General features: G+C 53.4%; 52 protein-coding genes (2 of these 52 running past the window's edge). 13 read left to right on the forward strand and 39 right to left on the reverse strand.

Going from position 1 to position 57,671, the window contains the following annotated elements; translation table 11 throughout:
- Together L1I42_RS08300 and L1I42_RS08305 are read left to right on the forward strand one after the other, a co-directional pair.
- On the forward strand, window positions 1-622 hold the 3' end of the coding sequence (locus L1I42_RS08300; RefSeq protein ID WP_236114005.1) for a sugar ABC transporter permease. 641 nt of this gene lie to the left of the window's left edge; only the last 622 of its 1,263 coding nucleotides appear in the window; its start codon lies beyond the left edge, outside the window; the stop codon is at window positions 620-622.
- Window positions 623-633: 11 nt separating this feature from the next.
- A complete protein-coding gene (locus L1I42_RS08305; RefSeq protein WP_236114006.1) occupies window positions 634-1,395 on the forward strand; it encodes an ATP-binding cassette domain-containing protein in 762 nt (253 codons plus the stop codon).
- A gap of 136 nt (window positions 1,396-1,531) precedes the next feature.
- On the opposite strand, the gene L1I42_RS08310 is transcribed toward L1I42_RS08305, so the two are convergent.
- The 4 genes from L1I42_RS08310 to L1I42_RS08325 all read right to left on the reverse strand — a co-directional run bounded on the left by L1I42_RS08310 (window position 1,532) and on the right by L1I42_RS08325 (window position 5,080).
- A complete protein-coding gene (locus L1I42_RS08310) occupies window positions 1,532-2,866 on the reverse strand; it encodes a TRAP transporter large permease (protein WP_236114007.1) in 1,335 nt (444 codons plus the stop codon).
- Between the two features lies 1 nt (window position 2,867).
- A complete protein-coding gene (locus L1I42_RS08315) occupies window positions 2,868-3,419 on the reverse strand; it encodes a TRAP transporter small permease subunit (RefSeq protein WP_236114008.1) in 552 nt (183 codons plus the stop codon).
- Between the two features lie 68 nt (window positions 3,420-3,487).
- Window positions 3,488-4,513 (reverse strand): TRAP transporter substrate-binding protein, encoded by a 1,026-nt coding sequence (locus tag L1I42_RS08320; RefSeq protein WP_236114009.1) that lies wholly within the window; start codon window positions 4,511-4,513, stop codon window positions 3,488-3,490.
- 15 nt (window positions 4,514-4,528) lie between these two features.
- Window positions 4,529-5,080 (reverse strand): gluconokinase, encoded by a 552-nt coding sequence (locus L1I42_RS08325; RefSeq protein WP_236114010.1) that lies wholly within the window; start codon window positions 5,078-5,080, stop codon window positions 4,529-4,531.
- A 115-nt stretch (window positions 5,081-5,195) separates the two neighbouring features.
- Between L1I42_RS08325 and gntR the strand changes: the two genes are divergently transcribed.
- Window positions 5,196-6,203, forward strand: a complete 1,008-nt coding sequence (gene gntR / locus L1I42_RS08330) for an HTH-type transcriptional regulator GntR (protein WP_236114011.1) — start codon at window positions 5,196-5,198, stop codon at window positions 6,201-6,203.
- Window positions 6,204-6,250: 47 nt separating this feature from the next.
- Here gntR and L1I42_RS08335 read toward each other — a convergent pair whose 3' ends face one another.
- The 6 genes from L1I42_RS08335 to L1I42_RS08360 all read right to left on the reverse strand — a co-directional run bounded on the left by L1I42_RS08335 (window position 6,251) and on the right by L1I42_RS08360 (window position 13,004).
- Window positions 6,251-7,072, reverse strand: a complete 822-nt coding sequence (locus L1I42_RS08335; RefSeq protein ID WP_236114012.1) for a TolB family protein — start codon at window positions 7,070-7,072, stop codon at window positions 6,251-6,253.
- Between the two features lie 69 nt (window positions 7,073-7,141).
- Complete coding sequence (locus L1I42_RS08340) at window positions 7,142-8,293, reverse strand: Gfo/Idh/MocA family protein (protein WP_236114013.1); 1,152 nt, start codon at window positions 8,291-8,293, stop codon at window positions 7,142-7,144.
- Window positions 8,294-8,295: 2 nt separating this feature from the next.
- The gene (locus L1I42_RS08345) at window positions 8,296-9,351 is read right to left on the reverse strand and encodes a sugar phosphate isomerase/epimerase family protein (protein WP_236114014.1); all 1,056 of its coding nucleotides are present in this window, start codon (window positions 9,349-9,351) and stop codon (window positions 8,296-8,298) included.
- 69 nt (window positions 9,352-9,420) lie between these two features.
- On the reverse strand, window positions 9,421-10,380 hold the full coding sequence (locus tag L1I42_RS08350; protein WP_236114015.1) for a substrate-binding domain-containing protein: 960 nt from the start codon (window positions 10,378-10,380) through the stop codon (window positions 9,421-9,423).
- A gap of 91 nt (window positions 10,381-10,471) precedes the next feature.
- The gene (locus tag L1I42_RS08355) at window positions 10,472-11,491 is read right to left on the reverse strand and encodes an ABC transporter permease (RefSeq protein ID WP_236114016.1); all 1,020 of its coding nucleotides are present in this window, start codon (window positions 11,489-11,491) and stop codon (window positions 10,472-10,474) included.
- Window positions 11,484-13,004, reverse strand: coding sequence for a sugar ABC transporter ATP-binding protein (locus L1I42_RS08360; RefSeq protein WP_236114017.1), 1,521 nt, complete (start codon window positions 13,002-13,004; stop codon window positions 11,484-11,486). The genes L1I42_RS08355 and L1I42_RS08360 overlap by 8 nt, the downstream gene beginning before the upstream one ends.
- A 204-nt stretch (window positions 13,005-13,208) precedes the next feature.
- Here L1I42_RS08360 and L1I42_RS08365 point away from each other — a divergent pair, with 204 nt between their 5' ends.
- Window positions 13,209-14,246 carry a LacI family DNA-binding transcriptional regulator gene (locus L1I42_RS08365; RefSeq protein WP_236114018.1) on the forward strand — a complete coding sequence of 346 codons (1,038 nt, stop codon included), beginning with the start codon at window positions 13,209-13,211 and terminating at the stop codon, window positions 14,244-14,246.
- A gap of 12 nt (window positions 14,247-14,258) precedes the next feature.
- Here L1I42_RS08365 and L1I42_RS08370 read toward each other — a convergent pair whose 3' ends face one another.
- A complete protein-coding gene (locus tag L1I42_RS08370; RefSeq protein ID WP_236114019.1) occupies window positions 14,259-15,269 on the reverse strand; it encodes a nucleotidyltransferase family protein in 1,011 nt (336 codons plus the stop codon).
- A 240-nt stretch (window positions 15,270-15,509) separates the two neighbouring features.
- Here L1I42_RS08370 and L1I42_RS08375 point away from each other — a divergent pair, with 240 nt between their 5' ends.
- Window positions 15,510-16,016: a winged helix DNA-binding protein gene (locus L1I42_RS08375; protein WP_236114020.1), complete on the forward strand. Its 507-nt coding sequence runs from the start codon at window positions 15,510-15,512 to the stop codon at window positions 16,014-16,016.
- A 9-nt stretch (window positions 16,017-16,025) separates the two neighbouring features.
- On the opposite strand, the gene L1I42_RS08380 is transcribed toward L1I42_RS08375, so the two are convergent.
- The 3 genes from L1I42_RS08380 to L1I42_RS08390 all read right to left on the reverse strand — a co-directional run bounded on the left by L1I42_RS08380 (window position 16,026) and on the right by L1I42_RS08390 (window position 18,903).
- A complete protein-coding gene (locus L1I42_RS08380) occupies window positions 16,026-17,327 on the reverse strand; it encodes a TRAP transporter large permease (protein WP_236114021.1) in 1,302 nt (433 codons plus the stop codon).
- A complete protein-coding gene (locus tag L1I42_RS08385; protein WP_236114022.1) occupies window positions 17,320-17,862 on the reverse strand; it encodes a TRAP transporter small permease in 543 nt (180 codons plus the stop codon). Before L1I42_RS08385 ends, L1I42_RS08380 begins: the two co-directional genes overlap by 8 nt.
- Window positions 17,863-17,928: 66 nt before the next feature.
- The gene (locus tag L1I42_RS08390; RefSeq protein WP_236114023.1) at window positions 17,929-18,903 is read right to left on the reverse strand and encodes a TRAP transporter substrate-binding protein; all 975 of its coding nucleotides are present in this window, start codon (window positions 18,901-18,903) and stop codon (window positions 17,929-17,931) included.
- Between the two features lie 138 nt (window positions 18,904-19,041).
- Between L1I42_RS08390 and L1I42_RS08395 the strand changes: the two genes are divergently transcribed.
- From L1I42_RS08395 to L1I42_RS08405, 3 genes are all read left to right on the forward strand, one after another.
- Window positions 19,042-22,626, forward strand: coding sequence for a hydantoinase B/oxoprolinase family protein (locus L1I42_RS08395; protein WP_236114024.1), 3,585 nt, complete (start codon window positions 19,042-19,044; stop codon window positions 22,624-22,626).
- A 223-nt stretch (window positions 22,627-22,849) separates the two neighbouring features.
- Window positions 22,850-23,860: an IS30 family transposase gene (locus L1I42_RS08400; protein WP_236113877.1), complete on the forward strand. Its 1,011-nt coding sequence runs from the start codon at window positions 22,850-22,852 to the stop codon at window positions 23,858-23,860.
- A gap of 115 nt (window positions 23,861-23,975) precedes the next feature.
- Entirely contained in the window at window positions 23,976-25,325 is a 1,350-nt protein-coding gene (locus L1I42_RS08405) for an ISNCY family transposase (RefSeq protein ID WP_439651478.1), read from the forward strand.
- Window positions 25,326-25,479: 154 nt separating this feature from the next.
- Here L1I42_RS08405 and L1I42_RS08410 read toward each other — a convergent pair whose 3' ends face one another.
- The gene (locus L1I42_RS08410; RefSeq protein WP_236114025.1) at window positions 25,480-25,776 is read right to left on the reverse strand and encodes a hypothetical protein; all 297 of its coding nucleotides are present in this window, start codon (window positions 25,774-25,776) and stop codon (window positions 25,480-25,482) included.
- Window positions 25,777-26,050: 274 nt separating this feature from the next.
- Between L1I42_RS08410 and mazG the strand changes: the two genes are divergently transcribed.
- Entirely contained in the window at window positions 26,051-26,875 is an 825-nt protein-coding gene (mazG, locus tag L1I42_RS08415) for a nucleoside triphosphate pyrophosphohydrolase (protein WP_236114026.1), read from the forward strand.
- A gap of 6 nt (window positions 26,876-26,881) precedes the next feature.
- On the opposite strand, the gene hflX is transcribed toward mazG, so the two are convergent.
- The 9 genes from hflX to dusB all read right to left on the reverse strand — a co-directional run bounded on the left by hflX (window position 26,882) and on the right by dusB (window position 39,285).
- Window positions 26,882-28,258: a GTPase HflX gene (hflX, locus tag L1I42_RS08420; protein WP_236114027.1), complete on the reverse strand. Its 1,377-nt coding sequence runs from the start codon at window positions 28,256-28,258 to the stop codon at window positions 26,882-26,884.
- A gap of 21 nt (window positions 28,259-28,279) precedes the next feature.
- Window positions 28,280-28,528 (reverse strand): RNA chaperone Hfq, encoded by a 249-nt coding sequence (gene hfq / locus L1I42_RS08425; protein ID WP_236114028.1) that lies wholly within the window; start codon window positions 28,526-28,528, stop codon window positions 28,280-28,282.
- Between the two features lie 154 nt (window positions 28,529-28,682).
- A complete protein-coding gene (locus tag L1I42_RS08430; protein ID WP_236114029.1) occupies window positions 28,683-30,110 on the reverse strand; it encodes a TrkH family potassium uptake protein in 1,428 nt (475 codons plus the stop codon).
- 31 nt (window positions 30,111-30,141) lie between these two features.
- Window positions 30,142-31,518: a Trk system potassium transporter TrkA gene (trkA, locus tag L1I42_RS08435; RefSeq protein ID WP_236114030.1), complete on the reverse strand. Its 1,377-nt coding sequence runs from the start codon at window positions 31,516-31,518 to the stop codon at window positions 30,142-30,144.
- Between the two features lie 371 nt (window positions 31,519-31,889).
- Window positions 31,890-33,269, reverse strand: a complete 1,380-nt coding sequence (gene ntrX, locus L1I42_RS08440) for a nitrogen assimilation response regulator NtrX (protein ID WP_236114031.1) — start codon at window positions 33,267-33,269, stop codon at window positions 31,890-31,892.
- Window positions 33,269-35,578 (reverse strand): sensor histidine kinase NtrY-like, encoded by a 2,310-nt coding sequence (locus L1I42_RS08445; protein WP_236114032.1) that lies wholly within the window; start codon window positions 35,576-35,578, stop codon window positions 33,269-33,271. The genes ntrX and L1I42_RS08445 overlap by 1 nt, the downstream gene beginning before the upstream one ends.
- A 145-nt stretch (window positions 35,579-35,723) precedes the next feature.
- Window positions 35,724-37,181, reverse strand: a complete 1,458-nt coding sequence (gene ntrC / locus L1I42_RS08450; protein WP_236114033.1) for a nitrogen regulation protein NR(I) — start codon at window positions 37,179-37,181, stop codon at window positions 35,724-35,726.
- Window positions 37,178-38,287 (reverse strand): two-component system sensor histidine kinase NtrB, encoded by a 1,110-nt coding sequence (locus L1I42_RS08455; RefSeq protein ID WP_236114034.1) that lies wholly within the window; start codon window positions 38,285-38,287, stop codon window positions 37,178-37,180. Before L1I42_RS08455 ends, ntrC begins: the two co-directional genes overlap by 4 nt.
- Window positions 38,284-39,285, reverse strand: coding sequence for a tRNA dihydrouridine synthase DusB (gene dusB / locus L1I42_RS08460; RefSeq protein ID WP_236114035.1), 1,002 nt, complete (start codon window positions 39,283-39,285; stop codon window positions 38,284-38,286). Before dusB ends, L1I42_RS08455 begins: the two co-directional genes overlap by 4 nt.
- Before the next feature lie 191 nt (window positions 39,286-39,476).
- On the opposite strand from dusB, the gene L1I42_RS08465 reads away from it, so the two are divergent.
- On the forward strand, window positions 39,477-40,670 hold the full coding sequence (locus tag L1I42_RS08465) for a bifunctional 2-C-methyl-D-erythritol 4-phosphate cytidylyltransferase/2-C-methyl-D-erythritol 2,4-cyclodiphosphate synthase (RefSeq protein WP_236114036.1): 1,194 nt from the start codon (window positions 39,477-39,479) through the stop codon (window positions 40,668-40,670).
- A gap of 3 nt (window positions 40,671-40,673) precedes the next feature.
- Complete coding sequence (locus tag L1I42_RS08470) at window positions 40,674-41,177, forward strand: CinA family protein (protein WP_236114037.1); 504 nt, start codon at window positions 40,674-40,676, stop codon at window positions 41,175-41,177.
- Here L1I42_RS08470 and L1I42_RS08475 read toward each other — a convergent pair.
- The 15 genes from L1I42_RS08475 to tpiA form a co-directional block, all read right to left on the reverse strand.
- Window positions 41,165-41,602, reverse strand: coding sequence for a type II toxin-antitoxin system RatA family toxin (locus tag L1I42_RS08475; RefSeq protein ID WP_236114038.1), 438 nt, complete (start codon window positions 41,600-41,602; stop codon window positions 41,165-41,167). The genes L1I42_RS08470 and L1I42_RS08475 overlap by 13 nt on opposite strands.
- An 8-nt stretch (window positions 41,603-41,610) precedes the next feature.
- The gene (gene lipA / locus L1I42_RS08480) at window positions 41,611-42,567 is read right to left on the reverse strand and encodes a lipoyl synthase (protein ID WP_236114039.1); all 957 of its coding nucleotides are present in this window, start codon (window positions 42,565-42,567) and stop codon (window positions 41,611-41,613) included.
- 48 nt (window positions 42,568-42,615) lie between these two features.
- On the reverse strand, window positions 42,616-44,067 hold the full coding sequence (gene lpdA, locus L1I42_RS08485; RefSeq protein ID WP_236114040.1) for a dihydrolipoyl dehydrogenase: 1,452 nt from the start codon (window positions 44,065-44,067) through the stop codon (window positions 42,616-42,618).
- A gap of 24 nt (window positions 44,068-44,091) precedes the next feature.
- Window positions 44,092-44,730 carry an SGNH/GDSL hydrolase family protein gene (locus L1I42_RS08490; RefSeq protein ID WP_236114041.1) on the reverse strand — a complete coding sequence of 213 codons (639 nt, stop codon included), beginning with the start codon at window positions 44,728-44,730 and terminating at the stop codon, window positions 44,092-44,094.
- Window positions 44,731-45,255: a hypothetical protein gene (locus L1I42_RS08495; RefSeq protein WP_236114042.1), complete on the reverse strand. Its 525-nt coding sequence runs from the start codon at window positions 45,253-45,255 to the stop codon at window positions 44,731-44,733.
- 21 nt (window positions 45,256-45,276) lie between these two features.
- A complete protein-coding gene (locus L1I42_RS08500; RefSeq protein WP_236114043.1) occupies window positions 45,277-46,635 on the reverse strand; it encodes a pyruvate dehydrogenase complex dihydrolipoamide acetyltransferase in 1,359 nt (452 codons plus the stop codon).
- Between the two features lie 13 nt (window positions 46,636-46,648).
- Window positions 46,649-48,094: a pyruvate dehydrogenase complex E1 component subunit beta gene (locus L1I42_RS08505; protein WP_236114044.1), complete on the reverse strand. Its 1,446-nt coding sequence runs from the start codon at window positions 48,092-48,094 to the stop codon at window positions 46,649-46,651.
- 24 nt (window positions 48,095-48,118) lie between these two features.
- The gene (pdhA, locus tag L1I42_RS08510) at window positions 48,119-49,138 is read right to left on the reverse strand and encodes a pyruvate dehydrogenase (acetyl-transferring) E1 component subunit alpha (RefSeq protein WP_236114045.1); all 1,020 of its coding nucleotides are present in this window, start codon (window positions 49,136-49,138) and stop codon (window positions 48,119-48,121) included.
- A 172-nt stretch (window positions 49,139-49,310) separates the two neighbouring features.
- The gene (locus tag L1I42_RS08515) at window positions 49,311-49,628 is read right to left on the reverse strand and encodes an FtsB family cell division protein (protein ID WP_236114046.1); all 318 of its coding nucleotides are present in this window, start codon (window positions 49,626-49,628) and stop codon (window positions 49,311-49,313) included.
- 125 nt (window positions 49,629-49,753) lie between these two features.
- A complete protein-coding gene (gene eno / locus L1I42_RS08520) occupies window positions 49,754-51,028 on the reverse strand; it encodes a phosphopyruvate hydratase (protein ID WP_236114047.1) in 1,275 nt (424 codons plus the stop codon).
- Between the two features lie 139 nt (window positions 51,029-51,167).
- Window positions 51,168-51,548: a rhodanese-like domain-containing protein gene (locus L1I42_RS08525; protein ID WP_236114048.1), complete on the reverse strand. Its 381-nt coding sequence runs from the start codon at window positions 51,546-51,548 to the stop codon at window positions 51,168-51,170.
- A 90-nt stretch (window positions 51,549-51,638) separates the two neighbouring features.
- The gene (locus L1I42_RS08530; protein ID WP_236114049.1) at window positions 51,639-51,821 is read right to left on the reverse strand and encodes a DUF4169 family protein; all 183 of its coding nucleotides are present in this window, start codon (window positions 51,819-51,821) and stop codon (window positions 51,639-51,641) included.
- 7 nt (window positions 51,822-51,828) lie between these two features.
- On the reverse strand, window positions 51,829-53,457 hold the full coding sequence (gene pyrG, locus L1I42_RS08535; RefSeq protein ID WP_236114050.1) for a CTP synthase: 1,629 nt from the start codon (window positions 53,455-53,457) through the stop codon (window positions 51,829-51,831).
- A gap of 113 nt (window positions 53,458-53,570) precedes the next feature.
- Window positions 53,571-53,978: a preprotein translocase subunit SecG gene (gene secG, locus L1I42_RS08540; protein ID WP_236114051.1), complete on the reverse strand. Its 408-nt coding sequence runs from the start codon at window positions 53,976-53,978 to the stop codon at window positions 53,571-53,573.
- Between the two features lie 100 nt (window positions 53,979-54,078).
- Window positions 54,079-54,831 carry a triose-phosphate isomerase gene (gene tpiA / locus L1I42_RS08545; protein WP_236114052.1) on the reverse strand — a complete coding sequence of 251 codons (753 nt, stop codon included), beginning with the start codon at window positions 54,829-54,831 and terminating at the stop codon, window positions 54,079-54,081.
- 139 nt (window positions 54,832-54,970) lie between these two features.
- On the opposite strand from tpiA, the gene L1I42_RS08550 reads away from it, so the two are divergent.
- Both L1I42_RS08550 and trpE read left to right on the forward strand, forming a co-directional pair.
- Window positions 54,971-56,842, forward strand: coding sequence for a peptidylprolyl isomerase (locus L1I42_RS08550; protein ID WP_236114053.1), 1,872 nt, complete (start codon window positions 54,971-54,973; stop codon window positions 56,840-56,842).
- Window positions 56,843-56,856: 14 nt separating this feature from the next.
- A protein-coding gene (gene trpE / locus L1I42_RS08555) for an anthranilate synthase component I (RefSeq protein ID WP_236114054.1) crosses the window boundary here: on the forward strand, window positions 56,857-57,671 show its 5' portion. Its footprint extends 694 nt past the window's final position; the window shows 815 of its 1,509 coding nt (coding positions 1-815); it begins with the start codon at window positions 56,857-56,859; its stop codon lies beyond the right edge, outside the window.

Raw genomic sequence — 57,671 nt, forward strand, 5'->3', positions numbered from 1 at the left:
GATCTGGGCGGAATATACGCTTGGTGCGATTGCTGTGGCATTGATCATGGGCTTTGTGGCTGTAATGAATTCCTATCCGGTACCGAAGGGTGCGGTGAAGCGCATTTATGAAGCGCGCGGCGAAGACATCCCGCAATATGCGGTAATGCATGGCATCGCCATCCCTGTGGTGATTGTGTTTGTGATCGCCATCATCATGACCATTATCGCCCGGCGCACGCGTTTTGGCCGCTATATCTTTGCCACAGGTGGCAACCCGGAAGCGGCAGAGCTGTCGGGCATTGATACGCGCCTTCTGACCGTAAAGGTTTTCGCCCTGATGGGTGCGCTGACGGCCATTGCGGCGGTCATCGCCTCCGCCCGTCTCGGCTCGGTCGGCAATGATCTGGGCACCCTGGACGAATTGCGGGTGATTGCGGCGGCCGTGATCGGCGGCACGGCTTTGGCGGGCGGTGTGGGCACGATCTATGGTGCCTTGCTGGGCGCGCTGATCATGCAAAGTCTGCAATCAGGCATGGCCATGGTGGGCGTTGACGCACCCTTGCAATCGATCGTTGTGGGCTTTGTGCTGGTCTTGGCGGTCTATCTCGACATCGCCTATCGGCGGCGCACGGGCCATTAAGGAGACAAGCCATGACACAAGCAAATGCGAACAGCACCCCCCTTGTTGAAATGCGCGACATCCAAGTGTCCTTTGGCGGCATTAAAGCGGTCGACCATGTGAGTATTGATGTGCATCCGGGCGAAGTTGTGGGCCTTCTCGGTCACAATGGCGCGGGCAAATCAACCCTGATCAAGGTGCTTTCCGGCGCGTATAAGCGCAATGGCGGCGAGATATACATTAACGGGGAAAAAGTGGAGATTCACAATCCCCGTGATGCGCGGGCACACAATATTGAAACCATCTATCAGACTCTAGCGCTGGCGGACAATTTGGATGCGGCCTCCAACCTGTTTTTGGGGCGCGAGATCACCAATAAGCTTGGCTTTGTTGACGATGACGCCATGGAGGCGGAAACACGCAAAATTATGGGCACTTTAAACCCGAATTTTGAAAAGTTCTCCGCCCCCGTCTCCGCACTATCCGGCGGGCAACGCCAGTCAGTGGCCATTGCCCGGGCCGTCTATTTCGACGCCCGTATTCTGATTATGGACGAACCCACGGCGGCGCTCGGCCCCCACGAAACCCAAATGGTGGCCGACCTGATCAAGCAATTGAAAAAGGCCGGCATCGGCATCTTTCTGATCAGCCATGACATTCACGATGTGCTCGATCTGTGTGATCGGGCCTCTGTGATGAAAAACGGTAAGCTGGTGGGTACGGTCAATGTGGATGAGGTCACCGACGATGATTTGTTGAGCATGATCATTTTGGGTAAAAAACCGGGGGATTAATTCTCTGTATAAAACCCAACTTTGTCCAACGGGATAGCGCATACAGCTTTAGCCCAGAAGCATGCCGCGTTCTTTTATGCGCCCCTCCAAACTTGCCCGCCGTAGTCACGGCGGGCACTTTTATTTACTCTAGGCGTTAAAGCCCCTCGATCAGGGTGATGCCGGGGAACACCAACAAAAGGATCAATGCCAAGATCTGCAAACAGATAAATGGCAAAAGCGATTGGAAAATCTCGCCAAGGCTTATATCCGGGGGCGCAACGCTTTTGAGATAGAACGCCGCGGGACCAAAGGGCGGGGACAAGAAGCTGACCTGCATGTTCATGGCGAACACCACGCCAAACCAAACCGGATCATATCCAAGGCTTACAACAATCGGGACGAAAATGGGCATGGCCAGCAAAGCGATGCCGACCCAATCCAAAAACATGCCAAGAACGAACAGAATGAGCATCATAAAGAGAATGATGACGATGGGTTCGTCGGAAATACCCGTGATCAATTGCGAGACAAAATTGATGCCGCCCATCAAATTGAACACACCGACAAGCGCGGTGGCCCCAATGCCGATCCAGACAATCATCCCCACTGTGGCCAGCGTTTGGCGCGCCGCACCAATAAGAAGTTGAAGGGAAAATTCGCCGCGTATCACAGTGGATAACGTAACGCCCAGCACACCCACAGCAGACGCCTCAGTGACACTGGCAATGCCGCCATAAATGGAGCCAAGCACGAAAAAAACCACCAGTGCGGGCAAAAACAAGCCCTTTAGCAGACGCAATTTCTCTGATCGTGGCAACTCATCCGGTTCCGGAATGGGGGCCAATGACGGGTTGAGGTAAGAACGAATAAGAATATAGGCAATATAAAGACCTGCCAACATCAGACCCGGCACAAAGGAAGCGGTGAACAAATCACCAATCGACACATTCGCGGTTAGGCCATAAACGATCAAAACGATCGAGGGCGGGATCATGGTGCCAAGCGCACCGCCGGCACAACACACGCCGATCGCCATTTTCCGATCATAACCGAGCCGCAGCATTTGTGGTAAAGCCAAGAGGCCGAGCAGCACCACTTCGCCCCCGATAATGCCGGACATTGCCGCCAACACCACCGCCACCAAAAGTGTTTGAATGGCAACGCCACCCCGCAATCGCCCGCCCACAAGGCGCATGGCGTCAAACAGGTCGCGCGCAATGCCCGATCGGTCAAGAATGGCCGCCATCAGCACAAACATGGGCACTGAGACAAAGACAAAGGAATTCACAAAGCTGAAGATGCGGCTGGTGATCAGCGGCACCGCCATGGGGCCAAACCAACCCAGCGCAAAAATCAGCGCCACCAACAAGGTGACGAAAGCGAGCGGCATGCCAGTTAACAGCAGCAGCAGCAGGGCAGCGAACATGGCGAAGGTTGCCCAGCCAATACCCATTGATTTGAAATCAGTCAGAAGCGCGAGCCATTCCATATTAGTGACTCTTCTTTTTGAAATAAGAGATCGCCAACACCAAGAACTGAATGGTCATCACGATCAGGATAAACAACAAGAACAATTTCAACAGGCCAGGGGTCGGCGGGTTCCAGGCCGAGCCGGATGTTTCCAGCCGAAATGCCCCGGCGGGGGTCCAGATGGCCCGTTCAACGCCTTTCCATGCCGCCCAGGCGAACATGCCAGAAGCCAGAAAACAGGCAATGGAAATGGCCAGGTCGAAATAGCGACGTATCTTTTGGGGCAAAATATCGTAGATCAAAACCACACGAATGTGCGCGTTGCGCGCCACCACATAGAGGCCCCCAAAAATAAAGGCAGTGGCCGAAAGGAAAATTACCGTTTCGTGGGCCCAAATTGTTGGGGCATTTAAGGCATAACGCAAAAAAATCTCAATCACGAGAATGGCGGCAGCGGCCAGAATGCCAACGGCAAACACGACCCCCAAACCATTAATGAGTTGGCCAAGTTTACCTGCATCGGGGTCCGGGCCGGGATCTGTCTGCAGCTTTTCAACAATCTCTTCGCGCATGGCGCCCCCTCCTTAAACACCATAACCCCGCCCACTGATGGCGGGCGGGGCCAATTATGGTTTGTGACCTATTCTGAGATCAAGCCATTGGTCAAAAGATAGTCTGTCAGCACATCATAGACGCGCTGCGCCGCTTCAGATTGGCTAGCAATTTTGCTCCATTCGCCTTTAGCAATGGCCCGGAACTTGGCCCGCTCTGCCGCAGACCAATTGTGCACGGTGATGTCCGGATCAGCAGTTGCTTCGGCGACGGCCACCATGTCCGCGGCAGCCAATTTGCCGACCATATTGTGGGCAAAGTCACGCACGGAGACTTCCAAAATGGCTTGCAGGTCTTCTGGCATGCTGTCCCATGTGGTTTTATTCATAGAAACCTCAACCAGCGGCATGGAATGGAACCCAGGATAAACTGGATGCGGTGCCACATCGTGCATGCCTTGCGCATGGTTGGTGGAAAACACAGTATAGTCGGCCGCATCAATCACGCCTTTATCAAGCGAGGTGAACACCTCAGACCCGGGCAGGTTTACCGGCGCCGCACCCGCTGCTGAGAACACTTGCTGCACCAAACCTTCCGGCGCGCGCATTTTCAAACCTTTCAAATCATCCACGCCTTCAAGCGGCACTTTGGAGATAAAGGCTTCAAGACCAGGTGTTGTGGCCCCGATGAAGTGCAGACCATAAGGGGCCAACAATTCGCGCATCAGCTCATTGCCACCGCCATATTCAAGAAATGCGAACATTTCATAAGGTGAGGACCACGCCCCGACCGGATTGGCGATCAGGCCGAACGCGGCATCCTTACCGGTGAAGTAGGATGTATCTGTGATATGGCCGTCAATGATGCCCGCGGCCACGGCGTCCTGGGTCTCTGTATGTTGCACGATTGAGTTGACGGGCAACATTTCGATTTCGACACGACCGCCGGTCAGTGTTTTGACGTGGGATGCCCACTCTTTCTTGAGCTCAAAATTGGGGTTGCCTGCCGGGTCTGACGACTGAAAGCGCAAAGAATAATCCTGAGCGATGGCAGCTGGTGCCAAGCCCAGCGCCAGCAAAGCCGTTACGGCGATTGATTTAAGTTTTAAAGACATTGATCTTCCTCCTCTTCAATGTTCTGAGTTCAACGCGGTCATGTCCGCGTTTTGCCGTGTGCGCATGGTGCGCGCCACGATGTCGACGATTTCTGTTTTCGGGAGGGCCACATCGACCGCGATCACGTCTTCTTGCGATGTGGGCGGTTCCAATGTTGCAATTTGGCTGTCCAGCAACGAAACAGGCATAAAATGATCGGCGCGTTTCACCAGACGATCAGCAATCATGTCGCGGTCACCATGCAAAAAAACGAATTGCACCTTGCCAATTTTGTCCCGCAACAAATCACGATAGCTGCGTTTGAGCGCCGAACAGGCCATCACCACTGGCCGCTTTTGTCGCGCGGCCTCTGCGGCCTCGGCCAGAGTTTTCAACCAGGGCAACCGCATTTCATCCGAAAGGGGAATGCCACTGGCCATTGCTTTGAGATTTTCCGCGGAATGATAATCATCCGCTTCAATGAAATCGGCGTTCAACGCTAAAGCGAGGGCGTGCCCTACTGATGTTTTACCAACACCGCAGACCCCAATAACAATCGTTGCGCTATATTGACCTTTGACGCTCAAAATAGGTTCCTCCCAGGCCAATATCCGTAAATGATAGCGCAACCATTTGTCAAATCCTCTTTTCATTTTAATTGAATTTGGTTATTATCTAATTGTGTTAATTGGATATTTTTGAATGAAGAAACCCACATTAAAAGACGTTGCTCGGGAATCAGGCGTTAGCGCAATCACTGTTTCTCGTGCCCTTCGAACACCAGATGCTGTGTCGGAAAAGTTGCGCGCGCGGATTGATGTCGCCATCGAGAAGTTGGGATATGTGGCCGACGCTGCCGCATCCACCCTGGCCTCAAACCGCTCGAATATCATCGGGGTTTTGGTGCCTTCATTCTCCAACAATGTGTTTTCTGATGTGCTTGCTGGTGCAAGCCGTGTGCTGGAAGGTACAAAATATTCGCTGCAAATCGGCAATACCGGCTATAGCGCTTTAACCGAAGAAGCGCTCATTCCCCGTTTTCTGACCTTGAAACCTGCTGGTTTGATTGTGGCGGGCATTGATCAAACAGAGAAATCGCGCCAGATGTTAGCGCAGGCTAACTGCCCGGTTGTCCAGGTGATGGACACCACACCTGACCCGATTGACGTGATTGTCGGCTTTTCCAACGAACAGGCCAGTTTTGAAGCCGTGGAGCACATGATTTCCCAAGGTTTTCGACGCGTCGCCTTTTTGGGCACGCGCATGGATCCGCGTACCCAGCAGCGGTTGGCGGGGTTTCGCGCCGCTCTGGAAAAGCATGGGCTTTATGATGAAAAACTGCTGATTACCACACCGCAAAAGTCCAATGTCGCCATTGGCCGCCACCTGTTGGCCACGCTTTTAGAAACCCATCCTGAGTGTGATGCCGTGTTTTGCAACAATGATGACGTGGCCGTTGGCGCGGCCCTCGAGTGCCAGCGGCGCCATATTCGGGTGCCGCAGCAATTGGGAATTTGCGGCTTCAACGATCTGGGCACCACTTCGCAGATGTATCCAGAAATCACATCCGTTTACACGCCGCGGACGGAGGTTGGCGCGCGCGCCATGCAATATATTCTGGACCGGAATGCAGATCAGCCGCCCCCCGAAAATCGCACAATCGATCTGGGCTTCGACCTTAGGATTCGGGCTTCCACACAACGGCACTAGTGACTTCTTGTTAGAGTGCGCGGGCTGTCCGACCTTTTGGCGAGCAATTACCTGTCGTAACTCATATAGGCAAAACAGGTGCTATCTGGTGACCAACAGGGCACATTTATGGTGCCTTGACCACCATAAAGGGCTGTCAAACTGCGACTTTCCCCACCCTCAGATGGCATCAAACGCAATTCCACATCCTTGCCAAAAGGGTGCCCTTCCGTGCCGGCGGGATAGGCAAGATAAAGAACATGACGACCATCTGGCGACGGGTGTGGAAACCAGTTCACGCTGTTTTCGTCGGTCATCTGCTGGAGATCGGTGCCATTAGGACGTATACGCCATAGCTGGACATCACCGCTAATCTCGCCATTGAACCAAATCCACGTGCCATCGGTCGTATAATCCGGACCATCGCAATGGTCGAACCCATGGGTCACCTGCGCTTCTTGGCCGCCGTCAACACTGATGGTAAAAATCTCAAACCCTTCACCCCGATTGGCGGTGTAGGCGAGCGTTTGGCCATCGGGCGACCAGCCATGCCAATAGGACGGTGTTTTCTCAGTGACACGCCTCGGCGTGCTCCCGCCAATGGGCAGTGTATAAATGGCGCTTTCTCCCGCCTCCGTTTCGTCGCTGATCACCAACCGCGTGCCGTCAGGCGAGATGCCATGGTCATTGTTCAGTTTCTTGGCGAATCCGGTATCGATCGCGTACAATTTCGGCGTATCAAGAGGCACATTAAAGAGCTTGCCCCCACCGTTAATCACCAGCCCAGTGCCATCGGGGCTCCAATTTGGCGCCTCCATATGGTCATCGAAGCTCAAAAGCAGCTTGTCGGTGCCGGTGGCCACATCATGGATCATCAAATTGCTTTTCATGACTTCTCCTTTGCTTTGGCCTAATGCGCAAACGCCACGGCCCTGCGGACTGTTGACGAAATTGATTGGCTAGGCAAGGTCAACCCAGCTTGAATTGTTCTGGCTCGAGCGAATACAGGCATCAATAAATTGCACGCCTTTCAACCCGTCCTGAACCGTGGGGAAATGCACCGCCGGATCAAGCTTTGTGCCGCTTTGTGCCGCACGGATCGCGGCGGCGGCTTCGCTATAAATATTGGCAAAGCCTTCCAGATAACCTTCTGGATGCCCCGGCGGAATGCGGCTGACGCGCCCTGCGGCCTCACCGGCACCGGGGCCGTTGCGCGTGATTTTGCGGGGTGGTTCGCTAAAGGGGGCATACCACAAATAGTTCGGGTCTTCCTGTGCCCATTCCAGCCCGCCCTTCTCCCCATAGATGCGCAGCCGCAACCCATTTTCGTTGCCCGGTGCCACCTGACTGCACCATAGCGTACCGCGTGCACCATCAGAAAAGCGCAGCATGATATGGGCATTATCGTCGACCTGACGCCCCGGCACAAAGGATTGCAAATCCGCCGCCAGATGCTCCACCTCCAGCCCGGAGACAAAGCAGGACAAATTGAACGCATGGGTGCCAATATCGCCAATGGAGCCGCCTGCGCCAGATCTTTTCGGGTCCGTGCGCCAGCTCGCCTGCTTATTGTCAGCCTCTTCGGTCAACCAGTCCTGCAGATATTCTGATTGTACCAGCCGGATACGGCCCAATTCACCATTCGCCACCATGTCGCGGGCTTGCCGGATCATGGGATAGGCGGTGTAATTATGGGTGAGGACGAACAGCGCATTTGATTTTTGCGCGGTGTCGTTCAGCAGCTTTGCATCCTCGAGATTTGAGGTGAGGGGCTTGTCGCAAATGACATGGATGCCCTTTTCCAAAAACAGTTTGGCCGGGGCAAAATGCATATGGTTGGGCGTAACAATCGCCACCGCCTCAATGCCATCCGGCCGATCGGCTTCCTGGGCCGCCATCTGTTCAAAATCATCATAGATCCGGTCTGGCGCCAAGCCCAGCGCCGCGCCGGAGGCCTGAGATTTTTCCGGCGTCGAGGCGAGGGCGCCTGCCACCAGTTGATGATGGCCATCAAGCCGCGCGGCGAAACGGTGAACCTCGCCGATAAAGGCGCCTTTGCCGCCGCCCACCATGCCCAGCCGGATCGGGCGTGCATAGTCTTTCTGTGTCATGATCAATCCAATCCCAACATTGCCCGATTGGCCGCCCGGTCGGTGCCGCCATCGGCAAAATCGTCAAATGCTCTTTCGGTGACTTCAATAATGTGATCGCGCACAAATTGTGCGCCTTCGCGGGCACCAGCCTCGGGATGCTTCAGGCAGCACTCCCATTCCACCACGGCCCAGCCGTCAAAATCATTGGCCGCCATTTTGGAAAAGATCGCGGAAAAATCCACCTGGCCGTCGCCCAGGCTTCTGAAGCGACCTGCACGATCCACCCAGCTCTGATAACCGCCATAAACGCCCTGCCGCCCGGTGGGGTTAAATTCGGCATCCTTGATGTGCAGCATTTTGATGCGGTCTTTATAGATGTCGATATGGTCGATATAATCCAGGCATTGCAGCACAAAGTGCGACGGGTCGTAGAGCATGTTGCAGCGCGGATGATTGTTCACCCGCTCCAAAAACATCTCAAAGGTGATGCCATCATGCAGATCTTCGCCCGGATGAATTTCATAGCAGACATCGACACCGCATTCTTCCGCATGATCGAGGATCGGCAGCCAGCGCCGCGCCAGCTCTTCAAATGCTTCATCAATCAAGCCGTCGGGCCGTTGCGGCCAAGGATAGATATAGGGCCAAGCCAAGGCGCCGGAAAAGGATGCCAATTGGCTTGTGCCGAAATGTTTTGAGGCGCTCAGCGCCAGTTTGACCTGCTCAACGGCCCATTCCTGCCGAGCTTTGGGGTTGTTGTGCACTTTGGCCGGGGCAAAACCGTCAAAGCCTTTATCATAGGCCGGATGTACCGCCACAAGCTGGCCCTGCAAATGGGTGGTCAGATCAGTGATCTCGACGCCATTTTCTTTGGCAATGCCCGCCAGCTTATCGCAATAATCCTTGGAGCTTGCTGCTTTGGCCAGATCAATCAGCCGCCCATCCCAACTGGGAAGTTGCACGCCGAGATAACCACAGTCAGCAGCCCATTTTGTAATGTCATTCCAATTGTTAAATGGGGCCGTGTCGCCCGCAAATTGCGCCAGGAACAGGGCCGGTCCTTTGATTGTTTTCACAAGATTTCTCCAGATTAATAGAGCGGCAAAGGGATGGACCTCCCTTTGCCGCCAAGGTTCTCGCCAGTCTTAGAACGGCGAGTCCGGGAAGTAGAAGTCCATCGCGTTTTCCTGGGTGATCAATGTCGCGCCCAAGATATAGCGACCAGCAACCGGGCCGTTTGATTTAAACGCATTGACGGTAACATCCATGGCTGTGGCGATCATCGCAGGCGGATAGAGCACATCCACCGGAATCAACTCATCGCCTTCAGAAATACGCTTGATGATCTGCTTCATGCCAGCACCGCCGACAACAAAGATGCCATCATCGTCGCGACTAGCTTGTTCAAGCGCGGCCATAACGCCAATAGCGATATCATCATCTTGCGCCCAAACCGCATCAATATCGGGGAAACGGCTGAGGAAATCCTGCATCACCTCAAACCCGTCATCGCGGTTCCAGTTGGCGTGTTTGTGATCCAGCACATTGATGCCAGAGCCTTCAATTTCTTCCATAAAGGCATCAAAACGCTCATTGTCGATCACGGTTGGAATACCGCGCAGAATAACGATATTGTCGCCTTCGTTCAGACGGGTTTTCATATATTGCGCGGAGACGCGGCCCAGTTCCGGGTTGTTGCCGGCCACATAAATGTCTTCAATATTTGGCTGGCTCAATCCCCGGTCAACCACTGTGATCAGGGCGCCGGACTTTTTGGCGTTCAGTACAGGATCTGTCAGCGGATCAGATTCAAACGGCAAGACCACAAGCGCATCAATGCCATGGGCGGACACAAGGTCTTCAATGGCGTTGGCCTGTTGACCGGAATCCGGTGAGTTCACCAAGATCAGGTCCACATCCGGATAAAGCTCTTCCAGACGCTTTTCTGCCTGTTCGGCATGCCAGTTCATGCCTGCTGCCCAGGCATGGGTTGGTGTGGGATAGGACACACCGATTTTGATCTTGTCTTCCTGCGCCGTGGCAGCACTTGCCAGGGCAAGCACACCAGCCGCGGCCAGCGACAATAGGGTTTTAGTTGGTCTCATTGGTTCCTCCCAATCAAGAATTTAGGGTGAGCGATACCGGTCACCGGCAAAGCTCGGTTCTTCACGTCGCCTGAGACGGGACGTAAATTCGCTAAGTGGTTTTCTTCTTGTTTTTGCCCCAGCTACCCCGTTGCAGCCACACAGCGACGATGATGATCAGCCCCTGCATTGTGCCGTTGAGATAGTTGGAGATCACATCGGTGAAATTCAAAATATTCCCGATCGTGGTTAGAATGAGCGCGCCCAATATGGTGCCGCCAATGCGGCCATAGCCGCCTTTGAGCACCGTGCCGCCAATGATCACCGCGGCGATGGCTTCCAGCTCCCACAGCACACCGGTGGTGCCCGATGCCGAGCCGAGACGCGGCACATAAATGATGGTGGCCAGCGCCACACACAGGCCCTGAATAATGTAGGTGTAGGTCTTGATGCGATCGACCTTGATGGCGGAATATTTCGCCACCGCTTCGCTGGACCCGATGGCGGTGCAAAAGCGGCCAAAGGCGGTGCGGTTCAAAAGGATCCAGCCCGCAATGGCGACAAAGATAAACACCCATACCGGCACGGGCAGCCCCAACACGCTTTCATAATAGACCGGGCGATAGGTGCCACGCAGGTCAAAATTGAGTGACAGGGTGCCGCCATCGGCGAAATAGGTCACCAGAGACCGGAAAATGCCCATGGTGCCGAGGGTGACGATAAAGGCTTCAATCTTGCCCTTGGTGGTCAAAAATCCGTTGATCCACCCGGCGCCGATGCCCAGAATGATGCTGCAGCCACACCCCAGAATAACGGTGGCCACGCCGGTGCCCAGCGTATCGACAGCGCTGTTCATGATGATGATCATCAGTCCGGCAATCACCGCCGCCATGGACCCCACAGACAGGTCAATGCCGCCGGCGGTGATCACAAAAGTGGCGCCCACCGCAATAATGCCGATAAAGGCGGAGCGGGTGAGCAGATTGGTGATGTTGCCCTCGCTTAAAAAGGCCGGGTTAAGCAAATACCCTATGACGCAAAGGATAAGCAATGCGATGGCGGGCCCCAATGTTTTGAAATCAATATCAGGCCATTTTGACTGTTTTTCGGGCGCGGCCGTTTGATCAACCATGTACTCTTGCCTCCTTCAAACCGGCGGCATACCGCACGATTTCTGTCTCATTATTGTCGTTTCCGGTTACAACGCCGGTGATCCGGCCTTCGCGCATCACCGCGACACGGTGGCAGACGCCGATGATTTCGGGCATTTCCGATGAAATCACCACCACTGACATGCCGTCTGCCGCCAGCGCCGCGATAAAATGATAAATCTGCTGCTTGGTGCCCACATCAATGCCGCGGGTTGGCTCATCAATAATTACAATACGCGGATCACATTCCATAATCTTGGCCAGCAGCAATTTCTGCTGGTTGCCGCCGGACATGTCGCCCACCTTCACCTTGGGGTCGCGGGCGCGAATATCAAACCGGCGGATGCCGCGTTTAAGGGCTTCTTCTTCTGCGGCCGTGTCCATCATGAAATTTTTCACAAATTTAGGCAGCGCCATCAGGGTGAGATTGGGCCGCATGGTCTTTTCCAGCAACAGCCCGCGCCCCTTACGATCTTTGGTGAGATAGGTCACCCCGGCATCGCGCGCTTCGGCAACATTTTTAAACTGCACGGGCTGGCCATCCAGATAGACCTGCCCCTCCTCGATAGAGGACAACCCGCAAATGGCCTCAAAAAGGGCGGTGCGGCCAGAGCCAACCAGCCCAGAGAAGCCCAGAATTTCACCCTTGCGCAGCTCAAATGAGACATTATTGACGTTGGGCGCCACCAGATTTTGCACCTGCAGCACGATATCTGAATCAACATCGGCTTCATTCTTTGGCGGATAGAGGTTGGACAGTTCGCGCCCCACCATCATTTGCGCCATCGAATCGAGACTCAACTCATCCACCGGCTTGGTGGCGATCCACTGGCCGTCGCGCAAAATGGTGACACGGTCAGCAATCTGATTCACTTCTGCCAGTTTATGGGACACGAATATAATGGCCACGCCGCGCTTTTTCAGTTTTTCCACTTGCTGGAAAAACAATTCGGTTTCGGCATCGGTGAGCACCGCTGTGGGCTCATCCATAATCAGTACGCGGGCATCGCGGCTCATGGCCTTGACGATTTCAACCATCTGCTTTTCGGCAATGGAAAGCTCTGAAATCCGGTCATTTGGCGAGATATTCATGCCCACTTCCTGCAACCAGCTTGCCACTTTTTGCGACATTTCCTTGCGGTCCAGAAACCCATTGCGGGACAGTTCGCGCCCGAGAAAGATGTTCTCTTCAACGGTCATCTGCTCGGCCAGATTAAGCTCCTGGTGAATAAGCACAATGCCCAGCGCTTCGGCCTGGCCATTAGGGGGCAGAACGGTTTCTTCCCCGTCATAAATCAGATTGCCTGAGGTAGGGGCGTGGAATCCGCCCAGAATTTTCATCAAGGTGGATTTGCCTGCGCCATTTTCTCCAATTAGGGCATGAACTTCGCCAGCCTGCACGTCAAAATTGACGCTGAACAGCACCGGCACTTCCCCAAATGACTTGCTGATCCGGTCAGCAAGCAATACGGCTTTATTGGATGAATCATCCATTGGCATAGTCTTAATCCTCCCCCGGCTGACACACCTCCAGATTGTGCCAACAAGAGCTATGTAAACCTTTTCATCAGGAATGTAAACCTTTTCATCTGTAAAAATGTAAACCTTTTCACTACAATCAGCCAAATCAATATATTAAGAGGGAAGGGAACTTGCGCTCCCAGCAGGTCTGACCCCGAATAGTGAAGGCGTAGCTTTTTGGAAAATCCCTCATCGAAACCAGCCACCATTGAAGATGTTGCCAAGATTGCGGGCGTTTCCATCGCCACGGTTAGCCGCGCCATCCGCATGCCGGAGAAAGTGGCCGAAAGTACCCGCAAAAAGGTGATCGCTGCTATTGCTCGCACCGGCTATACCGCCAATGCGATGGCACAAAATCTGCGCATGCAACGCTCCAAGATGGTGATGATATTGGCCCATTCCATCTCTGATCCGAACTTTCCCGGCATTTTGACCGGACTGGAGAAAGTGGCCAATGCCCGCGACTATGGTGTTTTGATCGGCAACACAGAAGCCAATATTGACGCGGAAGAAAAATATCTGCGCTTTCTGGCCACCGGCATGGCCGACGGGCTGGTGTTGTTGACCGGGCATCTGCCGGTGGCGGGCTGGGCCAAAAGCCCACCCAACACGTTCCCTGCCATGGTTTCTGTGTCCAAACCTGTCCCGCAAGAGGAGATCAGCTATGTCGGGGTGGATGATGAAAATGGGGCAAAGCTGGCGACCGACTATTTGATTTCATTGGGACATGAGCAAATCGCCTTTATCGGCGGGCCGCAGGGCGATATTGTTTCTGAGATGCGGTTTCAGGGCTATTGCAATGCGCTCACATCTCATTTCAAGCGGTCCTCGCCCTGGCGCGTGCAGGGAGATGGCAGCCATGAAGGCGGACGTGCCGCCATTGAGCGGCTGTTTATTCGCGACACACTGCCCACCGCCTTTGTCTGCTATAATGACGACACGGCCATTGGCGTAATATCGGCGCTGAATGCCCGCAAATATTACGTGCCCAGCGATTTTTCCGTTGTGGGGTTTGATGATATCCAGTTCGCCAGCAGCATGGTCCCGTCACTTACTACCGTGCGGCAGCCTCGCATCATGATCGGCGAGCGTGCCATGAATCAATTGTTGGATATTATCGCGACACCGGATACCAAACCGGTAAAGGAGCTTTTGCATGGCGATTTGGTGATCCGTGAATCCTGCGCACCACCGCGGGCGGGCGGCGCGCTTTAAGGCATTTTGCTTTCAGATATTGTCTAAAATCTCAGCCGCCTTTGGTGCTTTTTTAAGTGTATTTTCAATATGCGCACGCCAACGAGCGCCGGTATTAAGGGCCTCTTTATAGGCGGCCGCCAAATCGTCGGGCCGGTCTTCGGCCAGCACGTCGATTAGAAATGCTGCCTGTTCGCGGTCCTTGGCGGCTTTTAGATTGCCGTCTCCTTCACGCCGTCGGTCTGCAACAATTAGTTTGTGAATGGCAAATCGTTCGGGGCGCGGAATTTGCACCAATATGCCGGACCGGTAGAGCGCGGCCGCGGCGATCGGCTCAGCGATCAGAAAATTCAAATAATTGAGGGATTGGGCACTCACACCCAGCGAAGGTAGATCGCGAATGCCCTCTTGTCCGAAAGCAGGCGTGAGAAATTCAACCAGTTGCCCGCTGCCCCCCTGGGCCCAGCGCCATGTTTTACCATTTTCGAGACCGGGCAGGGGATCAAATTTGAGCGTTGAAAAGGTCTCGTGCAAGCTCGGGTCCACCTGATCCTCAAGCGCCAAGCTCAGCTTTTCAAACTGCGCAATGTCGATATCGCCCGTATTGGCCATCCCGCCTAAGGGTAGTCGGACACCAAGTTCGCCCTCATAGAGACGGAAGGCGTTGGTGCCGACCAAAGTGCCCCCCAGCCGAAAGGTGCCAGCCACGCCCATCGCCGACAGAATGGAGCCTGTGGCGCGATCTGTGGGGGTCATGCCCTCAGCGCGCAATAGCCGCACCAATCTTGCGCGCTCCGCTTGACGTTGCTTTGCCGTGGCGCGCAGTTCTTCCGTCCGCTCCATGCGGGCGCGGGTCTCCTCATTGTCTTCGCCAAGATAGATAAACCGCATATCCACGCCAACGCGGCGTGCCGCATACCAATAGGCTTTATCACCCCTTTGTTTGAGGGTGGGTTTACCTTCAATGCCGGACAATGCCTCGTCCTTTAACAAACGTACCAAATCAGTATATGCGCTCGTGGCAATGCTGCTGAGAGGGGTCATGCCTATCACTTTCATCTTTTGCTTGGCATGAGTATACCTATCAAAATATATTTTTGCTAGGCATATAGAAAATTACACTCATAAGGGTTAAAATGACTGAAAAATCCCATCAAACACCCACAAAATATGACACATTTTGTGCCTCAGTTGTGAGGCACACCACCAACATTCCTTTACATTATAACTGTGTTTTATTGAAAAATTGTTGTCGTGGCAATGTTGCTCGTGTAGGCTAACCGCATGAAAAAACGTAGAATTGTCTCATCGCGCCATCTGGCTTCTACCGAAGGGTGGCAACTTTCCGAATTCGAATATGGGTTGATTATTGCCTATAATGGCTTCAGCCGCTGGATGACCAAATGCATGGTGGCTTCTGGCTATCCTGAACTGTCGCCCCTGGAAATTCTGGTGCTGCACAATGTGAACCATCGGGAACGGCAAAAGCGGCTCAACGATATTTGCTTTCTGCTCAATATTGATGACAGCCACACGGTCAATTATGCCTTAAAAAAATTGCTCAAGGCTGGACTGATTGAAGGTGAAAAGCGCGGCAAGGAAATGTTTTATTCCACCACCACCAAAGGCTTTGAGCTGTGCGACAAATATCGCGAAGTGCGCGAGCAATGTCTTCTCGATAGCCTCAAGCATCTGGAAATCGACAAGGATCAGCTGAGCGAAATGGCAGCGATGATGAGAACGCTAAGCGGGCTTTATGATCAAGCTTCGCGCGCAGCGTCCTCTCTTTAAGCCAAATTTCTAGCCTCGCATCAGGCCGGGTAGCGCGGTCACGATCTGCGGGAACAGGGTGATCAACACCACCGCCAGCAGCAGCAACATGAAGAAGGGCAGGGCAGCCATGGCAATCTTGAAGATGTTTTGGCCCGTCAGCCCCTGAATCACGAACAGGTTGAACCCAACCGGCGGCGTGATTTGCGACATTTCCACCACGATCACCAGATAGATGCCGAACCAGAGCGGATCGATGCCCACCGATTCAATCATCGGCATGATGATGGCGGTGGTCAGCACCACCACGGAAATCCCGTCGAGGAAACAGCCCAGGACAATAAAGAACACGGTCAGCGCGGCCAAAAGCGCCCAAGGGCCAAGATTAAAGGTGTCAATCCAGCTCGCCAGATTGCGCGGAATGCCGGTAAAGCCCATGGAAACGGTCAAAAACGCCGCGCCCGCCAGAATGAAAGCGATCATGCAGGAGGTGATGGTGGCGTTCATCACCGCTTCGCGGAACATTTTCCAGGTCAGCGACCCGCTGGACCAGGCCAACACCAACGAGAGCACCACGCCCACCGCCGCCGCATCTGTGGGCGAAGCAATGCCGGCATAGATGGAACCGATCACCCCGGCAATCAGCGCGATAACGGGGAGCAACCGTTTTGAAGCGCTCAGCTTTTCCCGAATGGAAAAATTCAATTCTTCCTTGGGGAAAATCTCGGGCTTCAGCAGAGCAGTGATCGCGATAAAGGCGGCGAACATGGCCACCAGCATGGCGCCGGGCAGAATGCCCGCAATGAATAACCGCGCGATGGATTGTTCTGTCGCCACGCCATACACAATCAAAATAATAGAGGGCGGGATCAACAGGCCCAAGGTGGCCGAGCCTGCGAGCGTGCCCAGAATTAGCCGGTCCGGATAGCCGCGCTTTTGCAGCTCGGGCACAGACATTTTGCCGATGGTGGCCGCGGTCGCTGCGGATGAGCCGGACACGGCTGCGAAGATGGCACAGCCCAGAATGTTCACATGCAGCAATTTGCCGGGCACTTTGCCCAGCCACGGCGTCAGCCCGGAAAACATATCTTCCGACAGTCTGGAGCGCAGCAGGATTTCCCCCATCAGGATAAAGAGCGGCAACGCCGCCAGCGCCCAGGAATGGCTATGACCCCAAAAAGTGGTGGCGAGGATTGGCCCCAGCGGGGCAGAGGTGAACATAAACATGCCCAACGCCCCGGTGAGGGTGAGGGCGAAGCCGACCCACATGCCCATGGCCAACATGCCGAAAAGCGCGCCAACCAACACAATGATCATCATCAGCTCAGACATTGTGGTGCTCCTCTTCAATCTCATCGAGATGGCCGGATTTTGACACGCCCAGAATGGTGCAGACCAGATCGTCGACAAGGGCCAGGGTAAACAGGGCCAGCCCTATCACCAAGGTGCTTTGCGGCAACCAGAGGGGCACGGGAATAATGCCGGTGGATACATCGCCATAGGAAATGGATTCATGCAGATGGCCGATCATGGCGTAAGTCATGTAAACAGCGGCGACGGCGGCAAGCGCCAGCGTGATGATTTCCACCACCCGACCCAATGTGCCTTTCAAGAAATCTCTAAAAAGGGTGACCCGGATATGCCCCTCGTGCTTGAGCGTATAGGCCAGCGCCAGAAAAGAGGCTGCGGCCAACAAAAAGCCCGCAAAATCGGCATAAGACGGAATGGTATAGGCAAACTGGGTGCCCAGTAATTTGGTGATGAGATTAAAGATCACCTGCATGGTCACCAGCCCGCAGATGGTCAGAATACAAAGGGCGGACATCGCGCCCGCCGCGAGATAAATCAGATCCAGTGCCTTGCGCACGCGCAATCCTCCCCCAAAGATGAAACAGCAAAATGGACGGCCCCGTTGGGCCGTCCACTTCCAAGATTAATTGTAGTAAGCGTCGATAATCTTATCGGCTGCTGGGGTGGAATTGGCGCGCCAATCTTCCAGCAGTTCCACGCCAACTTTCGCCAAGCCGTCTTTCAGCTCTTGAGAAGGCTCTACAATGGTGATGCCATTGTCGGCCAGCTCTTGCGTTTTTTCTTCAGCTTCGCGACGGCTCATATTCCAACCGCGCTCTTCAGCTGCCGCGGCCGCTTCAAGCACCGCAGCCTGCGTTTCTTCGTCAAGCGCGTTGAAGGCGGCCATATTCACCACAACGATGTTTTTAGGCACCCAAGCATTGATCGGTGTATAGTGAGACAGGAAGTCCCACGCCTTGGAGTTGGCCCCAGTTGATGGTGACGTAATCATCGCCTCAACCTGACCGGTGGCAAAGGCCTGCGGAATGTCTGGCGCTTCAACCTGAGTTGGTGCGGCCCCGACCATGGTGGCAAACTTTTCCAAATTGGCGTTGTAAGAGCGGAACTTAAGGCCGTTCAGATCGTCGACGGTCTTGATTTCCTTTTTGGTGTAAAGCCCTTGGGGTGGCCATGGCACAGAAAACAATGGCTTCAAGCGTTGCTTGGCCAGCAATTCTGTGATCACGGGCTCCTGTGCTTCCCACAAGCGGGCTGCATCCTGATAGCTGACCGCCACCAGCGGCAATGAGTCAATGCCGAAGGCCGGGTCTTCATTGGCCAATAGTGAGAGAAAGAACTCGCCTGCGGGCACAATCTGGTTGCGGACCGAGTTTTTAATCTCACCATGTTTGATCAGCGAGCCGGCTGTATGCAGCTTGATGTTCAGCTCACCATTTGTCGCTTCGCGCACCTCATCAGCAAACTGCTGAATATTCACAGTGTGAAATGTTTTATCCGGGTATGGTGTAGGCATATCCCAGTCTTCTGCAAGACCAGCAGAAGTTGATGCGATGCCGAATACAGCTGCCGTGGCAACTGCCTTGAAAATCTTGTTCATATCTTCCTCCTGTTTACCACTGATTTTCAGTTTAGCATTTCGCCGACAGAAAAAAAGTGGCCATGTAACATTGACAAATTGTCATTAAATTATCAATAAAGCAACAGTAAATTGAATTTTTTCTCGGAGGAAGACATTGTGAGCGGCCAGTGGGATTTTTGGATTGATCGGGGTGGAACCTTTACAGATATTGTCGCGCGCACCCCGGCGGGCGAGCTGATCCCGCACAAACTTTTGTCAGAAAATCCAGAGGCTTATCCCGATGCGGCGCTGCAGGGCATTCGCGATTTGATGAGCGTTGGCAAAGGCGATCCCATTCCTTCCGATCAGATCGCTACGGTGAAAATGGGCACCACCGTCGCCACCAATGCATTGTTGGAGCGCAAAGGGGATCGCGTGCTGTTCCTCACCAATCGCGGCTTCGCTGATGCGCTCGAGATCGGCTATCAAGCCCGGCCCAAGCTGTTTGACCGTGAAATCAAAAAGCCCGAACTGCTTTATGAGCGCGTGGCCGAAGTGGCCGGGCGCTATTCTACCAAGGGCGAAGAGCTGGAGGCGTTTGACGCTGCCGCCGCAGAGGAGGCGCTGCAGGCCGCCTATGATGCAGGCATTCGCGCGGTCGCGATCGTTTTCATGCATGCATTTCATTATCCGGCCCATGAGCAAAAGGCGGCCGAGCTGGCGAAAAAAATCGGCTTCACCCAAATTTCAGCCAGCCATGAGGTTTCGCCCCTGATCAAGTTTGTCGGGCGCGGCGACACCACCGTGGTGGACGCCTATTTGTCCCCCATCCTTCGGCGCTATGTGGACCGGATGGCGGCGGAGTTGGATACGGAAAACACCAATCTGCGCCTGATGTTCATGATGTCCTCGGGCGGGTTGACCGCCGCCAACATGTTTCACGGGCGCGACGCAATTCTATCCGGCCCGGCGGGCGGCATTGTCGGCGCGGTGGAAACCAGCAAGCTGGCCGGCTATGACAAAATCATTGGCTTTGATATGGGCGGCACATCCACCGATGTGGCGCACTTTAATGGCGAGCTGGAAAAGGATTTTGAAACCGAAGTGGCCGGGGTGCGCATGCGCGCACCTATGATGAAGATCCACACAGTGGCCGCAGGCGGCGGGTCCATTCTCGAATATGACGGCCAGCGCTTCACGGCGGGGCCCCACTCCGCCGGGGCCAACCCCGGTCCGGCCAGCTATCGCCGCGGCGGCCCCTTGGCGGTGACCGATGCCAATGTGATGCTGAATAAAATTCAACCGCAATTTTTCCCGGAGATTTTTGGGCCAAATCAGGACCAGCCGCTGGATCAATTGCTGGTGTGCGATAAATTTGCCGCCATCGCCCAAGAGGCCGGATTGGAAAAGGCCGAAGATGTGGCCGAAGGCTTTTTGAAAATCGCCGTTGAAAATATGGCCAATGCGGTGAAGAAAATTTCGGTGCAGCGCGGCTATGATATTTCCAAATATGCGCTCACCTGCTTTGGCGGGGCAGGCGGGCAACATGCTTGCGCCGTGGCCGACCGGTTGGGCATGCGCACCGTATTGATCCATCCGTTCGCTGGTATTCTTTCCGCCTATGGCATGGGGCTGGCCGATATTAAGGCCAGCGCCCAGCGTGCCATAGGCGAAAGCCTGAGCGTTGACGCGCTGAAAGACACCAAATATGTCGCCGACGAATTGCGGCGTGACATGTTGTTCAAACTCCAGGACCAGGGTGTGACTGACGAGGCCTGCAGCGTGCGCCGCACGGCCCACCTGAAATATCGCGGCACCGATTCCACCATTGAGGTGACCCTGAGCAGCGAAATGGAAATGCGCGCCGAGTTTGAAAAAATTCACAAGGAGCGGTTTGGCTTTATCGAGCCCGATGCAGAAATTGTGATTGAATTTATTGAGGTGGAGGCCGCAGGCGGTCGTTCCACCCATCAAGAGCCCAGCTTGCAGACAAACGATGCAGCGCCAAAGCCAGTTGATCATACCCAATTCTATTCCGGCGGCGCTTGGCAGGAGGCGGATGTGTATCAACGCGACGATCTGCGCCCCGGGCAGCAAATTGCCGGTCCCGCACTGATCATTGAAGCCATCGGCACCATTGTGGTGGAGCCCGGCTGGGGCGCACAGCTTAAGGAAAACGGGTTGATTGTGCTGACCCGCGATCAAGCGCTGGGCGCGGAGCAGATTTCAGCCGATGAGGCCGATCCAGTGATGCTTGAGATTTTCAATAATCTCTTCATGTCTATCGCTGAGCAAATGGGCGTGCGGCTGCAAAATACCGCCCGCTCCACCAACATAAAAGAACGGCTGGACTTTTCCTGCGCCATTTTTGACCGCACGGGTGCGCTGATCGCCAATGCGCCGCATACACCGGTGCATCTGGGGTCGATGGATCGGTCTGTCGCCAGCGTAATCAAGGCCCATCCCGAGATGAAGCGCGGCGATGTGTTTGTGACCAATGCGCCTTATAATGGCGGCACCCACTTGCCTGACATTACCGTGGTTACCCCGGTCTTCGCCGCCAATAGCGACAAGCCGATGTTCTTTGTTGCCTCGCGCGGCCACCACGCGGATGTAGGCGGCATTGCGCCCGGGTCGATGACCCCGCTGGCCCGCTCCATCGAGGAAGAAGGTGTTATTCTCGACAATGAGATTTTGGTGAAACAGGGCAGCTTCCAACACGACTTTATCGAAAAAGCCCTGACCGGCGGCACCTATCCGTGCCGTAATCCGGATCAGAACATTGCTGACCTGAAGGCGCAGATCGCCGCCAATGAAAAGGGCGTGCAGGAATTGCTGCAGATGGTGGATAATTTTGGGCTTGAGGTGGTGAATGCCTATATGGGCTTTGTGCAGGATTATGCCGCCGATTGCGTGGGCCGCGCCATTGCCAAGCTTCAAGATGGCGAAGCCGTGGTGGAGTTTGACCAAGGCTGCCGGATCGCCGTATCGATCAAAATTGATAAGCAAACGGGCCGCGCCATTGTGGACTTCACCGGCACAAGCGAACAGCAGCCGGACAATTTTAACGCGCCGGAGCCGATCACCCGCGCCGCCATCCTTTATGCTTTCCGCTGCATGGTGGATGAAAATATCCCCATGAATGCGGGCTGCATGAAGCCGATTGATATACGCCTGCCTGAGAACTGCATGCTGACGCCGCAATATCCGGCTGCGGTGGTGGCGGGCAATGTTGAGGTGTCGCAAGCTGTCACCGATTGCCTGTTCGCCGCCATGGGCTCTATGGCCGGGGCGCAAGGCACCATGAACAATTTCAATTTCGGCAACGACACCTACCAGTACTATGAGACCATTTGCGGCGGCACCGGCGCGGGGCCGAACTTTAATGGCGCCGATGCGGTGCATTCTCACATGACCAATACGCGCCTGACCGACCCCGAAGTGCTGGAAGCCCGCTATCCGGTTTTGCTGGAAGACTTCCACATTCGCCGCAATAGCGGTGGTGGGGGCAAATTCAAAGGTGGCGACGGTGTGCATCGCCATATCACCTTCCTGGAGAGGATGGATATTTCCTTCCTCTGCGGCCACCGCATTGTGCCGCCCAAGGGGCTGAATGGCGGCCAGGATGGCCAGGTCGGGGCCAACTATAAAGTCACAAAGAGTGGCGGTCGCGAGAAAGTAGACGGCCGCTGCCAGATTGAATGCACCCCTGGCGAAGGTGTCATCATCGAAACCCCATCCGGCGGCGGATTTAGCAGATAGCGACCACGAGGCGCGGCACCCCAAAAGTGCCGCGCCACCAAGGCTTGCATTGTCTCAACAGCATGGTCGGTGAACAGATCGAAGACGCATGCGCCGGCCCGAAAGGAGAAAAATAAGTTCCATAAGATATCTTATACGAATTAGGTGTGTTAGCGGGTGCGCGCTACCTTGAAGTGCGACTTTTGTTTGAAAACAATAAGTTATCAAACGGAGGGATTATGCCATGGGACAAGCTTATTCGCAACTCACCCTTGAAGAGCGTCGCAAGATTGAACGCTGGCGCCATGCACGCGTATCTGTTGATGAAATCGCAAAGACCTTAAATCGTCACCGATCAACAATATTTCGAGAGCTACGACGCAATTATTTTTTGGATCCTGAGTTACCAGATGTGAAAGGCTATTTTGCGGTTGCAGCACAAACGCGTTCATCAAATAGACGTACTCAGCAACAAAAACTGATCAAGTTTCCTGATCTATGCCGCCGCATTGTAGAGAAGATAAAAATTGGCTGGACGCCAGAGCAAATTGCCAACCGCATGATTTTTGAAAACATACAACCAAGAGTCTGCCAGGAAACAATCTATCGCTACATTTATTCTGAAACTGGCATGGAACAAGAATTATGGTGGTATTTGCCCCTGCACCGCAAATCACGCTTACCCCGTAGAGCGCGAAAGAAGTTACCGTCTAAATTCCATCGTGACGTCAGTATTTTATTCCGTCCCGAGGCTGTCGCCCATCGCAGTCAATTTGGGCACTGGGAAGGCGATTTGATGCTGTTTAAGCAACATTTTGGTCAAGGCAATGTCACCTCGCTTGTGGAGCGTGTCAGTCGATTTACTGTGCTGTTGCGCAACTCGAGTAAACACACAAACCCTGTGATGAAAAAGATCGCTTCAGCGATAGGCTCCCTCCCCTTTATTGCGCGCCGCTCTATCACGTTTGACCGCGGTACCGAATTTGTATCCTGGCCGCACCTGCAATCGGAAATCGGGACACAAGCCTGGTTTTGTGATCCATCAGCACCTTGGCAAAAGGGCACGGTAGAAAACACCAATAGAAGAATAAGGCGATGGCTACCTCGCCAAATCAACCTCAAAGCGATCACAGATCATGAATTGAAAATGATCTGTGATCGCCTCAACCAAACACCGAGGAAATGTCTTGGGTGGAAAACGCCTGCCGAAGTGTTCAAAGAAAAGATGCTGGAGCAAGCCGAACGAACGCGTTAAAAAAGGAGAACAAAAGTCGCACCTCACTTAGCGGTCACACGCAAAGCTAAAATGTCACCCATGAGCAAAGCAGAAGTGTCACTATTCTTCAAGTCTAGCTTGGAGGATTTTGACCATGGGTTGGGTAACGATGAGCGAAAGAGAACTAAATCGAGTTGAGATCATTAGTCAGGTTGCGGAAGCGCAATTGGATGTGACGCAAGCGGCAGATCTTTTATGTATGTCACGCCGGCAGGTGTTTCGGCTTTTGAAGCGATATCGCCAAACTGGTCTATCAGGTTTGCGACATACCGCGCGCGGAAGATCACCAAACAACCGGATTAGAAGCGCGAAGAGACAATATATTCTCGAGCTGATCAGGGATAATTATCCAGATTTTGGACCAACCTTAGCCGCAGAGATGCTCGTGGCGCATCATCATATCGTGATTTCGCGAGAGACACTGCGCAAATGGATGATCGAAGACGGGTTATGGTTATCGCGCAAACAGCGTCGGACGTTCCACCAGCCCAGGTTACGGCGCGAATGTTATGGCGAACTGATCCAGATTGATGGCTCGGATCATTATTGGTTCGAGGATAGAGCACCGCCCTGCACTCTGCTGGTTTTCATTGATGATGCGACCAGCAGCTTGATGCAGCTTCGATTTGTAAAGTCTGAGAGCACCTTCAGCTACTTTGAGGCATTGGAGTTCTATCTCAAGCAACATGGACGTCCGGTGGCTTTCTACTCTGACAAGCATTGTGTATTTCGGGTGGCCAATCAGGGCGCAAAGTCGGGCCATGGCATGACCCAGTTTGGCCGGGCCTTAAATGAGTTAAACATTGAGATTCTTTGTGCCAATTCCTCTCAAGCTAAAGGGCGCGTTGAGCGGGTCAACAGAACTTTACAGGATCGCTTGGTCAAGGAACTTCGCATCGCAGACATATCTGATATTGAGCAAGCAAATGTGTTTCTGTCTGAGTTTGTGGCGCGACATAATTTCAAGTTCGCCAAGGCTGCCCGCCGTCCAGATAATCTACATCGCGCGCTCAATGTTGAACCGGACCGGCTAAAGGATATTTTATGTTGGCGTGATGAGCGGTATGTCGGGCGACAACTGGCGTTTTCCTATGATCGTAAGCGGATCATTCTTGAGCAGAATGAGATTACGCGCGCGCTTCCAGGCAAATATGTCGACAGCTATGAGTTTGCTGATGGACGCCTGGAGTTTCGACACAAAGGCATATCGTTGCCCTACGCTGTGTTTGACAAAGATCAGCGTGTCACTCACGCAGCGATCACGGAAAATAAGCGTCTTAGTGCTGTTTTGGAATATGTGAAGGCCGAACAGGAAAAGGCACCGCCAAAGCGAAAGCGGGCCGGAAAGCAACGGACACAATATACGCCTACCGGACGTAAGAATGATGGCTGGAATTCACTTGCGCGGCGTCAAAAAGCAGCCGATCAGGGCTGCGATATTTGAGGTCTCCACCCTGCTCGGCTGCTTAATCCTCAAACGCCCCGAGTGACATTTCTGCTTTGTAAAACCAGTGACAATTCTAAATGGTTGCAACAATGTATTTGAGCGGAATGAATGCCTAAATGCATACGTCGAACTCACGCATCCGCTGTTCCCTTCACTCATCTTCGTCTGCGTCCCTGCGCTGCGTTTCTTTTACAGGCTCAAGCAATTGTCGCATTTCAGCTGTAGCTGCGGCAAAGATCGCAAAGCTGCTTGTTGGCACTGCGCCAGGATCCTCTTGGTGATCCTGCGGCGGCCAGGTTTCGTTCAGGTTTGTCAGCAACCCATCAACAGCCGCTTTATCCTTATCCGCCACATATGTAAGAAGCCATTGCAACACATGCCGCTGCGCCGTTAAGCGTCCTTCCAGCTCCGCGGATGACAATTCCATACCTGAGTTCTCTTTAGTCATAGCATAATCCTGACTTGGTTTTGCTTGATCGCCGCCTGGCCTGAATTTAAGCGCGCAATTTTTTATTTATGTACACAACGCTACGAAAAAGATCGCCGTTCCAACATAACATCTGGATGCCATTGCTGCTAAAGGTTTGCCCGACCAAAATGCTGCGATTTTGGCTTGGGTCACCTTGTGCCAAACAAGTGAGCAAGATAAAAGAAAATCGGCAAAACACCATGTAGTTGCCTAGCTATCCAATGCTTTAGGACTTTTATTTTACGGCCCCAATATGAAACCCTCTCGCGATATCCAAACCCTAATTGACATAATGGCTCGCCTCCGCGATCCAAATGGCGGCTGTCCTTGGGATTTGGAGCAGGATTTTGACAGCATCAAGCCTCACACCATTGAAGAAGCCTATGAAGTGGCGGAAGCTATTGAAAATAAAGACTTTGAGGAGCTGCGCGACGAGCTCGGTGACCTGCTGTTTCAGCCCATCTATTATGCACAAATGGCGAAAGAAAAGGGTGAATTTGATTTCGGGGATATTGTTTATGGCATTTCAGCCAAACTAATCCGCCGCCACCCGCATGTGTTTGGCGATCTCGACACATCCGACCCCGTGGAAGTCAAAAAGGTGTGGGACGGGATCAAGGCCGAAGAACGGGCGGAAAAAGCCGCCCGGCAAGCGCATCCGGAAAAGCCGACGGGATATCTCGACGATATTCCCCGCGGCCAACCGGCGCTGATGCGGGCTGATAAGCTGGCCAAACGTGCCGCACGTATCGGCTTTGATTTTGCCGGTCCCGCCCAAGCGGCTGAAAAGCTGCATGAAGAATTGACCGAATTGCAGGACGAGATGAACGCCGATGCGCCAAAAGAGCGGCTGCACGAAGAGCTGGGCGATCTCTTGTTCGCGGTGGCCTCCCTCGCCCGCAAACTGAATATCGACCCGGAGACCGCCTTGCAGGACGCGAACGCCAAATTTATCCGGCGCTTTCAGCATATTGAACAAGGCGTGGCGCAGCAGAACAAAAAGCTTGATGAAACAGACTTTGCGACTCTGCAAAGCCTGTGGGACGAAGCCCGACTGGCGGATAAATCAAAGGGTTAGCCCCCTCTAGTGCATCAGCACATAGGGACCAAACTCCTCTAGAAAACCGGACATTTTGTTTTTCGGAATCCGCACCTGATAAACGATCGACAATTCATCGTCGCTGCTGGATTGGTCAATCACTTCGCCATTCTCAAACAACCAATGTGCTTTTCCCGCGGCCTCGTGTGGCAAGATCACCCGCTGCACTCGGCTGTTCTCAGCCAGCTTTTCCTCGATCATGCTGATCAATTTATCGATATTCTGTCCGGTAACAGCAGAGACTTCCACCACAGGCACATCACTCTTATGCTGCGCCCGCGCTTGCTCCAGCAGCCCCTCATCGGCTTGATCAATCTTGTTCCACACCTCAATAAAAGGCACATCTTCAGGCGTTACGCCTAAATCTTTCAGCACGTCTGCTACATCCTGTGCCTGGGCCAAATGGTCTGGATTTGAAACATCGCGCACGTGCAGCACCAAATGCGCATCGGTCACCTCTTCCAGCGTGGAGCGGAACGCGGCCACAAGATCGGTGGGCAGATCAGCGATAAAGCCAACCGTGTCGGAAAATACGACTTCCCGCTTATGGGGCAAAATGCGCCGCCGCACGGTGGTGTCGAGGGTGGCAAACAACATGTCCGCCTCCTCGGCGCTCGCGCCCGTCAGGCAGTTGAACAAGGTGGATTTGCCGGCATTCGTGTACCCAACCAAAGAGATGATCGGGTGTGGCACCACTTTACGGGCCTTGCGCTGTTCGGTGCGGGTCTTTTTCACTTTGTTGAGCCGCTGGGTCAACAGCGTGATCCGCTCCTGCAATTGTCGCCGGTCAGCCTCAATCTGGGTTTCCCCCGGCCCGCCAACAAAGCCCAAGCCACCACGTTGCCGCTCCAGGTGGGTCCATGACCGCACCAACCGGCCCTTTTGATAGTTCAGGTGCGCCAGCTCAACTTGCAACACCCCTTCCCGCGTGGCCGCGCGCTCGCCGAAAATCTCAAGGATCAGCGCTGTGCGGTCCAAAACCTTGGCACCCACCTGTTTTTCAAGGTTGCGCTGTTGAATGGGGGACAATTGACAATCAAGCAGCACCAGCTTGATCTTTTCATCGCGCACGGTCTCGGCAATAGCTTCCACATGACCGCCACCAATAAAGGTCGCTGGCTTAATCTCGCGCACCGAGACGATGATCGACTGCACCACAACCAAATTGATCGCTTCCGCCAAACCTTCAAATTCGGCCTTGCGGGCATCAATCGTCCGGCGATTGGGTTGTTTGGTAATGTCTGGCGTCACCAGCATGGCACGCGTGGGCGCAGCGCGGCGATCCACAAATGCTTTGGGCCCACGTGCAAATTCCACCCCTTCCTGCTGCTCAGGAAGTGGGTTGTCTTTTGATTTGTTCAACGGCTTACCTGTTGCTCTATATTAGCTCTTGTCCGAGTTTTCCGGGTCAAAAAGCTGTACCGGTGCCCCTGGCATGATGGTTGAAATTGCATGTTTATATACGAGCTGCGATTGAGCCTCCCGACGCAGCAACAAACAAAAATTATCAAACCAGGTAATCACGCCCTGTAGCTTTACCCCATTGACCAGAAAAACGGTCACTGGAATTTTGTTTTTACGCACATTATTGAGAAAAGAATCTTGCAGATTTTGGCTTTTATCGTTGGGCATTTGGGCCTCTTTTTTTAAACGGTGCTGACGCGCAACTTCATTCCAGTACCGTGATGGATGCCACTTTTTAGGGTAGATACGCACCCTTAAAATGGTCTGTTTATTCTAATGCCACGCACAATTACTCAATGCGGCATGTGCTTTTTTTAACGGGCTACTGCCGCAGCAAATTTGCGATTGCTGCAAAGATGATCAATATTTCAACTCGCCCTGCAAATGCAAATATAGCCATAAGAATAAGGGCTTGTCTACTGTGTTCCCCGCCACTATCCAGTCCAAGCTCGGTTAATGAGGCGATCGAGTTCAAGCTGCCCACGGCCAGAGAGAAAGCTTGGCCAAACTCGTAGCCGAGGGCGGAAAAGGCCATCAGCGCGACACTCAGGGAGAGAATGAATAAAAAGAAATAGCTCCAAACCGCCTTCACATTGCGCGCATCAAGGCTATGGCCCGAAATTTTGACATTGGCCAATACCGCATGTGGAAAAACCAATTGCCGGGCCTGATTGATGGACTGTTCAAGCATCGTGCCCAATCTGTGCAACGTAATCCCACCCGCAGTGGAATAGGTAGTGGCCCCACCAATCGCCAACATCCAGGCCAAGGTAAGCGGCACGCCGCTGCCCATATTCTGATTGTGCAAAATGCCTGTTGTCGTCATCAGCGCCGTGACATCGAAGACATTGGCTAGGAAGCTTGGATGGCGCTGGCCGCTAAAGATCAAGGTCTGGGCCGTAAACAACAAAAGTGCCGTTATCACCACCAGACTGATAAGGGCCATACTTTCGCGATGCTCGCCCAAAAGATCAAATCGCCGAAACACCACCATTTTGTGCCAAATGATCGAGGTGCCGCCGATCAACATAAAGATGATCAGCGTGATTTCCGCCGTATAGTTGTTGAAAATTGTGCCGCCAGATTGGGTGGGCAAAAACCCATTGGTCGACAGGCTGGAAAAGGCCGCCAAAAGCGCGGTCAATGGCCGAACGCCCTGCACCAAAAGCAGCAAGAAACAAGTGAATGTAAGCGTGGCATAGGGGACTGCGATCTCGCCCAAAGTCCGCATCAATTTGGGGCTGCCGCTCGTTGTCCCGTGCAACACAAAGCGCAAGTCACGATTGGGCAAACCGCCGACCTGAAATGGCGCTAAGATGTAAATGATGATCGATAGCGTCAGAAGCCCGCCATACCAACCCAGCACCCCGCGATAAGCCGCCATCGCGCTGGTGATTTTTTCGACCGGAAACGGTGTGACGCCCAGTGTTGTGGCCGCGGACACTGATTCAATCAACGCAAAATCCGCGCGTTGTCCTTCCAACAGAATAAAAGGCAAAGCCCCCGCAAGACAGAGCGAGAACCAAACGCAAACCGAAAGCAAAAACATGTCGCCACGTCGAAGCCGCCGCACCTTGCGATAAAGTGCCAGAATAAGCCCGCCCGACAACAAAAACAGCGCGATCGCCATCAGGGTAAACCCTTCCACCGCGGCCCAGTCCGGCCCGGTGAAGGCCACGATCAGGGGCACCAGCAGGCAAAGGGAGAGCCCGAAAACAATGATGGCCGAAAACACAATGATGGTGGGCATGATTTATGCGACGCGCGCGGCCCCTTTCTTGCTAGAAAAAGTCGATGCTAACGCGGAACATCTGCTCCACTTTTCGCACAGATTTGGCCAGGGCAAATACAATGACCAAATCGCCAGCTTCAATCCGGCTGTTGCCATTTGGCATGTGCACTTCACCACCGCGAATGATGGCGCCGATGCGCACCCCTTCGCCGAACTTGAATTCTTTCAACGGCTTGCCCACCAGCGGTGACGTTTCTAGCGCCTCGGCCTCAAGCAATTCGGCGGCCCCATTGTAAAGCGAGTAGACGCCACGAATGCGGCCGCGGCGCACATGCCGCAAGATCTTGGACACAGTGGCCGCACGCGGGTTCAAAAATGCGTCCACGTTCAATCGCCGGGCAAATCGCGGATATTGCGCCTGGTTCACCAGCGCAATGGTGGTGGCACCGCCCATTTCGTTCGCCAACACGCAGGAAAGGATGTTGGTTTCATCATCATTGGTGAGACCCAAAAACATTTGGCATTGCTCGATGCCCACTTCCCGCATGATTTCATCGTTCAGGGTCGACCCATAAACCACAATAGATTTTTCTAGCCGCTCCGCCGCTTGTTGTGCCTTGTCACGATTGGTCTCGATCAAACGTACAGAAATGCCGTCGCGGCTTTCTTCCAGCCGTCGCGCCACATATTGGCCCACATTGCCAGCGCCGGCGATCACCACCTTGTCCGGCAATTCTTCCTTGCGGCCAAACATGGAGAGCACGCGGTTGACCTGATCTTTCTCCACGCTCACAATGGCCTCGTCACCTGCCATCATGAAATCATCAGACTTGAGCGCCAGCATCTCACCGTCGCGGATCACCCCCATCACCATCGCCTGCAAATTGGGGAAAAGCTCGGTGAGTTGATGCAATGGCGTATCAATAATGGCGCAATCTTCCGCCACCGGCACGCTGAGCACCAACACCTGATCGTCATCAAACGAGACAATGTCACTGGCGCCGGGATAGGCCATACGCTGCAAAATCAGTTCGCCAACCTCCACTTCGGGCGAAATAATCACATCAATGGGCAAGTGATCGCGGGCGAACAAATTGGAAAATTCAGAACGCAGATAGTTCTGTGCCCGAATCCGGGCAATACGGATCGGCACATCAAAAATCGAGTGCGCCACCTGGCAGGCGGTCATATTGACCTCGTCCACCTGGGTCACTGCAATCAGCATATCGGCTTCGCGTGCACCGGCCTGTGCCAGAATTTCCGGGTGTGAGCCATGGCCGTGGATGCCCCGTGCATCAAGGGTATCGCGCACCCGCTGCACCAGCTCCGCATTGCTGTCAATCACTGTGACTTCAATGCCTTCCTGCGACAAACGTTCGGCAATGCCGTAGCCCACTTGCCCTGCACCGGAGATGATCACGCGCATATAAAAGCCCTTTTGCTATATCAGCTCGTTTATGTGTGCCGTGATGCGCAAAAAAATACAAGCCCCAGCACACATCATGCTGCCGGGCGCATCCTAGGGTCAAGACCTATTAAATTGACTGAAATGGCGTTCGAGTTGACGAGAAATGCAAGGAAAAGACTGCAGAGCGGGGTATATACCCCGGTCAAAGTCTTTGACGCAGCAGTTCGACTTCAGATCGAACGTTGCCTAAGGTTGCCCACGGATCGGACTAATTTGCACGGGCTGCTGCGTCGTAATCCCTTGAAAGGCAATAGCCTTCCTGCGGGCTTGCTCCTTGCATCCGCACAAATTCGCGCCGACCATTTCAGTCAATTTAATCGGTCCTGACCCTAGAGCCCCAGCGATTTAAGCTTGCGATGCAAGGCACTGCGTTCCATGCCCACAAATTCGGCTGTTTTTGAAATATTGCCGCCAAACCGCTCAATTTGCGCGGTCAGATATTGTCGTTCAAACACTTCACGCGCTTCACGCAAGGGCAACGACATCAAATGGGCGCTCGATTCGTCGTCACCCACCGTCGGCAATACCTCACCAATATCATTGGGCAGCATGTCGGCCGTAATCTCGCCATTCTCTGGCAAACTGTCGCGATGCAGAATAATCAGTCGCTCCAACGAATTGCGCAACTGCCTTGCGTTGCCAGGCCATTCCTGGGCTTGCAACACGGCCATCGCATCATCTGCCACCTTGAGCTTTTTGATATTGTGATTATCCGCGATGAGATAGAGCAACTGCATCACCAGCGGCGGAATGTCTTCCCGACGCTCTTTCAGCGCCGGTACATTAAGCGGGATCACGGCTAAGCGATGAAATAGGTCGCTGCGGAACCGCTGGCCCTCAACCATCTGCTTGATGTTGGATGAGCAGGAGGACACGACACGCACATCCACCTTCACATCCTGTTCGCCATTCACCCGTTGAAACTTGTTCTCCACCAGGGCGCGCAACAAATTGGTCTGAATCTCCGGCGGCAAAAACTCAATTTCCGACAGGAACAAAGTGCCGCCGTGCGCCCGCTCGAACGCGCCGCTGACAATAGTCTTGCCGCCATCGCTCAGCACTTCTTTGCCAAATAAAACTTCGGCCATCTCATCAATATTGAGCATGGCAAGTTTGACTTCGATAAAGGGCGCGTCAGCGCGGTGCGATTGATCATGCAATTGGCGGGCACAAAGCCCCTTCCCTGTGCCTGCCGGGCCGGCGAAAAACACACGGCTGTTGGTGGGCGCACAACGCTCTATTTGGCTTCTGATATTCGACAGAACAGAAGATTCGCCAACCAATTGTGCATGGGCAACGCCAGACCGTTTGCGCAGGTCCTGCACTTCCGATTTCAGACGATCCGTTTCCATGGCGCGCTTGGCCACAAGCAGTAAACGGTCCATCTTGAAAGGCTTTTCGATATAATCATAGGCTCCACGACGAATGGCGGACACGGCAGTCTCCACATTGCCATGGCCCGAAATCATCACCACGGGCAAGTCACTGTGCCGTTCCATCAGCGCGTCAAGCAGCTGCAACCCGTCGAGGCGCGACCCCTGCATCCAAATGTCAAGAAAGACCAGATTGGGCCGACGACTTTCGATTGCCTGCAACGCCGAATCCGCATCATGAGCTATTCGCGTGTCATACCCTTCATCCTCAAGAATGCCCGCAATCAGCTCGCGAATATCCTCCTCATCGTCCACGATGAGCACATCCAGTGCCATTAGGCTGTCCCCTTCACATCTTGGTCAATCGGTGCTGCCGCACCAATCGTGTGTGGTTTGTTCTCTTCTTTTTCTGGCGAGTTTGTGGCAATTGCCAAGCTATGCTCGCCTTTTTGCGTTTTGGGCAGCGTGAAAGCAAACACGGCGCCCACGCGACCCTGCTCATCCGGGTCGGCATCAAACAGCTCCACCCGGCCATTGTGCTGCTCTACAATCTTAGAAACGATAGCCAAGCCCAACCCTGTGCCCTTATCACGGGTGGTATTGTAGGGCTCCAGCAGGCGAAGGCGATTCTCTTTTGGCCAACCCTTGCCATTGTCACTGACAGTCACCTGAAACTCATCCCCCAAATCTTGAATACCGACCTTGATCATGGGAAGATCGATTTTGGCGAGATCAACCTCAATAGCTTCCGCCGCATTTTTAATCAGGTTGGTGAGGACTTGAGACATCAGCCGGTCATCATATTGCGCTGCCAAATTGCCATCGGGAATATCGGTATGAAGCGCAATCTCTGGGTGACGAACCCCTTCGGTAAAAATTGCCTGTCGCACTGTCTCACCCAAGTCATTGTGTTCAAAACTTGCGGATGGCATGCGCGCAAAGGTGGAAAACTCGTCAACCATCCGGCCGATATCGCCCACCTGCCGCACAATTGTGGTGGTGCATTTGTCGAACACCTCATAATCATCCGATAATTTGTCCTTATAGCGTCGACGCAATCGTTCAGCAGAAAGCTGAATTGGCGTAAGCGGGTTTTTGATCTCGTGGGCAATCCGCCGGGCCACATCGGCCCAAACGCTTGTGCGCTGCGCCGCGATCAAGTCAGAAATATCGTCAAGGGTGATCACGTAGCCTTTAGAACTATCAACAGTGCCCTCACGTGTGATCCGGACTTGATATGTCCGTTCTTCGCCCTGCCGGTTCTTCAACACAATCTGTTCTTGAATTTGGCCGGTCTTATCCGTCTGCGCCTCGTCAAAAATCTCGCCCAATTCCATCGCAACATCATGCAATGATACGCCGATAAGGTCTTTTTCATCGGCCTCAAATATATCGGCAGCCCGCCCGTTCACGATCGTCAAGTGGCCCTTTGGATCCAGCCCGATAATTCCCGCAGACACCCCCTCCAGAACCGCCTCGGTAAATTGTCGCCGCTGATCAATCGTTTCATTTGCGGAAATCAACGCCCCATGCTGGGCCGAAAGCTGCGACGTCATGCGATTGAACCGCGTCGACAAATCACGCATATCACCGGTTGTGCCGCGCGTGGGTACCCGCACATTCAAGTCACCCGCCGAAACACGGTTTGACGCGATCATCAGATTTCGAATGGGGGCCACCAGCCTGTTGGCCAGATAAATACCTACCCAAACTGCCGCGAGCAGCACCACAATCGCCAAGCCGATATACATGATGGCAAAAGTGATCTGAAAAACCAGCCGATTGGATTCATATTCGCGATATTCAGTCACGTTCTGCTCGGTAAGGCGCATATATTCGAGCACTTCTGCTTCCACGCCGCGGGCGACAAACAGATAATGATCGGGATAATTCTCCAACTTGATCACGCCCCCGACAAAAGAAAATTTTTCGCCCGGGCGCAAAAGCTCGATTCTATTTTCACCGACGCCTGCAAGCAAATCCTCGGGCAGTTTGGGCGGCGTACCTGCTGTACTGATTTGCGCCTTTTCGACAATCTCCATCTCGCCGTTCAACACATAAACAAATGGCAAAGAGCGGATTTGAGCTAAAGTTGTCAGGATACGGACAAAGTTTGGGCGATTTTCGTCGAACATATCCGCAACTCGCTCCAGTTCACCAGAAATGCCAATAATATCGTTCCGCAAAACGTTGGCATGTTCCTGCAGATAGGATTGAGCAACCTGGTTTGAACTCTCGACCATGGCCCGCGAACGCTCAGAAAACCAATGGTCGAGACCTTGGTTAAGGGCGAAACTGGCGATCAACGCCACGATAAAGGCAGGCACTGCAGCCGCCAGGGCAAACATGCCCACAAGCCGCACATGCAAGCCGGAGCCAGCCTGCTTCGACACGCGCGCCCGGATCAACATAAATCCTTCGGTGATCAGCAATGCAATCACAAGCACAACCAAAAGCGCATTAATCAGCCAGATGATGGCCCATACGCTTGGTTCGGGCTCGATTGAGGTGGCCCCCGTTAGAATCATGAAGGAAGTGACCGCACTGACCACAGACGCCAGCACCAGCACAACGCCAAAAATGCGCAGGGCTCGGTTTTGCCGCAAAGACAATTGCTTGATTTTCGGCTGGGCGGATTCGTTCACAAAAGCGACCTAAGCGTTACAAAAGGAGCAATAGTTCGAACACGCAATAGCTGACTAATGCGTTCAAACTGTGACATATTTATCAACAGCTTGGCCTATATGCGCAAGTGAAGCAAGGCTCTTGTGGCAAAAATGTTACAGGCGGTTAACGACTCTGGTTGGATTTGTTTATTTGAATGTCGTGATTTTGCAGCTTCTTGCGCAAGGTGTTCCGGTTCAAGCCGAGTAAATCTGATGCGCGAATCTGATTTCCATTACAATAGTTTAGCGTCATTTCCAAAAGTGGAACTTCAATTTCATCAATCAAACGCTGGTAAAGTCCATTTTCGGGTAAGTCCGGTTGTGCCTTTGCAAATACGCCCATCAAATAGCGCTCAACCATTCCGCCCAAATCATCGCTATTGTCACCATTGGCGCGAACTGGCGGCGCATTTTCGCCAACGCTCAGTTCCTGGCGCACAGTTTCAGCCGAGATCACCTCGTCTGGATAAAGCGCCACAAACCGCTGAACCAGATTCTCCAGTTCCCGCACATTGCCGGGCCAATCATGCTGACGCAGAACGTCCAGTGCTTCTTTTTCGAATGCTTTGACCGGTTCATCCTTTTCGGCAAACTTTTGGGCAAAATGTTGCGCGAGATCGGCCACATCGTCGCGGCGTTCGCGCAATGCAGGCATGTGCAATTGCACCACGTTGAGTCGATAATAGAGATCCTCGCGGAAAAGCCCCTGCCGGATCATTTGCTGCAAATCCCGGTGAGTCGCCGCAACAATGCGGACATCAGTCTCAATCGTGTCGCGTCCACCCACACGGGTGAACTCACCCTCTTGCAGCACGCGCAGCAGTCGCGTTTGGGCAGCCATGGGCATGTCACCGATCTCGTCAAGAAACAGGGTGCCGCCCGCCGCCCGCTCAAAATGACCGATCGAACGCCCATGCGCGCCGGTAAAGGCGCCCTTCTCGTGCCCGAACAGCTCAGACTCGATCAGATCCTGCGGGATCGCCGCCATATTGATGGCGTTGAATGGCCCACCCTTGCGCTTACCAAAATCATGCAGCGCGCGAGCCACAACTTCCTTACCGGTGCCGCTTTCGCCCGAAATCATCACAGTGAGATCTGTCTGGATTAACCGCGCCATCGTGCGATAAACTTCCTGCATCGGGCCAGAACGCCCCACCAGCGGCATTTCTTCATCCTTGGGCGCGTTGGCGGCGACGTCCTTTTTCTTTTGGCTATCGCGCTCGGCAAGTGCCTTTGCCACCGTGGCGGTAAGTTCGGATAGATCGAAGGGTTTGGGCAAATATTCAAAGGCCCCGGCCTCGCTGGCGCGCACCGCGGTCATAAAGGTGTTTTGCGCGCTCATCACGATAATCGGCAGATCGGGCCGCGCTTTCTTGATGCGCGGCAACAAATCGAATGCGCTGCCATCAGGCATCATCACATCGGTGATCAGCAAGTCACCATCACCGCGAGCAATATGGTTCCACATGGTCGATAGGTTGCTCATGGGGAACACTTCATAGTCGGCGCGGGTTAGCGCCTGGCTCAACACCATGCGAATGGATGCATCGTCATCCGCCACCAAAATTGTGCGTTCGCTCATGTCTTTTTCCCTTTATTGCCGCGTTTGGGTTTCGCCACGGGCAACAAGGTGCGCATAATCGTGCGCCCGCTATGGCTGTCCGCATCCACAATGCCCCCGTGTCCGCCAACTAATTTGGCCACCAGAGCGAGCCCCAGCCCACCACCAGTTTGTTTTGAGGTGACAAAAGGATCAAAAATGTGCGGCAATATATCTTCCGGTATGCCGCCGCCATTGTCCTCGACACAAATCTCTAGGGGTAATGACATGCGATTGCCCGATCCCGGCACCCCGATTGAAATGCCTGGCCGATAGGCTGTGCGCACCACAATTTCCCCATTTTCCTGCCCCCCAAGCGCTTCAGCGGCGTTCTTGAACAGGTTGAGGTAGATTTGAACAAGTTGGTCCCAATTGCCCAAAACCGGCGGTAAGGATGGATCAAAATGCTTGGAAATGGTCATGCCCTTGGCAAAGCCATTTTGTGCGATCAGCTCCACATGGTTGAGCACCTCGTGGATATTGACCGAACTGAACTCCGGCTGACGTTCGTCACCAAACGCCTCCATACGATCCACCAGCTTGACGATCCGCGCCACTTCTTCTTGCACAAGTCGCGCCAATGGCTGGTCTTTTTCTTCCGCTGATTGTTCCAGCAATTGTGCCGCACCTTTAATGCCCGAGAGCGGATTTTTGATCTCATGCGCCAGCATGGCGGCCAACCCGATGACAGACCTCGCGGCGCCTCTGGCGGTCAATTGTTTGTCGATCTTATCTGCCATCGTACGTTCAATCAGCGTCAGAACCGTCAGGCTGGCATCATTGGTCATGGGAGTGGCGTGGGCGTCCACCAGCCGCTCTTCCGGCATGTTGATATTGGCAATCGGAATGCGATGCTCGCGCGATCCAGCGTCGCGGCCACGCACCCGATCCAGCAAATTGAGCAAGGGCGAAGATGGAGCCACCAAATCGTCAACTTGCTGCCGTTTCAATCGGCTTTCTGAGGTGGAAAAAAAGTCCTGTGCCGCATAATTGGCCATGACGATCTTGTTGTCTGCATCGCAAATCAGAATCGGGTGGGCAATGGCTTGAAAAGCGGCATGGGCCAACTCAATTGATGTGGGGCTCATGCGGCTTTCACCTCAATCTGTTCAAATATCTGCGTTAAAAGAGCTGGAATATCGGCGCTGGAGGCTGCAGTCAGAAGCTGTTTGCGCAACGCGGTATCAATTTGCGCGCCCTCCTCAATCAATGCATCGAGATACCAGCCCAAATGTTTGCGCGCGCAACGAACGCCCAGATGTTCGCCATATTCGTCGATCATCATTGCATAGTGCTCGAGGATTAGATCAAGGCGGTCTTGCCCCGCGGGCGCGGGCTGAGGTGTTCTTCCGGCCAGCGCGTCACCGATTTGTCCCACAAGCCAAGGCCGCCCCTGGGCACCTCGGCCGATCATCACCGCTTGTGCGCCGGACTCGGCCAGCGCTTTCCGTGCTGCGTTCAGATCGATAATATCGCCATTCACCACCACGGGCACGGAAACCGCGTCGACAACATCACGGATCGGCGCCCAACGCGCCTGCCCTTTGTAAAATTGCTGACGCGTGCGGCCATGGACGGTCACCATCTGCACGCCACACGACTCTGCAGCTTTGGCCAACTGCGGCGCATTCAAATTGTCATCATTCCATCCAAGCCGCATTTTCAGGGTAACGGGCTGGCGCGTTGCGCCAACGACGGCCTCAATAATTTCAACTGCCTTATCCGGCACCCGCATTAAGGCAGACCCGGCATATCCGTTGGTGACCCTTTTGCTCGGGCATCCCATATTAATGTCGATAATATCCGCGCCAGCATCTTCGGCGATCCGCGCGCCCTCGGCCAACCAATGCGGCTCACACCCGGCCAATTGCACGATATGGGGCAATTTTTCTGGCCGCCCCAACCGGCGCGCCATGTCTTTATGACCGTTTGTCAGCGCCGCACTAGCGATCATCTCCGAGACCACCATGCCCGCGCCAAACCGGGCGGCAATCGTGCGAAAGCTCTTGTCCGTTATGCCGGACAAGGGGGCCAGGAAGGCGTTGTTCGGCAAAATGTGTTTGCCAATTTGGATGGGTGACGGCATGGGCGCTCATTTTTTAAGCAATGGTCAATTCTGCTTATTTTGTAGACAAAATTTGGTGATTTTGCAACCAATTTGCTGAATTTTCGATCAATTAAGACCCGAGATTGTAAAGAACAGGTCCGCGGCTGAGCTATCTCTTGCCATAAAATCCCGTCCCCGCTAAACCCGGAACAGATTACGCAGGATGAATTATGACCCGCCAAAACCAAAAGATTGCCGTTATCATTGTTGCCGCAGGCGCGGGGCGTCGTATGGGCACCGATGTGGCGCGCCCAAAGCAATATCAGCCAGTGGCGGGTGTGCCACTGCTCACCCGCACCGTCAACGCTTTTTTGCAAGCGGAAACGGTGGATATTATCCTGCCCGTGATCAGTCCCGATCATCATCATTTTTATGAGGCATTGGGGTTGGGCGACAAACGCCTGTTGTCCCCCGCCCTCGGCGGTGCCGAGCGTCAACAATCTGTGTTGGCGGGACTGGATGCCCTGTCGGCCACCACCTCACCGCCGGATATTGTTTTGATCCACGACGCAGCGCGCCCGTTTGTGTCCAACGAGCTGATTGATGCAACCATTGATGCCGCTATCACTTCAGGGGGTGCTATACCAGCCTTACAAGTGACGGACACGCTCAAGCAAGCCGACAAGGATCAAACAATCCAGCGGACACTGGATCGGACCATCCATCATCTGGCGCAGACCCCTCAGGCCTTTCGCTTTGCCGAGATTTACGCTGCCCATCAGCAGGCGGCCAAGACAGACCAGCTGTTTACCGATGATGCTTCCATCGCTGAATGGGCCGGCATGAATGTGAAGATTGTGCCAGGAACACCGGAAAATTATAAAATTACCATAGCTCAGGATGTGGAGCGTGCAGAGATGACCTTGATCCCGAGAATGGAAACCCGCGTCGGCACCGGGTTCGATGTGCATGCCTTTGAGACGGGTGACCATGTCACGCTGGGTGGCATTCAAATCCCCCACACGGCGAAACTTAAGGGCCACTCAGATGCCGATGTGGCGCTACACACCCTCACCGACGCACTCTATGGCGCCATGGCCGATGGTGACATCGGTCAGCATTTTCCACCCAGTGACATGGAGTGGCATCAGGCGGATTCCGCCATCTTTCTTGAGCATGCGGTCTCTCGACTGAAAGAGAGAGCTGGCCGTTTGGTGCATTTGGATTTGACACTGATCTGTGAAGCCCCCAAAGTCGGGCCGCATTGCGAAGAAATGCGACAACGCATCGCGCAGATTGCTGATGTTTCAATGTCTCGTGTTTCCGTGAAGGCCACAACAACGGAAAAACTCGGGTTCACGGGCCGCAAGGAAGGTATTGCGGCTCAAGCGGCGGTCACCATTGAGGTGCCAGTAAAGGATTAGATGATGCTTGAAGATGATGTGCTGCACCTTGCGCAAATCACCATTGAGCAATTAATTGCCAAACAAGCCACAATCGCTACAGCCGAAAGCTGCACCGGCGGACTGATTGCCGGTGCGCTCACCTCAGTGCCGGGCTCTTCCGAAGCTGTTTTTGGTGGGTATGTGACGTATTCCAATGAAGCGAAAACCCAAATGTTGGGCGTGCCCGTCCATTTGCTTGAGGATGTGGGCGCGGTCTCAAAGGAAGTGGCTTGCGCCATGGCTGAAGGAGCGCAGCGGATTTCGGGTGCCACAATTTCGGTGGCGGTCACTGGCATAGCAGGGCCAGGCGGTGGTTCACCGGAAAAGCCGGTGGGCTTAGTTCATTTTGCCTGCGCCGACGAAGATGGTTCGTGCCATATCGTGCGCAATTTTAAGGAAATGGAGCGCGACGAAGTGCGCGAAGAAACGGTACGCGTTGCCCTCACCTTGGTGCTGGCGCGGCTCGATCAGCGTCACTTGCCGTAAAGTTCGCCTGCCCGGCGCACAAAGGCATCCATGATTTCTTCCTGCTTTGTGGCGAACAAAGGCTCCGCCACCGCAGCAATCAGGCGGTTGGAGAGTTTAAAATCCACCTTGAATTGAATGTGGGTGCCTTCACCTTCCGGCAAAAACAGCCATTCCGACTCCAGGTGCGAAAAAGGGCCATCCACGGCGGTCGCCCGAATGCGCTTGTTTTGTCGATCTAGCTCAACCCGGCTCTCATAATCCTGAGAGATAGGCCCAAAGCTTATGCCCATCCGGGCATAGCAACTGGTGTCCGTCGGTCCGGGCCGCACATGCATATTGGAGCAATTGGGCACAAAAGTCGGATAGCCGCGCAGATCTGCCACCAGATCAAACATTTGTTCCGGCGTATAGGACACATGCCGTTCGAACGCGATCTTGGTCATAAATCAGCTTACTTTTTGGCATCCCGCGCTTTGCGCAGCTTTTCAAAATCGTCGCCTGCATGGTGCGAAGAGCGCGTCAAGGGTGAGGAAGAGACCATCAAGAAGCCCTTGGTATATGCGATCCGCTCAAATGCCTTAAACTCGTCTGGCGTGACGAAACGGTCAATTTTGTGATGCTTCTTGGTGGGCTGCAAATATTGCCCGATGGTCAAAAAGTCCACATCGGCAACCCGCAGATCATCCATCAATTGCAGCACTTCATTCCGTTCTTCACCCAAGCCAACCATGATGCCGGATTTGGTGAACATTTGCGGATCAATCTCTTTCACCTTTTGCAACAAGCGAATGGAGTGGAAATAGCGCGCCCCGGGCCGAACCGTCAGATAGTTGGACGGCACCGTCTCCAGATTATGGTTGAACACGTCTGGTTTCGCCGCCACCACAGTTTCCAACGCACCGTCTTTGCGCAAAAAGTCGGGCGTCAAAATCTCGATTGTGGTTTTTGGCGATGCCTCGCGCACGGCCTGAATCACATCCACAAAATGCTGCGCACCGCCATCTTCCAAATCGTCCCGGTCGACTGAGGTGATCACCACATGGTTTAGATCCAGCATTTTGACGGTATTGGCCACATTTTCCGGCTCTTTCGGGTCAAGCGCGGTCGGCAGGCCTGTGCGGACATTGCAAAAGGCGCAAGCACGGGTGCAGATTTCACCCATAATCATCATGGTGGCGTGCTTCTTGTCCCAACATTCGCCAATATTGGGGCAACCCGCCTCCTCACAAACCGTGACAATAGAATTGTCTTTCACGATCTTGCGGGTCTCATTATAGCCTTTGGACCCTGGTGCCTTCACCCGAATCCAATCCGGTTTGCGCAACACCTCATTGTCTGGTCTGTGTGCCTTTTCCGGGTGCCGCACATCGGCTTTGCCCCGTTTGGTGTTGTCCAGCAATGTAACCATGATAAATCCTTAAACCCGTTTGGCCTTCTTGGGACCGTTGTTCATGCCCTATATATTGAGGGCGCGATCATAGGCGTCAAGTACGCTCTCTTTCATCATTTCGGACAATGTGGGATGTGGGAAGATCGTATGCATCAATTCTTCCTCGGTGGTTTCAAGGTTCATCGCCACCACAAAGCCCTGAATAAGCTCGGTTACTTCCGCACCCACCATATGGGCGCCCAGCAACTCCCCGCTCTTGGCATCAAACACTGTTTTCACCAAACCATCAGGTTCGCCCAGCGCAATCGCCTTGCCATTGCCCACAAAGGGGAAGCGGCCGACGCGGATTTCCCGTCCGGTCTTTTTCGCTTGTTCTTCCGTCAAACCGACAGAAGCTACCTGTGGCTCGCAATAGGTGCAGCCCGGGATTTTGTTGTCGTCCATCGGATGGACATCCATGCCGGCGATTTTTTCAACACACAGCACGCCTTCGTGCTCTGCCTTGTGGGCCAGCATCGGTGGGCCGGCCACGTCACCAATGGCGTAAACGCCATCCACGTTGGTTTTGCAGAAGCCGTCAGTGACGATAAAGCCTTTTTCGGTCTTCACGCCCACTTCATCGAGACCAATGTTCTCAACGTTCGCTTGCACGCCCACGGCTGAAATCAGCTTCTCGGCTTCGATTTTTTCCTTGCGGCCATCCTTCAGCTCGATATGCGCCGTTACGCCGCCTTTGCCGTTCTCAACCTTGGCCACCTTTGCTTCGGTCAAAATCTTGATTCCGCGTTTCTCAAAGCGCTTGCGGGCATGGGCAGAGATTTCTTTGTCTTCAACCGGCATGATCTGAGGCAGCAGCTCCACCACAGTCACTTCTGCGCCCATGGAAGCATAGAAGCTGGCAAACTCAATGCCGATCGCCCCAGAGCCCATCACCAACAACGATTTTGGCATTTCGTCGGGCACCAGCGCTTCGAAATAGGTCCAGATATTTTTGCCATCCGGCTCAATGCCCGGCAGAATGCGCGGCCGCGCACCGGTTGCAACGATAATATGCTTGGCTTTGTAGGTCCCGTGCGGCAATACACCTTTTGGCGCGGGCACAGCAGGTTCCATTGCCGTTTTACTGGAGGGGCCAACTTCAACTTCGCCGCCCTTTTTCAACTTGGCTTCGCCCCAGATGATGTCGATCTTGTTCTTCTTCATCAAGAAGGACACGCCATTATTCATCCGCGCCGCGATCTGGCGTGAACGCTTCACGACATCTGAAATTTCAAAATCAAACTCGGTTGCTTTAAGGCCATAGTCTTTGGCGTGGCCCATATGCGAATAAATCTCCGCACTGCGCAGCAAGGCTTTGGTCGGGATACATCCCCAGTTCGAACAAATGCCGGCCATATGCTCACGTTCAACCACGCCAACCTTCATACCAAGTTGTGACGCGCGAATAGCGGCGACATAACCGCCTGGCCCACCGCCGATAACGATCAGATCATATTGATTAGCCGTTTGATTTGCCATGCATATTGCCTTTCATCAAAGCTCTTAAGAGGCCAAAATATCGCTGACCGCGGGGATCAACGCCTTGCCCAGTTTTTTTGTATTTTCTTGATCTAGGTGAAACCCGTCCATCGGATCCGGGCTCACATGTTTCGCCGCATCAAAAAAGGAAACATCATTTTCTTCCGCCACCAACCGATAGGCATCGGCATATTGACGGGACAGCGGCACCGCGCCCTGCATCACATGATTTGCAAATCTGTCGCCCCCGCGCTCAGTAAGTGGCGGCGAGACAACCAAAATTTGCGGCACTTTGTGGTTGGCTTTGTAGGGAAATGTTTTGACGATTGAAATCAAACGGCCAATCCCGGCTGCAGACCCTGCTGCGTTGCCGCAAATATGGGGCCGCATATCGTTTGTACCCAGCATCATGATCACCAGATCAAGTGGCTCATGTGTGGCCAAAACACTCGGCAGCATCTTGGCGCCATTGCGCTCTGAAGCTGCCGAATAATCGTCAAACACAGTCGTGCGGCCATTCAGGCCTTCAGCGAGCATTTGCACAGGCATTTTCAGGCCATCGGCCAAAACACTTGGCCAACGCGCCTCAAACGGATGCCGCGTCTGTGTCGCCGCATCATATCCCCATGTCAATGAATCGCCAAAGGCGAGAATGTTTTTCATCTACATACCCAATCTATCGGCGATATCTTGCAAGTCTCGTGAATGAGACCGGACGACCTTGGGTACAGCTGCACCCGCTCGTAAGTTGAATACGTTGCCCTTGGCACGATAGTAAATGTTTTTACCAAAATACTTGATCACGCCGCAAAGCCCCAATTCGCGATGGTTGGCAAAATCCATGCAAATAAGATTGCCAACTTTTTCATCTTTGGCTTTGCCGATCCACCATTTGCCAGCGTGTACCTTCTCTTCTCTTTTCGCCCAAACCAAAATTTTGCCGTTTGGAGCAAAGTAGGCCACTACGGTGCCACCAAAGGGGAAAGCATCTTTGCCTCGTCGTGCTGTACCCTTCATGCGTTTAAACGTAAATGTGTGATTGGAAATCTCTCCAAACGCGGATTTGGGGTCAGCATAACTGATTTCACGAGTTTCCCTTGAGGAAACCCGTTCAGCATTAATGTCTTTTGCTGCTGCCGAAAATGGCAGCAGCGCTATTGCAAAAAATATAATTAAAAAGCGTTTCATAAATCCTCTGAATAATTGCTTTTAGGCCAACATCATCACCGGATTTTCAATCAACGATTTGAACACGCCCAGCACTTCTGCCCCTAGCGCCCCGTCAACTGACCGGTGGTCACAAGACAAGGTCACCGTCATAAAGTTGCCAACGGTAATCTCGCCATTTTCCACAACGACCCGTTCTTCGCCCGCGCCGATGGCCAAAATGGTGCCATGTGGTGGGTTGATCACAGCGGAAAAATGCTTAATGCCGAACATGCCCAAATTGGAAACCGCTGTGGAGCCGCCTTGATATTCATGCGGGGCCAGCTTTTTCGATTTGGCACGTTTGGCAAAATCCTTCACTTCTTCAGAAATCTGCCGCAAGCTCTTTTGTTCAGCCTTCTTCACCACAGGGGTGAACAAGCCGCCAGGCACCGCCACGGCAACCGCCACATCAGAATGGTGGTGCAACAGCGTGCTTTCGCCAGCCCAAGTGGCATTCGCGGTTGGGATTTGCTGCAAGGCAATCGCCCAGGCCTTCACGATAAAATCATTCACAGAAAGCTTATATTCCGGCTTGCCGTTCTCATCCTTCTTGGCTTGCGCATTAATATTGGCGCGGGCTTCCAAAAGATTGTCCAGCTTGCAGTCCATGTTCAAATAGAAGTGCGGCACAGTCTGCTTTGCTTCTGTCAAACGGGCAGCAATGGTCTTGCGCATGCCATCATTCGGCACCGCATCATAAGTGCCGTCTTCATAAAGCGCAGTCACCTGCGCGTCTGACATGCCGGTGGCCAATTTGGCCCCCTGCTGGGCGGCGGCTGGTGCGGCTTGCTGCGGCACGCCTTCTTCCAAGGCTTTTTCGATATCCCGCTTCACGACCCGACCTTTTGGGCCTGATCCGCTCAATGCGCTGATATCAATGCTGTTTTCTTTCGCGAGGCGACGGGCAAGCGGCGAGGCAAACTGACGATTGCCGTCTTTTTTCGGCGCAGGTGCCTTCTCGGCTTTAGGCTCAGGCTTTGTCTCTTCCTTCGGCGCAGGTTTCTCGTCAGCCTTGGCCTCAGATTTTTCCGCAGACTTCTCTTCGGACTTCGCCTTTTCCTTCTTTTCCGAAGGCGCATCGGCACCAACATCAGAAGGAATATCGTCAGCGCTTTCGCCTTCTTCCAGCAACACTGCAATCACGCTATTGACCTTGACGTTTTGAGCGCCTTCCTCAACGAGGATCTTGCCCACAGTCCCTTCGTCAATGCTTTCCACTTCCATGGTCGCCTTGTCGGTCTCTATTTCAGCGATCACATCGCCTGCTGCGACGCTATCGCCTTCCTTGACCATCCATTTCGCCAAATTGCCCTCTTCCATGGTGGGCGAAAGTGCGGGCATCGTAATATTGATTGTCATCCCTGATTACTCCCTAAATCTGGCGATACGTTACGGCGTTTACGGCTTCGATCACTTCTTTGGTCGACGGCAAAGCCAACTTTTCCAAGTTCGCCGCATATGGAAGGGGCACGTCTTTACCCGTCACGCGGGCAACTGGCGCATCCAGATAATCAAACGCCTCATCCATCAAACGTGCCGCAATATCGGAGCCGATTGACCCTTGCGGCCAGCCTTCTTCCACGGTCACACAGCGACCGGTCTTCTTGACTGATTCCACGATGGTCGGCATATCCAGTGGCCGCAAAGTGCGCAAATCGATCAGCTCAACGTCAATACCTGATTCCACCAGTTTTTCCGTGGCTTCCGTGGCATAACGCATGCCCATTGAATGCGACACAAGCGTGACATCTGCGCCCTTGCGCACAACTTTGGCTTTGCCCAAGGGCACCGTCCAGTCGTCCAGCTTCGGCACATCAAATGATTGGCCGTACAACAATTCGTTTTCGAGGAACACGACCGGGTTGGGATTGCGGATTGCTGACTTCAGCAAACCTTTCGCATCTGCCGCCGTGTAGGGTGACACCACAATCAGTCCAGGGACGTGGGCATACCACGCAGAAAAGTCTTGGCTGTGCTGCGCGCCAACCCGTGCGGCCGGGCCATTCGGGCCGCGGAACACGATCGGTGAGCTCATTTGACCACCAGACATATAACGGGTTTTCGCCGCTGAGTTGATGATCTGGTCAATGGCCTGCATGGCGAAGTTGAAGGTCATAAACTCAACAATCGGCTTCAGCCCGGCAAATGCCGCACCCACGCCCAAACCGGCAAAGCCATGCTCGGTGATCGGGGTATCGACAACCCGCTTGGCGCCAAATTCCTGCAGCAAGCCTTGAGTGACCTTGTAGGCGCCTTGATATTCGGCAACTTCCTCACCCATCACAAACACATCGCCATCGGCGCGCATTTCTTCGGCCATGGCATCGCGCAGCGCTTCGCGCACGCTGGTGGAGACCATTTCTGTGCCCTCTGGCACTTCCATATCTTCTTCAGCATTGAAAGCTGGCTGAGCAGGAACAGAAGGTTTTTCTTCTTCGCTCGGGCCAGACTCTTCAGAATCCTTTTGCTCTTGCGCCGCTTCACCATCATCGGATTTTTCTGCTGACGCGTCGTCGCTGCTTTGCTCTTGGGATTTAGACTGTGAGGCGTCTGAATCAATATCGTCAGCGCTTTCGCCTTCTTCCAACAACACTGCAATCACACTGTTGACTTTGACGTTCTGCGTGCCCTCTTCAACAACGATTTTGCCGATCGTCCCCTCGTCAACAGCTTCCACTTCCATGGTGGCTTTATCGGTTTCGATTTCGGCAATCACATCGCCGGCCGCAACCTCATCGCCTTCCTTCACCAACCATTTGGACAAAGTGCCCTCTTCCATCGTCGGCGACAATGCAGGCATCGTAATTTCTACTGGCATCTAAATTCTCCTGATCTCGCTGACTTAAACTTCTACGGTGATATCGGTGTAGAGCTCATCTGGATCGGGCTCTGGATCATTGGTGGCAAAGTCGGCTGCTTCAGACACAACAGCACGGACATCTTTATCGATGCTTTTCAGCTCGTCTTCTGTTGCCCAGTCATTTTCGAGCAAACGGGCCTTCACTTGCTCAATCGGATCACGCTCTGTGCGCATGGATTGCACTTCATCCTTGGAGCGATATTTCGCCGGGTCAGACATAGAGTGGCCGCGATAGCGATAGGTCAGCATTTCGAGGATATAGGGGCCTTTGCCGTCACGCGCATGCTTGATGGCGCGTTCGGCAGCGTCGCGCACCATGCGCACATCCATGCCATCTACCTGTTCGCCGGGAATGTCGAATGACGCACCGCGCTGAGACAGGTCAGTGGTTGCGGCAGAGCGCTCCAAGCTGGTGCCCATAGCATATTTGTTGTTCTCAATAATATAAACGACCGGCAGGCTCCAAAGCTTCGCCATATTGAAGCTCTCATAAACCTGCCCCTGGTTGGCCGCGCCATCGCCCAAATAGGTCAGGCTCACATTGTCTTCTTCTTTATATTTCGCTGCAAAGGCCAACCCAGTACCCAAACTCACCTGTGCACCCACAATGCCATTGCCGCCATAAAAGCGCTCCTCACTGGAGAACATGTGCATCGAGCCGCCCTTGCCTCTGGACAAGCCGCCCTTACGCCCGGTCAATTCGGCCATCACGGCTTTCGGTTCAAGTCCCACAATCAACATATGGCCGTGATCACGATAGCCGGTGATCGAGTAGTCGCCTTTTTTTGAGGCCATGTGCACTCCGGTCACAACAGCTTCTTGACCGATATAGAGGTGACAGAAACCGCCAATCAGCCCCATCCCGTACATTTGACCCGCTTTTTCTTCAAAGCGCCTGATCAAAAGCATCTCTTTATAAGCGTGCAGTTCTTCTTCCTTGGTGAACGCGGGCATATTGGCCTTTGTGCTCGACTTGGCCGCCGCATCGGTCTTTTTAGGCATAGAAATCTCCATTTGGACCCGATTGTTCCGTCATTGAGACGTATTCTAGTTGGGGTGATACACAAAACAAAGCATTCAGAAACAAGCAAAAACTCAATCAAGCTATTGTTTTGTTTGGAATAATTGATCTTAACTGATTTCAGGTTAAAAACAAATATTAACTCGAAATAAGTTATTCTTTTTCTATCGCGATCAATATATCATCGGGGTTGCTCCATCCCAGAAGCCCCCGTGCCCGCTCGCTTAGCATATCAGGATCGAGCCGATCGGCAACCAGCAAAGAGTTGCGATTTTTAGCGCGTTCAATTTGAGCCTCAAGCGCCTCATTTTGCGCCATCAGCGTCGCCTTGCGTTCAACCAGCTGTTTTTGGGATTCAACGCCATATTGCCCATTGAGCGCGTGATGCGCCAAATATCCCTGAAAAGCCAGCAAGGCTGCCGTGATCAGCAATTTATTGGCGATGGAAGGTTTTTTAAGGCGGGTGGGCATATCAACCTTTAATGACGCAAAACTAAACTGGCTGGACTATACCAAACAAGCCGTTAACGCCTTCTTTCAAAAACATAAAGAGCGCCCAAAAGGACGCTCCTTCAAACTTTGAAGTCAAAAGCAAATTAGCCTTTCAAAATGCCCTTCCCGGCATAAGCGGCGGCAAATCCCAACTGTTCCTCAATGCGGATCAGCTGGTTATATTTTGCCAACCGGTCTGACCGGGCCAATGAACCGGTTTTGATCTGGCCACACCCAAGCGCAACTGCCAAATCAGCAATCGTTGCATCTTCGGTTTCGCCGGAACGGTGCGACATCACAGAGGTGTAATTGGCTTTGTGCGCCATATCCACGGCATTGATGGTTTCGGTCAAGGTGCCAATCTGGTTTACTTTCACCAGAATTGAGTTGCCAACGCCCATCTTGATGCCAGAGGCCAAGCGTTCTGAATTGGTCACAAACAAATCGTCGCCCACCAGCTGGCACTTGTCGCCAATCTTTTCGGTCAGTGCTTTCCAGCCGTCCCAATCATCTTCGGCCATGCCGTCTTCAATGGAAATGATCGGATAATTGTCGACCAGCTTGGCCAGATAATCCACCATCTCGCCAGCGTCGAGCACTTTGCCCTCGCCTTTCAGATGGTATTTATCGTCCTTGAAATATTCGGTGGAGGCACAATCGAGCGCCAGATACACATCTTCGCCCGGCTTGTAGCCCGCTTTTTCAATGGACTGCATGATAAAATCAAGCGCGGCGTTGGTGGAGGACAGGTTCGGCGCAAAGCCCCCCTCATCGCCCACATTGGTGTTGTGTCCCTCATCGCTCAGACCCTTTTTGAGCGTATGGAACACCTCACTGCCAATGCGTACCGCATCCGCGATGTTTTCCGCACCGACGGGCATAATCATAAATTCCTGCACATCGATTGGGTTATCGGCGTGCTCGCCGCCATTGATGATGTTCATCATCGGCACGGGCAGCAAATGCGCGTTGGCGCCGCCCACATAGCGATAAAGTGGCAATGCGGATGATTCAGCAGCCGCCTTGGCCACCGCAAGCGACACGCCCAAAATTGCATTGGCGCCCAGTTTGGCCTTGTTGCTGGTGCCGTCCAAATCAATCATCACCTGATCGATCGAACGCTGATCCAACGCATCCATGCCTTGAATCTCATTGAAAATGTGGGTGTTGACCGCATCCACAGCGTTCATGACACCTTTGCCTTTATAGGCATCGCCGCCATCGCGCAGTTCAACTGCTTCATGGGCACCGGTGGACGCACCCGAAGGTACAGCAGCCCGACCAAAGCTGCCATCATCCAAAACAACATCGACTTCAACGGTTGGATTGCCACGACTATCAAAAATCTGACGGCCGGTTACATCAATAATGGCAGACATGAAAAACTCCTCAAATGTAGTGATTTGGCCGCTTTCTTAGCGCTAATTCATCACAATGCAAAGTCTGTTTCACTTGAGTGTGGTCCTGAATTGCGAAAGGCGGCGCAATTTGCGCCGCCCAATTCATGAGATTTTCGGCTTATTGACCGCCCTCAACCGGACCGCCAGCTTCCTTCCAGTCTTTGAAGCCGCCGATATTGGTCACTGATTTATATCCCATTTCTTTGAGCGTTTTACCAGCCAATGCCGCTTGGCCGCCGGCGCCGCACAACAGATAAAGGTTGGTATCCTTTGTTAAGCGCGAGTCGTAAAATGGGGTGTCGGGATCGGCTGCAAATTCAATAAACCCCCTTGGAATGCGCAACGCTCCCTCAACTGTACCGCTTTTTTCGATCTCTGCGCTGTCGCGTACATCGATAAAAACACTTTCAGGCTGGCCGTGCTGCGCCTTGGCTTGCTCCACATCGATACGTTCAACCACCTTACTCGCTTCGTCCAAATAGTCTTTCGCGGTTTTCATAAAACCCTCTCCTCATTGAAATCTACATTGTCAGAACGGTTGAGACCCCAGTTTGGTTTCAATCCAATAAAAAAGGCCGCATGGTGCGGCCTAATCGTCCTTATTCAGCTTTTGTTGATCCAGCTTCTTTTGTGAAAGCCTTTTCTGCGCTTCGTGCAGCTTTTTAAGGGCTTTTGTTTGCCCATGTTTGTGGCGATTGGCAGAGGCGAGTTTTTCTTTTTCTTCTCGCTGTTTGTTCTTGCGGGCCTGCCGCAAATTCACAATCTCTGCCATAGTTCACCTAAACCAAACGACTCTGCTCAAGCGCAGCGTGCACAAACGAGCGGAATAAAGGATGCGGTTCGAACGGACGTGATTTCAGTTCCGGGTGGAACTGCACGCCGATAAACCAGGGATGATCGGTGCGCTCCACAATCTCAGGCAACTCGCCGTCTGGCGAAAGGCCAGAGAACAGAAGACCATTTGATTCAAGCACCTTGCGATAGTCCATATTGACTTCCCAGCGGTGACGATGACGTTCTGAGATACGGGTTGACCCATAAATATCGGCAACACGGGAGCCGCGCACCAATTGCGCTTCAAAAGCCCCGAGCCGCATGGTGCCGCCCAAATCACCTTCCTGGCTGCGCTTTTCCAACGCATTGCCCTTCATCCATTCGGTCATCAAGCCAACAACCGGCTCTTTGGCAGGGCCAAACTCTGTTGACGAGGCATTTTTGATCCCGGCCGTGTTGCGCGCGGCTTCAACGCAAGCCATTTGCATGCCGAAACAAATGCCGAAATATGGCACATCACGAATACGGGCAAATTTCGCTGCAGCAATCTTACCTTCTGCACCGCGCTCACCAAAGGCACCGGGCACCAAAATGCCATGCACACCTTCAAGGTAGGGCGATGGATCGTCCTGCTCGAACAGCTCGGCATTTACCCATTGCACATTCACCTTGACCTGATTGGCAATGCCACCATGCACCAAAGCCTCATTAAGCGACTTATAGGCGTCGAGCAATTCAGTATATTTGCCCACCACCGCAATGGTCACTTCCCCATCCGGGTTGTGAATACGTTTGGAAATCTCTCGCCATTTGCCCATATCGGGCGCTGGGGCATCTTCAATGCCAAACGCTGCCAAAACTTCGGTGTCCAGACCCTCATCATGATAGGCCACCGGCACATCATAAATGCTTTTGACATCGAGAGCCTGAATAACTGCCGTTTCCCGAACATTACAGAACAAAGAAAGTTTGCGCCGTTCGCTCTGGGGAATTTCGCGATCGCACCGCACAAGCAAAATATCTGGCTGGATACCGATCGAGCGCAGCTCTTTCACCGAGTGCTGCGTTGGTTTGGTTTTTAGCTCACCAGCGCTGGGGATATAGGGCATCAAAGTCAGATGCATATAAACCGCATCGCCCCGCGGCAATTCATTGCCCAATTGGCGAATGCTTTCAAAAAACGGCAACGCTTCAATGTCTCCCACCGTGCCGCCAATTTCACACAGCACAAAGTCGAAATCATCATTATCGGCCAGAACAAAATTTTTGATCTCGTCCGTCACATGCGGGATCACCTGCACTGTGGCGCCCAAATAGTCGCCGCGCCGTTCCCGCGCAATTATGTTTTGATAAATCCGACCTGTGGTGATGTTATCCTGCTGGTTCGCCGACCGTCCGGTAAACCGCTCATAATGCCCAAGATCAAGGTCCGTTTCTGCCCCGTCATCGGTGACAAAAACTTCACCATGCTGATAAGGAGACATGGTGCCCGGGTCCACGTTGAGATAGGGATCCAGCTTTTTCAAACGCACCTTATAGCCGCGCGCCTGAAGCGCTGCGCCAAGTGCGGCCGAAGCCAGCCCTTTACCCAAAGAGGAAACCACGCCACCAGTGATGAATATATACCGTGCCATGGGCTTTTACCTTACTACTGAACGGCCATGATTCGAAGCCGTAAAATTGCACATATCCAAAAAAAGACGGGGGATAAAACCCCCCGTCTGATCATTCCAAATTTTTCAACAGCTTACTGAGAAGGTGTTTCGGATGACTCGTCCGGTGCCGCCTCATTATTTGTCGGCACGGGCAGATCCAGCTCGTTTTCGTTGGCCGGTGTGTCCCCTTGCAGATTGTTCAGGGCATCAAGCACTGTCACGTCGCCGTCAGTCTGGTCTGTCGCCCGTTCCAAGATGCTGTCGGCACGATTGTCCAACTGCCCCAAAACGGTCAAGCCAATCGATGTCGCGAAAAACAGCGCCGCCAAAATGCCGGTCGTCCGGGTCAAGAGGTTCGCCGATGAGCGCGCAGACATAAAGCCCCCGCCGCCACCGCCACCGCCCATGCCGAGCGCGCCGCCTTCAGAGCGTTGCATCAAAATTACTGCAATCAGCGCCACCACAATAAAAAGGTGAGCTACGATCAATACTGTTTCCATGGTGAAAACACTTATCTGTTGAATGTCAAATCAGCGTGCGTTCTACACATTATGTCAGCAATTGGCTAGACAAAATTGGCGTTTTTTTGTTGTCGCCGATTTAAAGCGCCGCAACGATCCCTAAAAAGCTCTCCGCTTTTAGGCTTGCGCCACCAACCAATGCGCCATCCACATCCTGCGTGTGCAGCAATGTATTGGCATTTTCCGGCTTGACTGATCCGCCATACAAAATTTCGATTGTGTGGCCGCGGTCACCAAATTTATCCACCAATGTCTTGCGCAACGCCATGTGCATTTCCGCCACATCATCTGCGGATGCGGTCTTGCCAGTGCCAATTGCCCAGATTGGCTCATAGGCAATGGCAATCTCGCCATCCTTACTCAAACGATCCGGTGTCGAATCAGCAATTTGCTGGGTCACAAAGCCAATCGCTTCACCTTTTTCGCGCTGTTCAAGCGTTTCACCGCAACAGATTATCGGTTTAATTCCCTGTTCCAGCGCCGCTTCGGCCTTGGCTTTAACCGCTTCGTTGCTTTCATTATGGCCCTCGCGCCGCTCGGAATGGCCGACAATAACAAAGCTTCCGCCCAAATCTGCAATCATCTGCGCACTGATGTCACCGGTAAAGGCACCGCTTGTGGCACTGTGGCAATCCTGCGCCCCAATGTGCAGAGCATCGCCCGCCACAGCTCTCGCACCTGCCAAAAGAGTTGCTGGCGGGCATATCAAAAAAGTGCCCTTGTCAGCATAGTCGCCAACTTTTGCAGCAATTTGCTCAATTTCCTTCAGCGCAGCTTGCACGCCATTCATTTTCCAGTTGCCAGCGATCAATTTTTTGTTTTTTTCTGTCATGTCGACCTTTCCAAGAACCAAAATTAAGTTTAACCCCAGATTCAACTCTTTCAACGTCTTGCGATTTTTGGTCCACCCTGTCTATTATGCGCCGCTCGAGACCAGGGTTCCGAAACAGCAAACAAAAAACGGATAGACTATGCTTGATACCTTAAAACGCTACTCCAACACATGGGTGGCTAAGATTCTGATGGCCCTTCTTATTTTAAGCTTTGGCTTGTTCGGTATCGCAAATGTCTTCACAAATCTAGGCACCAGCTCTGTGGCGCGTGTAGGCAATCAGTCTATATCCGCGGTCGAGTTTGATCGCGCCTATCGCAGCCAGCTCAATAATATTGCCCGGCAAACCGGCCGTCAGCCCTCACCTGAAGAGGCAATGGCGTTTGGCATCCCGGGCTCTGTGCTCAATCAGTTGGCCTCCAACGCAGCGCTTGACCAAATGGTGGAAGATTTCGGTGTTGGTGCATCTGACGAGATGGTGTCCGAAATGATCGCGCAAGACCCGAATTTCGCCACCACACTGGGCGTGTTTGACCGTCAGCAATTCACCCAGATGCTGCGCCAGAACGGCTATACAGAAAGCGAATATATTGAAGCGCAAGCCGAATCCGTGCAGCGCTCGCAAGTGATCCGTGGCTTGTTTGGCGGTGCAATGGCACCCAAAACCATCCTGCAAATCACCAACCGTGTGCAGAACGATAGCCGCACGATTGATTATTTCACCATTTCAAACAATGTGCTTGATCCGATCGATCCGCCAACCGAAGACCAGTTGGTGAGCTATTTGGAAGAAAATCAGGCGCAATATCGCGCAGAGGCGAAAAAGAAAATTGAAGTGCTGGTGCTCACCCCGGAAAGCTTGGCCCGGTCGCTTGAGCCCACAGAAAGCGAGTTGCGCGCCGAATATGAACAGGCTGGTGATCAACTTACAAGTGATGAAACCCGCAATGTTACCCTTTGGCGCCTGAGAGATGACAGCCAGGCCGACACACTGGTGCAAGGCATTGCACAGGGCCAGTCACTGGATCAGATCCTAGCCGCCAACAATTTCGGAATCACCGCCACCCCATTGGGCCAAGTGAGCCGCGGTGATATTGAAAATGAAGCCATTGCCAGCGCCGCGTTCGATGGCGACAAGGGCTTGACCATCGCCGACACGGCAGATGGCAAGGTGGCCGTCATGGTGCGCAATATTGTCCCGGCCGAGCAACTCTCTTTTGAAGAGGCTCGCGACCAGCTTGTTGCAAATGTTGCTGCCGATCAGGCCCGGGATATCATCATCGACAAGATTGATGAGATCGAGGAACAACGCGCCACGCTCCGCCCCATCAGCGAAATCGCCGCGGATGTGGGACTGGAGACACAAACCGTCGAAATCACCCGATCCGGCGAGGGCTTGGACACGGTCAACGACCTGCCGCAAGATGGGCAGCAACGCCTGCTGACCGCCATCAATAATGCGGAACAGGATGCGCTGCTCCCCGCGGTAACCATCGGCGGCAATGCCATGGCTTGGTTTGATTTGCTGGAAGAAACACCTGCCCGCGACCTGACACTTGACGAAGTGCGCGACGAACTGGAAACCGCCTGGATGGAAGATCAGCGTGCCCAAGCTTTGGCCGAAAAAGCCAGTGAATTGGCGTCACGAGTAGAGCAAGGCACGCCGATTTTTGATGTGGCGTCAGAGGTCGGGCAAATTGCCCAACCATCCTTGCCCCTCACCCGTCGTGGCGACGGCTCCTTCATCACCGCCAATGTGGCCTCTGCGGCCTTCTCTGGCGGCGAAGGACATGCAGATGCAGTGCGGCTTCAGGATGGCACCTATCTGGTGTTCCAGGTCACTGGCGTCACACCGGCTGAGCCAATTGAAGTAACGCAGGACAATCTGTCCAGCGTCTCAGATAATGTCGCCGACGATCTCTATCAGCAGTTTATCACCGCACGTCGGGATGATTTGGGCGTGAACATCAATCAGGGCACACTCAATCAGATACTGTCTCTCGACCAATAAAGTAGGGCAAAAAAATGCAAAATACTGACTATGCCGCCTTCGCTTCAATTTATGAAAAAGGCGGCAGTCAGATTATGTGGCGTCGCATTGTTGCCGATCTGGAAACCCCGATCGGCACCTATTTGAAGCTGGCGGCGGGACGTAAAAATACATTTTTGCTTGAATCGGTCCATGGTGGCGCCACCCGCGGGCGTTATTCCATGATTGGCATGGAGCCCGACCTGCTGTTCCGCATTGATCGCGGCAAAGCGGCGGTGAACCGCAATCCGAAATTCCAGCCCGACCAGTTTGAGCCGATGTCGGGCAAACCGCTCGATGCTTTGCGGGAAATCCTTGCGGAATCTGCGCTAGAAATTCCATTGGACCTACCCCCCATGTCGGCGGGCATCTTTGGCTATCTCGGCTATGACATGGTGCGGGAAATGGAAGATATTCCTGACACCAAGGAAGACACCATCGGCGCACCAGATGCCTTGCTGATGCGCCCCTCCATCCTCGCCGTGTTCGACACCATCAAGGACGAACTCTATTTCGCCACGCCCGTTCGACCACAAGCGGACGTGACGGCCAAAATGGCCTTCGAAACGGCGAATGCGCGGCTGGATGATGCCACTCAGCGGCTGAATGAGCCGGTACAACGTGGCGGCACCGAAGAGAAAAGTGCTGACCTCAATTTTGAGTCCAACACCACGCCCGACCAGTTCAAACAGATTGTGGCGAAGGCCAAGGACTATATCGTGGACGGCGATATTTTTCAGGTGGTCCTGTCGCAACGCTTTACTGCAGATTTCACGCTGCCGCCTGTCGCGTTCTATCGCGCCCTGCGCCG

The organism is Maritalea mediterranea, assembly GCF_021568695.1.
Classification (GTDB): Bacteria; Pseudomonadota; Alphaproteobacteria; order Rhizobiales; family Devosiaceae; genus Maritalea; species Maritalea mediterranea.

Excerpts from the sequence above, each read along its gene's own strand:
- L1I42_RS08475 (WP_236114038.1), bottom strand. The coding sequence starts at position 41,602 with ATGACCAAGATCGCGTTCGAACGGCATGTGTCCTATACGCCGGAACAA.
- pyrG (WP_236114050.1), bottom strand. The coding sequence starts at position 53,457 with ATGGCACGGTATATATTCATCACTGGTGGCGTGGTTTCCTCTTTGGGT.
- gntR (WP_236114011.1), top strand. The coding sequence starts at position 5,196 with ATGAAGAAACCCACATTAAAAGACGTTGCTCGGGAATCAGGCGTTAGC.
- L1I42_RS08550 (WP_236114053.1), top strand. The coding sequence starts at position 54,971 with ATGCTTGATACCTTAAAACGCTACTCCAACACATGGGTGGCTAAGATT.
- L1I42_RS08400 (WP_236113877.1), top strand. The coding sequence starts at position 22,850 with ATGGGACAAGCTTATTCGCAACTCACCCTTGAAGAGCGTCGCAAGATT.
- L1I42_RS08355 (WP_236114016.1), bottom strand. The coding sequence starts at position 11,491 with ATGGTTGATCAAACGGCCGCGCCCGAAAAACAGTCAAAATGGCCTGAT.
- L1I42_RS08470 (WP_236114037.1), top strand. The coding sequence starts at position 40,674 with ATGCTTGAAGATGATGTGCTGCACCTTGCGCAAATCACCATTGAGCAA.
- L1I42_RS08405 (WP_439651478.1), top strand. The coding sequence starts at position 23,976 with ATGGGTTGGGTAACGATGAGCGAAAGAGAACTAAATCGAGTTGAGATC.
- L1I42_RS08505 (WP_236114044.1), bottom strand. The coding sequence starts at position 48,094 with ATGCCAGTAGAAATTACGATGCCTGCATTGTCGCCGACGATGGAAGAG.
- L1I42_RS08500 (WP_236114043.1), bottom strand. The coding sequence starts at position 46,635 with ATGACAATCAATATTACGATGCCCGCACTTTCGCCCACCATGGAAGAG.
- L1I42_RS08315 (WP_236114008.1), bottom strand. The coding sequence starts at position 3,419 with ATGCGCGAAGAGATTGTTGAAAAGCTGCAGACAGATCCCGGCCCGGAC.
- L1I42_RS08375 (WP_236114020.1), top strand. The coding sequence starts at position 15,510 with ATGAAAAAACGTAGAATTGTCTCATCGCGCCATCTGGCTTCTACCGAA.
- hfq (WP_236114028.1), bottom strand. The coding sequence starts at position 28,528 with ATGCCCAACGATAAAAGCCAAAATCTGCAAGATTCTTTTCTCAATAAT.
- L1I42_RS08430 (WP_236114029.1), bottom strand. The coding sequence starts at position 30,110 with ATGCCCACCATCATTGTGTTTTCGGCCATCATTGTTTTCGGGCTCTCC.
- L1I42_RS08490 (WP_236114041.1), bottom strand. The coding sequence starts at position 44,730 with ATGAAAAACATTCTCGCCTTTGGCGATTCATTGACATGGGGATATGAT.
- L1I42_RS08335 (WP_236114012.1), bottom strand. The coding sequence starts at position 7,072 with ATGAAAAGCAATTTGATGATCCATGATGTGGCCACCGGCACCGACAAG.
- secG (WP_236114051.1), bottom strand. The coding sequence starts at position 53,978 with ATGGAAACAGTATTGATCGTAGCTCACCTTTTTATTGTGGTGGCGCTG.
- L1I42_RS08455 (WP_236114034.1), bottom strand. The coding sequence starts at position 38,287 with ATGAGCCCCACATCAATTGAGTTGGCCCATGCCGCTTTTCAAGCCATT.
- L1I42_RS08370 (WP_236114019.1), bottom strand. The coding sequence starts at position 15,269 with ATGACCCCTCTCAGCAGCATTGCCACGAGCGCATATACTGATTTGGTA.
- L1I42_RS08525 (WP_236114048.1), bottom strand. The coding sequence starts at position 51,548 with ATGAAAACCGCGAAAGACTATTTGGACGAAGCGAGTAAGGTGGTTGAA.
- L1I42_RS08340 (WP_236114013.1), bottom strand. The coding sequence starts at position 8,293 with ATGACACAGAAAGACTATGCACGCCCGATCCGGCTGGGCATGGTGGGC.
- L1I42_RS08360 (WP_236114017.1), bottom strand. The coding sequence starts at position 13,004 with ATGGATGATTCATCCAATAAAGCCGTATTGCTTGCTGACCGGATCAGC.
- dusB (WP_236114035.1), bottom strand. The coding sequence starts at position 39,285 with ATGCCGTCACCCATCCAAATTGGCAAACACATTTTGCCGAACAACGCC.
- ntrC (WP_236114033.1), bottom strand. The coding sequence starts at position 37,181 with ATGAGCGAACGCACAATTTTGGTGGCGGATGACGATGCATCCATTCGC.
- lpdA (WP_236114040.1), bottom strand. The coding sequence starts at position 44,067 with ATGGCAAATCAAACGGCTAATCAATATGATCTGATCGTTATCGGCGGT.
- L1I42_RS08530 (WP_236114049.1), bottom strand. The coding sequence starts at position 51,821 with ATGGCAGAGATTGTGAATTTGCGGCAGGCCCGCAAGAACAAACAGCGA.
- tpiA (WP_236114052.1), bottom strand. The coding sequence starts at position 54,831 with ATGACAGAAAAAAACAAAAAATTGATCGCTGGCAACTGGAAAATGAAT.
- L1I42_RS08515 (WP_236114046.1), bottom strand. The coding sequence starts at position 49,628 with ATGCCCACCCGCCTTAAAAAACCTTCCATCGCCAATAAATTGCTGATC.
- trkA (WP_236114030.1), bottom strand. The coding sequence starts at position 31,518 with ATGCGCGTGATCATCTCCGGTGCAGGGCAAGTGGGCTACGGCATTGCC.
- L1I42_RS08495 (WP_236114042.1), bottom strand. The coding sequence starts at position 45,255 with ATGAAACGCTTTTTAATTATATTTTTTGCAATAGCGCTGCTGCCATTT.
- lipA (WP_236114039.1), bottom strand. The coding sequence starts at position 42,567 with ATGGTTACATTGCTGGACAACACCAAACGGGGCAAAGCCGATGTGCGG.
- L1I42_RS08465 (WP_236114036.1), top strand. The coding sequence starts at position 39,477 with ATGACCCGCCAAAACCAAAAGATTGCCGTTATCATTGTTGCCGCAGGC.
- pdhA (WP_236114045.1), bottom strand. The coding sequence starts at position 49,138 with ATGCCTAAAAAGACCGATGCGGCGGCCAAGTCGAGCACAAAGGCCAAT.
- L1I42_RS08310 (WP_236114007.1), bottom strand. The coding sequence starts at position 2,866 with ATGGAATGGCTCGCGCTTCTGACTGATTTCAAATCAATGGGTATTGGC.
- L1I42_RS08410 (WP_236114025.1), bottom strand. The coding sequence starts at position 25,776 with ATGACTAAAGAGAACTCAGGTATGGAATTGTCATCCGCGGAGCTGGAA.
- L1I42_RS08320 (WP_236114009.1), bottom strand. The coding sequence starts at position 4,513 with ATGTCTTTAAAACTTAAATCAATCGCCGTAACGGCTTTGCTGGCGCTG.
- L1I42_RS08380 (WP_236114021.1), bottom strand. The coding sequence starts at position 17,327 with ATGTCTGAGCTGATGATGATCATTGTGTTGGTTGGCGCGCTTTTCGGC.
- ntrX (WP_236114031.1), bottom strand. The coding sequence starts at position 33,269 with ATGGCACTGGATGTGCTCATCGTGGACGATGAGGAGGATATTCGCGAG.
- mazG (WP_236114026.1), top strand. The coding sequence starts at position 26,051 with ATGAAACCCTCTCGCGATATCCAAACCCTAATTGACATAATGGCTCGC.
- L1I42_RS08350 (WP_236114015.1), bottom strand. The coding sequence starts at position 10,380 with ATGAGACCAACTAAAACCCTATTGTCGCTGGCCGCGGCTGGTGTGCTT.
- eno (WP_236114047.1), bottom strand. The coding sequence starts at position 51,028 with ATGTCTGCCATTATTGATGTAACCGGCCGTCAGATTTTTGATAGTCGT.
- L1I42_RS08305 (WP_236114006.1), top strand. The coding sequence starts at position 634 with ATGACACAAGCAAATGCGAACAGCACCCCCCTTGTTGAAATGCGCGAC.
- L1I42_RS08390 (WP_236114023.1), bottom strand. The coding sequence starts at position 18,903 with ATGAACAAGATTTTCAAGGCAGTTGCCACGGCAGCTGTATTCGGCATC.